General features: G+C 48.4%; 49 protein-coding genes, 4 tRNA genes, 1 pseudogene and 1 other annotated feature. Of the genes and pseudogenes, 44 read left to right on the top strand and 10 right to left on the bottom strand.

Annotation, left to right across the window (positions count from 1 at the left end):
- Positions 1–102 precede the first annotated feature (102 nt).
- The 8 genes and pseudogenes from DRI82_RS20760 (at position 103) to DRI82_RS20725 (ending at position 9,449) form a co-directional block, all read left to right on the top strand.
- A complete protein-coding gene (locus DRI82_RS20760; RefSeq protein ID WP_114195808.1) occupies positions 103–699 on the top strand; it encodes an NAD(P)H-dependent oxidoreductase in 597 nt (198 codons plus the stop codon).
- A 231-nt stretch (positions 700–930) separates the two neighbouring features.
- Positions 931–1,611, top strand: coding sequence for a type VI secretion system protein TssL, short form (gene tssL / locus DRI82_RS20755; protein ID WP_114195807.1), 681 nt, complete (start codon positions 931–933; stop codon positions 1,609–1,611).
- A gap of 606 nt (positions 1,612–2,217) precedes the next feature.
- Positions 2,218–3,702 carry a sodium/proline symporter PutP gene (gene putP, locus DRI82_RS20750; protein ID WP_114195806.1) on the top strand — a complete coding sequence of 495 codons (1,485 nt, stop codon included), beginning with the start codon at positions 2,218–2,220 and terminating at the stop codon, positions 3,700–3,702.
- Between the two features lie 114 nt (positions 3,703–3,816).
- Positions 3,817–4,501, top strand: a pseudogene (locus DRI82_RS20745) (IS1 family transposase).
- 254 nt (positions 4,502–4,755) lie between these two features.
- The gene (locus tag DRI82_RS20740) at positions 4,756–5,886 is read left to right on the top strand and encodes a hypothetical protein (protein WP_114195805.1); all 1,131 of its coding nucleotides are present in this window, start codon (positions 4,756–4,758) and stop codon (positions 5,884–5,886) included.
- Complete coding sequence (locus DRI82_RS20735; protein WP_114195804.1) at positions 5,883–7,145, top strand: ATP-grasp domain-containing protein; 1,263 nt, start codon at positions 5,883–5,885, stop codon at positions 7,143–7,145. The genes DRI82_RS20740 and DRI82_RS20735 overlap by 4 nt, the downstream gene beginning before the upstream one ends.
- A 32-nt stretch (positions 7,146–7,177) precedes the next feature.
- Entirely contained in the window at positions 7,178–8,752 is a 1,575-nt protein-coding gene (locus DRI82_RS20730) for a B12-binding domain-containing radical SAM protein (protein ID WP_157968114.1), read from the top strand.
- A gap of 10 nt (positions 8,753–8,762) precedes the next feature.
- Positions 8,763–9,449, top strand: coding sequence for a hypothetical protein (locus DRI82_RS20725; RefSeq protein WP_114195802.1), 687 nt, complete (start codon positions 8,763–8,765; stop codon positions 9,447–9,449).
- Positions 9,450–9,574: 125 nt separating this feature from the next.
- On the opposite strand, the gene DRI82_RS20720 is transcribed toward DRI82_RS20725, so the two are convergent.
- Positions 9,575–10,710 (bottom strand): IS3 family transposase gene (locus DRI82_RS20720; protein WP_114195801.1). Its coding sequence is split into 2 segments (ribosomal slippage): positions 9,575–10,449 and positions 10,449–10,710, totalling 1,137 coding nucleotides; the frame shifts between segments, so codons are not numbered across the junction.
- Positions 10,711–10,899: 189 nt separating this feature from the next.
- On the opposite strand from DRI82_RS20720, the gene DRI82_RS20715 reads away from it, so the two are divergent.
- From DRI82_RS20715 to mltB, 3 genes are all read left to right on the top strand, one after another.
- Positions 10,900–11,160: a helix-turn-helix domain-containing protein gene (locus tag DRI82_RS20715; RefSeq protein WP_245956893.1), complete on the top strand. Its 261-nt coding sequence runs from the start codon at positions 10,900–10,902 to the stop codon at positions 11,158–11,160.
- 196 nt (positions 11,161–11,356) lie between these two features.
- Positions 11,357–11,698 carry a zinc ribbon domain-containing protein YjdM gene (locus DRI82_RS20710; RefSeq protein ID WP_114195800.1) on the top strand — a complete coding sequence of 114 codons (342 nt, stop codon included), beginning with the start codon at positions 11,357–11,359 and terminating at the stop codon, positions 11,696–11,698.
- Positions 11,699–11,886: 188 nt separating this feature from the next.
- Positions 11,887–13,002, top strand: coding sequence for a lytic murein transglycosylase B (gene mltB, locus DRI82_RS20705; RefSeq protein ID WP_114195799.1), 1,116 nt, complete (start codon positions 11,887–11,889; stop codon positions 13,000–13,002).
- A gap of 75 nt (positions 13,003–13,077) precedes the next feature.
- Here mltB and DRI82_RS20700 read toward each other — a convergent pair whose 3' ends face one another.
- Entirely contained in the window at positions 13,078–13,488 is a 411-nt protein-coding gene (locus tag DRI82_RS20700; RefSeq protein ID WP_114195798.1) for a VOC family protein, read from the bottom strand.
- A 549-nt stretch (positions 13,489–14,037) separates the two neighbouring features.
- Between DRI82_RS20700 and DRI82_RS20695 the strand changes: the two genes are divergently transcribed.
- From DRI82_RS20695 to DRI82_RS20680, 4 genes are all read left to right on the top strand, one after another.
- Complete coding sequence (locus tag DRI82_RS20695) at positions 14,038–14,964, top strand: DMT family transporter (RefSeq protein WP_114195815.1); 927 nt, start codon at positions 14,038–14,040, stop codon at positions 14,962–14,964.
- Between the two features lie 1,037 nt (positions 14,965–16,001).
- Positions 16,002–16,979, top strand: coding sequence for a TRAP transporter substrate-binding protein (locus tag DRI82_RS20690; protein WP_114195797.1), 978 nt, complete (start codon positions 16,002–16,004; stop codon positions 16,977–16,979).
- A gap of 87 nt (positions 16,980–17,066) precedes the next feature.
- Positions 17,067–17,579: a TRAP transporter small permease gene (locus DRI82_RS20685; protein ID WP_114195814.1), complete on the top strand. Its 513-nt coding sequence runs from the start codon at positions 17,067–17,069 to the stop codon at positions 17,577–17,579.
- A gap of 27 nt (positions 17,580–17,606) precedes the next feature.
- Positions 17,607–18,899: a TRAP transporter large permease gene (locus tag DRI82_RS20680; protein WP_114195796.1), complete on the top strand. Its 1,293-nt coding sequence runs from the start codon at positions 17,607–17,609 to the stop codon at positions 18,897–18,899.
- A gap of 191 nt (positions 18,900–19,090) precedes the next feature.
- Here DRI82_RS20680 and DRI82_RS20675 read toward each other — a convergent pair whose 3' ends face one another.
- Together DRI82_RS20675 and DRI82_RS20670 are read right to left on the bottom strand one after the other, a co-directional pair.
- Positions 19,091–21,094 carry a heparinase II/III domain-containing protein gene (locus tag DRI82_RS20675; RefSeq protein WP_114195795.1) on the bottom strand — a complete coding sequence of 668 codons (2,004 nt, stop codon included), beginning with the start codon at positions 21,092–21,094 and terminating at the stop codon, positions 19,091–19,093.
- Positions 21,095–21,158: 64 nt separating this feature from the next.
- The gene (locus DRI82_RS20670) at positions 21,159–22,379 is read right to left on the bottom strand and encodes an alginate lyase family protein (RefSeq protein ID WP_114195794.1); all 1,221 of its coding nucleotides are present in this window, start codon (positions 22,377–22,379) and stop codon (positions 21,159–21,161) included.
- 525 nt (positions 22,380–22,904) lie between these two features.
- On the opposite strand from DRI82_RS20670, the gene DRI82_RS20665 reads away from it, so the two are divergent.
- From DRI82_RS20665 to luxS, 19 genes are all read left to right on the top strand, one after another.
- Positions 22,905–24,200: an ABC transporter substrate-binding protein gene (locus DRI82_RS20665; RefSeq protein WP_114195813.1), complete on the top strand. Its 1,296-nt coding sequence runs from the start codon at positions 22,905–22,907 to the stop codon at positions 24,198–24,200.
- Between the two features lie 142 nt (positions 24,201–24,342).
- The gene (locus DRI82_RS20660; protein WP_114195793.1) at positions 24,343–25,227 is read left to right on the top strand and encodes a carbohydrate ABC transporter permease; all 885 of its coding nucleotides are present in this window, start codon (positions 24,343–24,345) and stop codon (positions 25,225–25,227) included.
- 19 nt (positions 25,228–25,246) lie between these two features.
- On the top strand, positions 25,247–26,086 hold the full coding sequence (locus DRI82_RS20655) for a carbohydrate ABC transporter permease (RefSeq protein ID WP_114195792.1): 840 nt from the start codon (positions 25,247–25,249) through the stop codon (positions 26,084–26,086).
- 11 nt (positions 26,087–26,097) lie between these two features.
- A complete protein-coding gene (locus DRI82_RS20650) occupies positions 26,098–27,189 on the top strand; it encodes an ABC transporter ATP-binding protein (protein WP_114195791.1) in 1,092 nt (363 codons plus the stop codon).
- 25 nt (positions 27,190–27,214) lie between these two features.
- Positions 27,215–28,351, top strand: coding sequence for an alginate lyase family protein (locus tag DRI82_RS20645; RefSeq protein WP_114195790.1), 1,137 nt, complete (start codon positions 27,215–27,217; stop codon positions 28,349–28,351).
- A gap of 416 nt (positions 28,352–28,767) precedes the next feature.
- Complete coding sequence (locus tag DRI82_RS20640) at positions 28,768–30,876, top strand: TonB-dependent siderophore receptor (RefSeq protein WP_114195789.1); 2,109 nt, start codon at positions 28,768–28,770, stop codon at positions 30,874–30,876.
- Positions 30,877–31,073: 197 nt separating this feature from the next.
- Positions 31,074–31,568: a nicotinamide-nucleotide amidase gene (gene pncC / locus DRI82_RS20635; protein WP_114195788.1), complete on the top strand. Its 495-nt coding sequence runs from the start codon at positions 31,074–31,076 to the stop codon at positions 31,566–31,568.
- A gap of 179 nt (positions 31,569–31,747) precedes the next feature.
- Complete coding sequence (recA, locus tag DRI82_RS20630) at positions 31,748–32,815, top strand: recombinase RecA (protein WP_114195787.1); 1,068 nt, start codon at positions 31,748–31,750, stop codon at positions 32,813–32,815.
- Positions 32,816–32,866: 51 nt separating this feature from the next.
- Positions 32,867–33,394: a recombination regulator RecX gene (gene recX, locus DRI82_RS20625; protein ID WP_114195812.1), complete on the top strand. Its 528-nt coding sequence runs from the start codon at positions 32,867–32,869 to the stop codon at positions 33,392–33,394.
- A gap of 125 nt (positions 33,395–33,519) precedes the next feature.
- Entirely contained in the window at positions 33,520–36,147 is a 2,628-nt protein-coding gene (gene alaS / locus DRI82_RS20620) for an alanine--tRNA ligase (RefSeq protein WP_114195786.1), read from the top strand.
- Positions 36,148–36,403: 256 nt separating this feature from the next.
- On the top strand, positions 36,404–36,589 hold the full coding sequence (csrA, locus tag DRI82_RS20615) for a carbon storage regulator CsrA (RefSeq protein WP_114195785.1): 186 nt from the start codon (positions 36,404–36,406) through the stop codon (positions 36,587–36,589).
- A gap of 306 nt (positions 36,590–36,895) precedes the next feature.
- Positions 36,896–36,988 (top strand) — tRNA-Ser (locus DRI82_RS20610).
- 3 nt (positions 36,989–36,991) lie between these two features.
- Positions 36,992–37,068, top strand: a tRNA-Arg gene (locus tag DRI82_RS20605).
- Between the two features lie 66 nt (positions 37,069–37,134).
- Positions 37,135–37,211: transfer RNA gene (locus DRI82_RS20600), tRNA-Arg, on the top strand.
- Positions 37,212–37,260: 49 nt separating this feature from the next.
- Positions 37,261–37,337: transfer RNA gene (locus DRI82_RS20595), tRNA-Arg, on the top strand.
- A gap of 225 nt (positions 37,338–37,562) precedes the next feature.
- Positions 37,563–38,147 (top strand): fructose-1-phosphate/6-phosphogluconate phosphatase, encoded by a 585-nt coding sequence (gene yqaB, locus DRI82_RS20590; protein ID WP_114195784.1) that lies wholly within the window; start codon positions 37,563–37,565, stop codon positions 38,145–38,147.
- Positions 38,144–38,572 (top strand): YqaA family protein, encoded by a 429-nt coding sequence (locus tag DRI82_RS20585; protein WP_114195783.1) that lies wholly within the window; start codon positions 38,144–38,146, stop codon positions 38,570–38,572. Before yqaB ends, DRI82_RS20585 begins: the two co-directional genes overlap by 4 nt.
- Positions 38,573–38,654: 82 nt before the next feature.
- Entirely contained in the window at positions 38,655–40,217 is a 1,563-nt protein-coding gene (gene gshA, locus DRI82_RS20580; RefSeq protein ID WP_114195782.1) for a glutamate--cysteine ligase, read from the top strand.
- A gap of 158 nt (positions 40,218–40,375) precedes the next feature.
- Complete coding sequence (luxS, locus tag DRI82_RS20575; protein WP_114195781.1) at positions 40,376–40,891, top strand: S-ribosylhomocysteine lyase; 516 nt, start codon at positions 40,376–40,378, stop codon at positions 40,889–40,891.
- A 78-nt stretch (positions 40,892–40,969) separates the two neighbouring features.
- On the opposite strand, the gene DRI82_RS20570 is transcribed toward luxS, so the two are convergent.
- Together DRI82_RS20570 and DRI82_RS20565 are read right to left on the bottom strand one after the other, a co-directional pair.
- Positions 40,970–42,259, bottom strand: coding sequence for an HlyC/CorC family transporter (locus tag DRI82_RS20570; protein ID WP_157968113.1), 1,290 nt, complete (start codon positions 42,257–42,259; stop codon positions 40,970–40,972).
- 78 nt (positions 42,260–42,337) lie between these two features.
- Positions 42,338–43,129 carry a cytochrome C assembly family protein gene (locus DRI82_RS20565; protein ID WP_114195780.1) on the bottom strand — a complete coding sequence of 264 codons (792 nt, stop codon included), beginning with the start codon at positions 43,127–43,129 and terminating at the stop codon, positions 42,338–42,340.
- 163 nt (positions 43,130–43,292) lie between these two features.
- Between DRI82_RS20565 and ffh the strand changes: the two genes are divergently transcribed.
- The 7 genes from ffh (at position 43,293) to tyrA (ending at position 49,450) form a co-directional block, all read left to right on the top strand.
- A complete protein-coding gene (gene ffh, locus DRI82_RS20560) occupies positions 43,293–44,654 on the top strand; it encodes a signal recognition particle protein (RefSeq protein ID WP_114195779.1) in 1,362 nt (453 codons plus the stop codon).
- A gap of 159 nt (positions 44,655–44,813) precedes the next feature.
- Entirely contained in the window at positions 44,814–45,062 is a 249-nt protein-coding gene (gene rpsP / locus DRI82_RS20555; RefSeq protein WP_114195778.1) for a 30S ribosomal protein S16, read from the top strand.
- 18 nt (positions 45,063–45,080) lie between these two features.
- Entirely contained in the window at positions 45,081–45,629 is a 549-nt protein-coding gene (gene rimM, locus DRI82_RS20550; protein WP_114195777.1) for a ribosome maturation factor RimM, read from the top strand.
- A gap of 43 nt (positions 45,630–45,672) precedes the next feature.
- Entirely contained in the window at positions 45,673–46,440 is a 768-nt protein-coding gene (gene trmD, locus DRI82_RS20545) for a tRNA (guanosine(37)-N1)-methyltransferase TrmD (RefSeq protein ID WP_114195810.1), read from the top strand.
- 54 nt (positions 46,441–46,494) lie between these two features.
- On the top strand, positions 46,495–46,842 hold the full coding sequence (gene rplS / locus DRI82_RS20540) for a 50S ribosomal protein L19 (protein WP_114195776.1): 348 nt from the start codon (positions 46,495–46,497) through the stop codon (positions 46,840–46,842).
- Positions 46,843–47,248: 406 nt separating this feature from the next.
- Positions 47,249–48,325, top strand: coding sequence for a 3-deoxy-7-phosphoheptulonate synthase (locus tag DRI82_RS20535; protein ID WP_114195809.1), 1,077 nt, complete (start codon positions 47,249–47,251; stop codon positions 48,323–48,325).
- 6 nt (positions 48,326–48,331) lie between these two features.
- Positions 48,332–49,450 (top strand): bifunctional chorismate mutase/prephenate dehydrogenase, encoded by a 1,119-nt coding sequence (gene tyrA, locus DRI82_RS20530; protein WP_114195775.1) that lies wholly within the window; start codon positions 48,332–48,334, stop codon positions 49,448–49,450.
- Positions 49,451–49,514: 64 nt separating this feature from the next.
- Here tyrA and pheA read toward each other — a convergent pair whose 3' ends face one another.
- The 4 genes from pheA to bamD form a co-directional block, all read right to left on the bottom strand.
- Positions 49,515–50,672, bottom strand: a complete 1,158-nt coding sequence (pheA, locus tag DRI82_RS20525) for a bifunctional chorismate mutase/prephenate dehydratase (RefSeq protein WP_114195774.1) — start codon at positions 50,670–50,672, stop codon at positions 49,515–49,517.
- Between the two features lie 24 nt (positions 50,673–50,696).
- Positions 50,697–50,822 (bottom strand) — a sequence feature (Phe leader region).
- Positions 50,774–50,821, bottom strand: a complete 48-nt coding sequence (gene pheL / locus DRI82_RS24155) for a pheA operon leader peptide PheL (RefSeq protein ID WP_211317702.1) — start codon at positions 50,819–50,821, stop codon at positions 50,774–50,776. It overlaps the preceding feature by 48 nt.
- A 107-nt stretch (positions 50,823–50,929) precedes the next feature.
- Positions 50,930–51,271, bottom strand: a complete 342-nt coding sequence (raiA, locus tag DRI82_RS20520) for a ribosome-associated translation inhibitor RaiA (protein ID WP_114195773.1) — start codon at positions 51,269–51,271, stop codon at positions 50,930–50,932.
- Between the two features lie 322 nt (positions 51,272–51,593).
- Positions 51,594–52,325 carry an outer membrane protein assembly factor BamD gene (gene bamD / locus DRI82_RS20515; RefSeq protein ID WP_114195772.1) on the bottom strand — a complete coding sequence of 244 codons (732 nt, stop codon included), beginning with the start codon at positions 52,323–52,325 and terminating at the stop codon, positions 51,594–51,596.
- Between the two features lie 131 nt (positions 52,326–52,456).
- Here bamD and rluD point away from each other — a divergent pair, with 131 nt between their 5' ends.
- The 3 genes from rluD to clpB all read left to right on the top strand — a co-directional run bounded on the left by rluD (position 52,457) and on the right by clpB (position 56,876).
- On the top strand, positions 52,457–53,434 hold the full coding sequence (gene rluD / locus DRI82_RS20505) for a 23S rRNA pseudouridine(1911/1915/1917) synthase RluD (protein WP_114195771.1): 978 nt from the start codon (positions 52,457–52,459) through the stop codon (positions 53,432–53,434).
- On the top strand, positions 53,434–54,174 hold the full coding sequence (gene yfiH, locus DRI82_RS20500) for a purine nucleoside phosphorylase YfiH (RefSeq protein ID WP_114195770.1): 741 nt from the start codon (positions 53,434–53,436) through the stop codon (positions 54,172–54,174). Before rluD ends, yfiH begins: the two co-directional genes overlap by 1 nt.
- 128 nt (positions 54,175–54,302) lie before the next feature.
- Positions 54,303–56,876: an ATP-dependent chaperone ClpB gene (gene clpB / locus DRI82_RS20495; RefSeq protein ID WP_114195769.1), complete on the top strand. Its 2,574-nt coding sequence runs from the start codon at positions 54,303–54,305 to the stop codon at positions 56,874–56,876.
- The last annotated feature ends 458 nt before the right edge of the window (positions 56,877–57,334 follow it).

The raw sequence follows: 57,334 nt of genomic DNA, 5'->3' as shown, positions 1-57,334 counted from the left end.
ACCGATATCAACACCCATTCGGCTCAGGGACTGTGCTTTTGTTCGTGACATAACACACCTCCAATATAAGGGCTGACAGCAAGTGCAATTTTAGCAAGTTGAGTGGGGGCGAACCATTCCATTAGCTGCAACCATGCTGTTGCGCAAGTGATTGCAGAAACGTTGAAAGCAAATGGACATGAAGTTTTTTGGCATGATCTCCATCAGGAGGGCTTTAATCCTGTCATGCCCTCCAATGAATTAGTCAACGATAACAGCGAAGATCCGTTGATCACCGCACATCAGGAAGAGATTAAAGTGGTGGATGGCATCATTATCGTCCATCCAAACTGGTGGGGGCAACCTCCGGTTATTCTCAAAGGATGGGTAGACCGTGTTTTGCGGCAAGAGATTGCATATACTTTTCCCGACAATGACAGTGGTGGTGGACTTCCTATTGGACTGTTGAAGGCCAAAGTAGGCATCGTGTTCAACACGTCGAACACGCCTGCTCAACGGGAAGATGCGGTATTTTCAGATCCACTACAGCGTATCTGGAAAGACTGTATTTTCGGGTTTTGCGGTGTCCATACATTTGATCGGAGAATGTTTCGAATCGTAGCCGACAGTACGGCGTTAGAGCGTCAACTATGCTGGAGGAAACAAAAGAGCTTATCCATAGCTATTTTCCGTGCAGTTAGCGGAATTCGAGCTGAGTAGACCCGCTGGTTGCCCGGTCGGGTAATGTCGCGGAAGATGGTTACAGTAACCAAATTGAGGGGAAGTCCCTTTCATTCGCTAAGAAGGGTATCCTCAGTGCCGCCTCTGCCTCTTCCCTTATTTTACGATGATAAGCGTCAATTATCTGGAACTCAGATTAATAATGCTTATGTATCCTTGCTGGACACATGGTAATCTCTTGGTTTTATTCTGGTATGGTCAGGTTTATTCATGGATAGTATTGCTGACAATCCCGTTGCTCTCATTGATACCCTATTGCAGGACACATGGCTGTTTGCGCTAAAGGTAAAAAATGATCCCTCTGCGTTTGTCAGTGAGGCTGCTCATCATCAGGCGATAACGCTGGTGGAAAATGTGCGTGCTGCACTCACTGCGCGTGGTACCTCAGAACGCCATATTAAGGCCATCGCCTACGCGCAATGCGCATTGCTGGATGAAACCGCACTCACCTACCTTAATCCTGGGATACACAGCAAAGACAGTAATATCAATCTCGCTTGGCATGCATTGTCACTTCAAGCGCGTTTCTTTTCCACACTTGATGCGGGTAACCAGGTAGTGGAGCGCATTAAAGCCTTGCTGCACGAGCCAGCCCCTGACATGGGTGTCCTGACCTGTTACCAGCGGGTGTTGAACCTGGGGTTTCATGGGCGATTCAGCGAGAATTCGCCAGAACGCCAGACGTTGCTGGATTCGCTGAATGCGTTGGTGCCTGCCTTTGAACACCCAATGCCGCCCCCCATCATTGTGCATTATCGCCCACGCGCTCGGGATACGCTGCTGCATTCCTGCGTGCCATGGATCGCAATATCCGTGATGGTGACCGTAGGTTTAATCGTTGGGTTGCAGCTTTCTCTGCACCAGTTATTGCAGTCAGCCCTGCCGGGGTAAATGTAGCCTTCAACAACATCCGGCTGCACAGGTTTGGCATACCGGGTGACACAGATGACCTGATGCGCCTGCGGGATTAACGGCGATGGGCGGTAGCGTGCTGCTTTTTCAGGTCAGTTAATGTTGGTTTTCTGAAAAGGACATCACTATGACCAATTTGCCACCGGTATTCACCGGGCTGACCTTAAATCTTTATCATCTACGGGTAAAAGGCAGCAGCCTAACGCTCTCTTGTCTGAACAACGGATTATCAAATGCAAGGCTTATTGCTCAGAGAACAGTTCAACTAAATAGTAGCACTTTATAGTGCTACAGGTGGGAGTGATGCGCCTTAGCCGACCATTGAGCGCAGGGATGTACAATACGAGTCCTGAGACGGTTTACGGCGTGTCGGCGTTCTGCATTACTCCCACCTGTTTGACGTTTAAATTGGAGTGCTATTAAGCGCAGTGATTTAGGATGACCCGCTGTGATTCAACCAATATGAAACAAAACTATGTCAGGTCTAATAAAAAACATAATTTCAATGAGTTATTCAAACGGAGAGAGAAGCATGTCAGTGGTTCAAAATAGAACTGCCACTCAAGTACACCGGAGAGCAGGATAATGATGATAGCAACACCCATGCTGGTGACTTTTTTAATTTACATTCTGGGCATGATTATCATTGGCTTATTCGCCTATCGTGCAACCCATAATTTTGATGATTATATTTTAGGTGGACGCCGTTTAGGCAGCGTGGTGACGGCACTCTCTGCCGGGGCATCGGATATGAGTGGCTGGCTCCTGATGGGGTTGCCTGGGGCGATTTTCCTGGGGGGGATCTCCAGTAGCTGGATCGCCATTGGCGTGATTATCGGAGCCTACTGCAACTGGAAGCTGGTAGCGGGGCGCTTACGGGTACACACCGAGGCCAATAATAACGCCTTGACCTTACCGGATTATTTCACTAGTCGCTTTGAAGATTGCAGCAAACTGCTGCGCATTATTTCCGCCATTGTGATTCTACTGTTTTTTACCATCTATTGTGCCTCCGGCATTGTGGCTGGTGCGCGTCTGTTTGAAAGCAGTTTTGGCATGAGTTATAGCTCGGCGCTGTGGGCGGGAGCGGCGGCAACTATTATCTATACCTTTATCGGTGGTTTTCTCGCTGTCAGTTGGACCGATACTATTCAGGCCAGCTTGATGATTTTTGCCCTGATCCTGACACCCGTGGTGGTGGTAATGACACTGGGTGGCATCGATACCTCGATGATGATGGCGGCGGCGCAGAATTCGGCCAATCTTGATATGTTCAAGGGACTAAATATCGTCGCCATTATCTCGCTGATGGGGTGGGGATTGGGCTACTTTGGTCAGCCACATATTCTGGCCCGTTTTATGGCCGCCGACTCCCATCACTCCATGCATAATGCCCGCCGTATCTGCATCACCTGGATGATTCTGTGTCTCGGGGGGGCGGTTGCCACTGGTTTCTTCGGTATTGCCTATTTTGCCCATAATCCACAACTGGCGAGTGGAGTTCACGCCAATAGCGAACGGGTATTTATTGAACTGGCGATGGTGCTGTTCAATCCATGGATTGCCGGCATCCTGCTCTCGGCGATTCTGGCCGCCATCATGAGTACTCTCAGTTGCCAACTGTTGGTCTGCTCCAGTGCGATTACCGAAGATCTATACAAGGCGTTCCTGCGTAAAGGCGCAAGTCAGCGCGAGCTGGTGTGGGTGGGGCGGGTGATGGTACTGGCGATAGCGTTAATCTCCATTGCGCTGGCTGCTGATCCGAATAACCGCGTATTGGGTCTAGTCAGTTACGCCTGGGCCGGATTTGGTGCGGCATTTGGTCCAGTGATTCTGCTCTCCGTGATGTGGTCGCGTATGACACGTAATGGGGCGCTGGCCGGGATGGTGATCGGCGCGGCCACTGTGGTCTTGTGGAAACAGTATGGCTGTGCAGAATTGTACGAAATCATTCCTGGATTCCTGTTCGCTAGCATCGCCATCGTAGTGGTAAGCCTTATGGGAGCCAAGCCTTCAGCTACCATCGACAGCCGTTTTAAGCAGGCGGAAGCCGATTTCAAATCCGTATAATTTGTCGCTGAATCACGCCACTCTCAGCCCGATCAGGAGAGTGGCGTGATTCAAATAGGGGTAACGCCTCCAATTGGTTGAACCTGATGTATAATGCTCGCTTTTGAGTCTCTCATGGCCAGCATTAATGTTCATTGTCCCCGTCGTCAGTCTGCCTAGGTTTACCTTTATGGTCAGAACCCTAAAGGCCATGACAGATTTTGCTGCCGTGACTACCACCGCGTGTTTCTGCTCACTTACGCATATGATGCTCGTAAGCCAGGTGTCAAAGTGCAGATGGCTTGCAACGGTGCCGTAGTTCGCAATACTGCGCAAGGACGCTGAAAATCGGCATTAACACCGCCATTCGCACTTTAAAAAATCGCGCCACGACAAATAACATTACCTCTGGTCGCTCATGCTGCGTGAGCTTATCTGCGAACTCGATGAGCAATAGAGTTTTGTAGGTAGTAAAGCCCGACAGCGCAGGCTCTGGTATTCGTACAACACCAAAACAGGCGGAGTCCTGGCCTATACGTTCGGTCCCCGTACTGATGAGATTTGCCGTGAACTGCTGGCTCTGCTCACCCCTTTTAATATCGGAATGATAACCAGCTTTGACTGGGGCAGTTATGCCAGAGAAGTGCCGAAGGATAAGCATCTGACCGGCAGAATATTCACTCAGCGTATTGAGCGCAACAACCTGACGTTAAAAACCCGTATTAAGCGTCTGGCCCGAAAAAAAATCTGCTTCTCACGCTCGATTGAGTTGCATGAAAAAGTTATCGAGGTATTCATTGAAAAACATATGTTCTACTAATTGGAATCATTACCGATTTAAATAGGGAGTTAATATAGTAATAATAGATTAGTTGACATTTGACTTCATAACTCGGGGGGCACAAACATGAACCTGAGCTTTCAGGCATTTTTTGATACTGATGGGCTAAAGCTATCAAGAGCACCAAATGCTATGAACGTGTAGAGGTCGTTGGCGAAAATAAATCCCCAAATAAGTACGGAATGTTGGATAATGCTCTATTAAACTCAATTAACTATAAGGTCATTTGAAAGATGATGCTACATATTTTCTTGATGCTACTAATATCTGTAGGTCTACAGTTGTTGGGTTTACTAGCATTTTCTTGGGAAATACTTGAGTCAGGGGGGAGTAAGTTAGTTCTTGGTATTAACCTATCTTTAGTCGCATTAGTCCCTTTCCTGCTAAAAAAAGTTAAAATTATTAATTCGTACATGAAATATAAGACGAGACAACTGCTATTTGTTTTATCTTTAGTAGGGACTTCATTTACTCTTATCTTTGCTGTAGTAAACGTACATGAAAGCCATATAAGTTATCTTTTGGTCGCTTCCTTTATCTACAGCACTATTACTTCTCTTCTTGTTCAGTCAACTGAACAACTCAATTTGTATTGCAAAATAAAGGGTGGGGTAAATGCTTCGCAGTCATCAAAGCTCAGTAACTATGCCTCGCAGTTAGGTTCAATTGTATTCGCTCTCTTATTTGGATTTGTAATACATAACTACGGTTTTTCCGAACTTCTCTATTTGTGCTCATTCTCGATGTTATCATTATCCATATTGAGCTATTCATGTGACATTGCTGATGTTAATAATGCTGCAATCTCACCAGATAGAAAATTTGATAGTAATAGCGCAGAAAATTATCAGATAGATATATTCTTGTTGTTGTCCTTGGCCGTTGTCAATGCTGTTGTAACATTTGTCTTAATCTTGATAATGAATACTACTCCAAACTTTGACGTTCTAACTCTCGGTATAGCAGATGCGCTTGCAGGGGTAGGGGCAATGGTTGGTATCTATGTCGCTAGTAAATTACGTCTCGTTAAGCGCATTATATTACTTATTGCTTTGGTTGTGTCACAACTCACATTGGTATCATCTCTTTCAGAAGTTTTAATTTACATATCAATATTTGCATGGGGGGGAGCTCTCAATGGAATAAGGTACCAAGTGAGAACTAGTTTGAATTCGAAAGTTGATTCTTATAATGGGGCTTTAGAGGTATCGCTGTACTTGGTCAACGGTACAGTTCTTGTAAATGCATTAGTTCCATTGATTCTCGCTGTGTCTCTAAAAATAATCACTGCATTTGAAATGATGGTAGTGATTTCATTGCTATTAGTTGTTATTTTTTTGTTACCCAAGAGGTCGTGTAAATGAAAGAAAAAATAGGCGTAATACTCTCAAGTTTTGGTCTTTCTAATCTTATGTTTCATGAGTATATTAGCGAGTGTAAAGAACGGTTCATTTTGATGACTGATAAGTTGCAAGAATCTAATGTTAGAGATTTTTCAGGCTTCTATAAAGAAGTTTATTACTTTGACAATTTTGACTCCAATGCTCTTGTTGATAAGCTTGTTTTTGACTTAAGCCGTGACTTTAACATTGATAGAGTGATTTCGATTTTTGAGCCAGATATTCTCAGAGCATCATACATTAGGCAAGCTTTGGAAATAGAGGGGGATAGGCCAAGTAATATTGAGCTATTTCGAGATAAGGTGCTAATGAAAGAAATAGCTAGTAATGGGGGGTGTAGTGTTCCTGCTTTCAAAAAAATTAAGATGCCGACAGATTTTCTCTCTTTTATTAAATCTCATAGCTATCCTGTCTTTGTTAAACCTATATCATCATGTGGTTCAGTTGGAGCTTCGGCTATACGCAATGAACATGATGCATGTAACTTTCTATCTGAAATTAGCGGTGTAAGTAAATTTGATACCTTTAATACCGATTTTCAAGTAGAAGATTTTATTGATGGTAAATTCCATCATGTGGATGGGCTTGTAGTAAATTCAGAAATCGTTGCAAAGCGCATAGGTAAGTATAGTTCAAACGCCGATCTAGAAAGTATTAATGCAAAAGGTTACTGGTCAACAACGAGCTTGGATAAAAATGATAAACGGTATACATTAATAAATGATTTCATCCAAATGCTTACACTAGAGTTTTCCAAACGTAAAAGTAGTTTCTTTTTTCACTGTGAGGTTTTTTTAAAAAACGATGTGGTGTATTTGTGTGAGATTGCATGTCGTGCACCAGGGGGGGGAATGGCACTTGCGTGGGAGTATGCTTTTGGCGCATCTCCTTTTGAACTGTGTCTTGAATTGGAATTGCAAGGACATATTGACCAGTCTAAGTTGGAAATTATTAGGAATAATGCTCAAAAAGAAAAATTAGTGTCCTCAATTTGTTTACTACCCCTAACTGGCAAGTTTATTTCATCTCCGAAAGACTGTGAGCTAGATAGCGTGGTTCATTACAAAACTAACTTGTTAGAAGGAAATTACTATTATGGGGGTAAATATAGCGGTGATACTGATTGCGTCATGATATTGGAAGGAAGTGAGTCTGATGTATTAGATAAATCTGTATTTGAAGCACTCAGTTGGTATAGAGCTAATTCAATTTGGGAAAACTAAAATAAATTTACTTAAAAAGTCAGGGAATGGAGATGTTAAGAGTATTAGCAATCAGTGCTCCCCATTGGGAGGGAAAAGGTTTTGGCAGTGATGAACACCTGTGCAGTAGTACTCCATTTAGCTTATTAAATGCAGTTCGTGGAGCTTTTAAAAGAATTAATATGGCTGATAGTGCATGGTCAACTTCTAATTGGTCTGATGATGTAGAGCGATTTTCAACCATCTATATGTCTGATTATGAAGGGATAACATTGGATTTTTTGGATGAAAAGTTAAGTTCATTTAGGCCAAACTTAGTATTAATTGGGTCTATGACTTTATCCACAATCGGAGCGTATAAAGTTGCCAAACTTATCAAGGAAAAATTGGGAGATCAAGTCTTTATCCTATTAGGGGGGAAACACATTAATGAGACCATTTTTTTTGAAGATGGTGTTGTAAAGCATCATATTTCCAGCCCTATCAAACTGATGCAACGTGGCGAGTTAGATAATGTATTCGATGCTGTTGCTTCTGGGGACTGTGAAGATCTGATTGCTGAAATCGGTGAGGTTATATCTCATCTTTCAATGATTAGCCCTAACCGAGTCAACATAATTCCAAGAATATATTGGGATGTATTGGAAAATGCAAAGGGTGATTGGTGTTTAGTTTGGTTGGAAGATAATAATACCCAGATGCACTTAAAAGGAACAGGTAATTTAGATTATTCTACGTACCCAAATGTATATGAGTTTTATCCTATAAATACTAACTTCAAGGTTCTTGGCGGTAATAAAACTGCGCATGGATATAGTGACTCTAGCAAAGGATGTATGTACTCATGTCACTTTTGTTCCGAAAGTGCTCATGTAAATGGGAAAGTGCGAAACATTTCTACATCTGTAGCAAACTTAGTAAATACTTTTAGGAAAGTACTAGAGATTGGAAGAAGTGGTACGAGTATATTTGTGGAAGACTCTATTTTTTTGCAGGCATCTCCGAAAGGGTTGAGAGATTTTCATACAGCAATGAAGGATTTAGGTATAACTGCTAAATTTGGTTGTCAATTTACGGTAGATAACATACTTAATCCAAAAGTTGGAGCATTGATTTCTGAGCTAACTGAGATTGGATTGAATTACATTTTTGTAGGGTTGGAAACCAATAATGATGAGCTTGCATCATTAATGAGTAAGAATAGAAATCAGAAGATAATATATAACGATAAGAAAGCTACATGGATCGATAAAGTAAAGTTAATGTTTGAGTTTTGTGAGGATAACAATATCCAGTTAGGTGTCTCTTTATTATTCGGGCTTGGTGAAAGCCAAGAAGATCGCAGGAATCTTCTTAATTTAATTAAAATATGGCAAACAAACTGTGGCTACCCATCAGTTGTAAGTATGAACTGGGCTGTAAAGCACCCACTCCGTAATGTAGATGTTGGTAATCAATATAAGTATTTTGATTGGGGATTTTCTCGGGAAGATCCAAGAACTCCTTATTTAACAAGGCTTTTTGGGGAGGTTTCGGATAAGTATAACTTGGATGGAGTTGAGTCGATGACTTTAGATGAGGTGATCGAGGTAAGTGAATTGTATTCTAAACTTACTAATAACATATAGGTGTGATGATATGCTATATAAAAATAAGTCTTCAATAGCTTACGGGCTGTTTAAGAATGAAAATTTCCCAGATAGCATTGTTAGCTATCTTGATGTTCAGTCTAAAATAATTGCTTCTATCCTTGTGAATTATAAAGGCTTGCTGGAGGTAGGGTGTGGAAAAGCGGAAAACTTACCTATTGCAGTTCAGTGTGGAGTATCTTATTTAGGGGTAGATCCTGTATTAGACTATGTTTCAGATTCTTTGTCATTGTGTGAAAAAGAAAATGCACAGGTAGTCGTAGGTTATGCTGAAAACATAAAACAGATTATAGCGGACTATAATGTATATGATTTTTTACTTCTCTACCCTTTTAACTGTATTGGCAATATGGAAAACTATATAGAGGTCTGCAAAGCACTAACAAGTACTAATAGCGACTATATTATATTCTCTTACTCAATTGATGAGCCATCTGTTTCCGAAAGGATCAAGTATTATAGTAGCTGTGAACTTGGAGATTTGCGAGTGATACACAATAGTTCCGATATTCAGATAATTTCTTCTGAGGGTTTGAGTTCTCGTGCGTTCGCCCCTTCCCATCTTAAGGAAGCATTAGGTGCTAGTTGTAACATTTATAGTTTTGCAAACATTGGACTACTTTATACCAACTTAAACTTAGATCCTATCCCAAAAGAGATTGTCAGAATTCAGTAACTGACAATTCCTGAGGGTGTGATATGGCAGTCAACAAGTGGCGAATCAGTGATGGGCGGATTGAATCGCCACTGTTAATCTAAATTGATGTGGTCTAGCAATATCGGACACTGATTAAGGTTTTTTTACGCCACATGTTTCTCTTTAGCATGTGGCGTCTGACCATCATTAAAACTGTGCGGTCTGTGATGATTATAGTAATGGGTTATGTAATTCAAGATATCTGCCTTCGCTTCGTCCACATTCCGATAACCATATTCTGGTATCCATTCCGATTTCAGGCTTCTGAAGAACCTTTCCATTGGGGCGTTATCCCAGCAATTTCCACGCCGGCTCATGCTTTGTTCCATTCTGTAATGCCATAACTTTTGCCGATAAGCACGACTGCTATAATGGCTATCTTGATCGCTATGGAACATCACTCCTTGTGGACATCCCCTTGATTCATAAGCTATGCGCAGCGCATTCCCTGTCAGCACGCTGTCCGGGGAGAGTGATAAAGACCATCCAATGACCTTTCTGGCATAAAGATCCAACACAACGGCAAGATAGAGCCAGCACTGACCCGCCCAGATGTAAGTGACGTCACCACACCAGACTCTATTCGGGCGGTCGACTCCAAAAGCACGTGCCAGGCGATTCGGAGCATATTTCACTTCTTCTTTGGCTAACCTGTAACGGTGCCTGCGCTGTTGCGTACTTGTCAATCCGGCTTCTTTCATCAGGCGACGGGCTTTGTTTCGACCCACTGCATAGCCTTGCGCTTTTAGTGAAGCCGATAATGTTCGGGCTCCTGCTGAACCACGACTTTCCCGATGCAGTTCACACAGTCGCTCCCTTTGTTCTTTTCTGACTGTTTTCTCGGGTACACGCTGGTAGTAATAGCGGCTGCGTGCAACACCAAAAAGCACACATAACTCAACCACAGGATAACGCTCACTCAATATCTTAATCACTTTGAGCGAGTGAATGATTCCGACATTAAGAGAGCGGTAGCCTCCTTTAAAATATTTTTCTCACGTTCAATCCTGCGTATCTGTGCTTCAAGCTCCTGAATACGTTGCTGTTCAGGCGTCAGGGCTTTGCTTGCTATGGGGGTTACTCCACCTCGCTCGCTATTGAGTTGACGAACCCAACGGCGCATAACGGTTTCACCCACCCCCATCGCTTCACAGGCTTGCACGACAGAATAACCTCTGTCGAGGACAAGGCTTGCAGCCTCACATTTGAATTCTGGAGAAAAAACACGTCTACTTTTCATTGAACACCTCTTTAATATATCGGGGAAGTTTATCACCCTTAATACGTGTCCAATATCATTAGGCCACATCACGTGCTCGGTGAGTGTGATCGGGCCAGCGACTGCACGCTATTTATCGCTTTTATGCTAGAGAAAATACGGGCCGCGTTAGGTGAAGGTATTGATGTCCAAAAAGCTGGATCTGTCAAAATGCCGGTACAAATGCCGGTACAAATGCCGGTACAAATGCCGGTACAAATGCCGGTAGAAAATCCGCAGCCACTTACACCCACGGCACAAGGGATCCTGGATATCCTCGTTGCCAATCCGGCCATTACCATTTCCCAAATGGCGGATAAATTGGCCGTGAATCGTCGGACGATTGAACGTAATATCAAGATATTACAGGATAAAGGGCGATTGCTTCGAGTGGGTGCGACCAAAAGTGGATACTGGCAGGTTGTGTCATAACGTTGGCATTGTCTATTTCGTTAAATTTCATCTGACTATGCCACGATGGGATATCGCCACCGAATCCCATTATCCCACCCAAGCCAAATCGCTGTCCTTTGACCTTATAAAAAGTGTAAAATCTACACCCACTAAGACTAGGGTCTCTTATTTATAACGTTTTTAAATTTATCCGATTTATTTTCAAGAGGTTAACGTGACGCAACTACCAAATTGTCCAAAATGCGGTTCTGAGTTTACCTGGCAGGAAGGCGAGCAACTGAACTGTCCTGAGTGCGGTCATGAGTGGTCTGCCAATGGCACTTCGACGGCAGATGACGATGGTCTGGTCGTGAAGGATGCCAACGGTAACCTGCTCGCTGATGGTGATTCTGTTACCGTTATCAAGGATCTGAAAGTCAAAGGCAGCTCCTCGACGCTGAAAATCGGTACAAAAGTCAAAAGCATCCGTCTGGTCGAAGGCGATCACAACATTGACTGTAAAATTGATGGTTTTGGTCAAATGAAGCTGAAATCAGAGTTTGTGAAGAAAAACTGATCGGCCTGACGCTTTCCACCAAGGCTTTCACTTTTAGCTACTGCTGTTGTATTTCCCCCGTATATGACGGCAGTTCCCCTTAACGGTATTCATACTCACACGCCGAGATTGGTCACATATTCCTGTTTGTTCGCGGCAGACAATGCCTTAACATAGCGTTCACTTTTGTATGGCTTTATGGATCCCCGATGCGTCATTTGGCTGCCATTTTACCCCTGCTAACTTTACTCGCTGCCTGTAGCAGTAAACCGACCCCTCCTGCAGAGGCTCCGCAGGAACCTGCCCCAAGCGGCGGTTTCATGCTCGAACCCGCGCACACCGGTTTGCTGTTGAACGGTGATTTTGCGAATAATCCCGCTACGAACAATTTTATTGACAAAATGGTGCGTGAGCACGGTTTTGATCGTCAGCAATTGCACGATGTGCTGGCCCAAACTCAGCGGCTGGACTGGGTTATTCGTCTGATGGATAAGCAAGCCCCTGCGCCATCCACGTCACGGCCACCGTCAGGTCCAAACGGGGCGTGGAAGCGCTATCGCAATCAGTTCATTACCCCGTCCAATGTGCAAAATGGTGTGGTCTTCTGGAATCAGCATCAAGATGCGTTGCAGCGCGCCTGGCAGCAATATGGTGTGCCGCCTGAAATTATCGTCGGAATCATCGGTGTTGAGACCCGCTGGGGACGAGTTATGGGTAAAACCCGAATCATTGATGCGCTGGCGACATTGGCTTTTGCTTACCCACGCAGGGCGGAGTACTTTTCTGGCGAATTGGAAACCTTCCTGCTGATGGCTCGCACCGAAGGAGACGATCCGCTCTCTCTGCGCGGTTCGTATGCGGGGGCGATGGGCTATGGTCAGTTTATGCCGTCGTCATTCAAGAACTACGCGGTGGATTTTGACGGCGATGGTCATATCAATTTGTGGGATCCCGTTGATGCTATCGGTAGCGTCGCCAATTACTTCAAAGCCCATGGTTGGGTTAGTGGCGGCGCAGTGGCTGTACCGGCTGCCGGGCAGGCACCGTCGCTCACACAAGGATTCAACACGCGTTATCCGCTCTCGACGCTGTCGGCTGCGGGACTGACACCGGAGGTTTCCCTCGCGGGCTATCAGGAAGCCAGTCTGCTGCGACTCGATCTGGGTAGCCATTATCAATACTGGTATGGCTTGCCCAACTTTTACGTTGTCACCCGTTACAATCACAGTACTCATTATGCGATGGCGGTCTGGCAGTTAGGTGAGGCGGTGGGCAGGGTGCGGCAGGGCAGCTATAACTCGACAGGGCTGTTGGCTACCAAGTAGATCATTGGTTGTCACTGAAAATAAATAACATGTTTTGCTGACGGCGAATGCCGTCAGCAATGACGTGCCATGTGATCAGACCGGCGTCTGTTCACAATTGACGATCCAGGAAACGCCAAACTTATCAGTCAGCATGCCAAATCCCTCAGTCCAGAACGTCGGGCCAAACGGCATGATCACCGCACCTCCCGCCGATAGCGCATCAAATGTTTTCTGCCCTTCAGGGACGTCGTGGGCACAAATCGATAGCGAAAAACCTGACATATTGCTCTTTTCCCCGCAACTGTCAGACGCGAATATTGCGCTTTCGTTAACGCGATAAACGGCGTGCATGATGTTTTCAGGATCGGCGCCATGCATATCTTCATCGGCTGGTGCCTCTTTATAGCGATACAAAAACTCAATTTTTCCGCCAAGGGTCTCCAGATAAAAATTCAGGGCCTCTTCGCAGTTACCGTTAAAAAACAGATAAGGTGTAACAGTCATATAAACCTCCATTGAACCAATCGGCATCCGGGTTGCGGATCGGTTATTCAGACTTCGGTGAACAGGATGGCAGGAGGTATCCCAGCCATTTTCTGATAGACACCAGCTCCTTATTTCCGATTATCACCATAACCCACATAAATCAGTAAGATAGACATGAAAATTTTGTAGGGTACTGAAATTAAAGCCGTTTAAATTTCGTCAGTGATATGCTGATGTTCTCTAAGAATAGCTACAATTCGCATTATCTGGCAGAGTGTTTTTCCCGTAGTTGCTGGATCACTCACAGAAGATAACGATCACGTTATGCTTTTTGCCGAACCGCCAGACCCCCTCCGTTGCCGGACAAAACATCTTTTATGCGCTCTCCGATGAAAATTTGGGGAGAAGACCCACTTTTGTATAAAGTGGGGTAAATTATGGCCGCTTCACGGAAAATGCACTTTTATGGTGCTTAAAGTGGCAAAGGGTGACCTGAGTCAGGACTTTTCCAGCAGATATCGTTATAACGAAACGGTATTTCATTTTTCATTGAAAAAGGATGTTCTTGTGGAACGCAGTTCGCCGCTTTTTACCAATACCAAATTTGTTTTCCTTTGTGCGACCTTCTGTTGCCTCCTTTGGGGGAGTGCTTACCCGGCGATCAAAAACGGTTATGAGCTGTTTCATATCTCGCCGGATGATATTCCCAGCAAGATGGTTTTTGCGGGTTACCGTTTTTTGCTTGCTGGGATCGTTTTGCTGATATTTGCGGTTGCCTGCGGTAAATCGATTGGCCGGATGAAGCCAGCGCACTACAAGCAAATGGTCATTCTTGGCTTGACGCAAACGTCATTGCAGTATGTTTTCTTCTACATTGGTTTGGCGTATACCACGGGTGTGAAGGGTTCCATCATGAATGCCACCGGCACTTTCTTCAGTGTTCTGTTGGCACATTACATCTATCAGAACGATCGCTTGAGCTTCAATAAAGTCATTGGCTGTGTGCTGGGCTTTGCTGGCGTGATGGTGGTGAATTTTAGCCCCGATTTAACGGATTTCACCTTTACGTTGGTGGGCGAAGGTTCGGTCGTGCTGGCCGCTTTTATTCTTTCCGCTGCCACCATTTACGGTAAGCGTATTTCCCAACACATGGACAGCACGGTGATGACGGGGTACCAACTCGCCATTGGTGGTCTGGCTCTCACGCTGGGCGGTTATCTCTTTGGGGGTGATCTGAACGAGTTCGGCTGGAAGGCGCTGCTGTTGCTGGGCTATCTGGTTCTGCTGTCATCGGTCGCGTTTGCCCTGTGGAGCTTATTGCTCAAATATAACCGGGTGGGAATGGTTGCCCCCTTTAATTTCCTGATTCCGGTATCTGGCGCGGTACTTTCCGCTATCTTCCTGAATGAGAGCATTCTCGAGTGGAAAAATGCCCTGGCCTTGCTGCTGGTGTGTGGGGGGATTTGGCTGGTTAACCGGATAAAGCAGGTTTAACGACTCGCCATACTTCAAGCGGTAAGCGTAAGACGGCAAGAATGCGACTGGGTTGCAGACTTGCCGTTTTGCTTTCTTATTTATAATCCTGCGTTCTTTCGTTAAAACGTATTACATACTGCGGATAACGTTTATTCCTCACTGGAATTTAATTTTTAATCCGATAAAAAATGGAATATTCATAACATAATCACGATGCTCTGATGGGCTTTTGGTCATATTCATTATTAATTGAGAATAGCACGGGTTGTTATATGTAAATGTTCATTTCATTACTTAATTAAATGAAATTTCCATCTTGCTTTCCGCAGGACTAATCCTAATTGTTGTATCTGAATACAGGCTATGAGAAGTGTAATTTCTGCATGAAATACACTTTATCAGAAACGTTTTATCAAGCGGGGAAGCTATTTTGGTCAGACCAAAATAGCAATCCTCTATGACATCTCACATGAAGTGGTAAAGGCGATTTAGCACAAAGAACATTTTTCTGTGAAATGTGAATAATCGTGGTAGACAGCATTTCCAATGAAAACCAATGTAACTTAATGATATTAAATAAATTGTTTAATCTTGTTATTCAAGTTGGATATTACCTTAAGGAGGGGAATACTTAGGGGTCTTGTCGTGTTCGCATTCGGTTTTCAAATGAAATAAATAGTCAATAAAATTTTCAGGCTGTTCTCTTTTGTGTGATTTAATTCAGGTTTTATTGCTGTTTATTAATGTAATTACATTGTTTCTGTGTGATATAAAATACGTTTCTTCAATTGCTTTCAGCTGAAATAATTACAATCTTTGGTTATTAAAATGCCATTTCGATAAAAATCAAATACGATTTCATTGATATTTGTTTTTGTGATTAGGTTCAACTTAAAAACCTGTGTGATAAGTTACTTTATAACCACTGTAAGTAGGTGTTTCATTTCTTTTCTTTCTAAAAATTTCTATTGCAGGGAAGTGAGTTAAAAAACTTAGTCGTACGTTATTTAGTCTGAGAACAATCAATTAAAATTATTGCCCTTGGAGATACACTGATGAAATTATCCAAAGTTCTACTCGGCATTTGTCTTACTTCAGCCACCTTGATGAGCAGTTATTCTGTTTTGGCCCAAACGTTTAAAGCTGCCGATGTGCATCCTCAGGGATACCCTAACGTCGTGGCTATTGAGCACATGGGGGAGAAATTAAAAGCAGCCACCAATGGTCGTCTTGATATCAAAACCTTCCCAGGTGGGGTATTGGGTGACGAAAAGCAAATGATTGAACAGGCGCAGATCGGTGCCATTGATATCATCCGCGTCTCCATGACGCCAGTTGCCGCAATTCTGCCTGATATCAATATGTTCACATTGCCCTATATTTTCCGCGATGAAGATCATATGCACAAAGTTCTTGACGGCATGGTTGGCAAGGATATCGGCGATCGCCTGACCAATAGCCCTAAATCTCGCATGATTTTCCTGGGATGGATGGATAGCGGTACGCGTAACCTCATCACCAAAGCACCAGTGCAAAAGCCTGAAGATCTTAAAGGTATGAAGATCCGCGTTCAGGCAAGCCCGGTAGCATTGGCAACCCTCAAGGCAATGGGTGCTAACTCCGTGGTAATGGGCGTCAGTGAGGTATTCAGTGGAATGCAGACTGGCGTAGTTGATGGCACTGAGAATAATCCACCCACATTCGTTGCCCACAACTATTTACCCGTTGTGAAGAATTATACCTACAGCCGTCACTTTATTATTCCTGAAGTCTTTCTGTTCTCCAAAACCAAGTGGGATAAGTTAGCCAAGGAAGATCAGGATTTACTGCTCAAGTTCGCCAAAGAAGCACAACAGGAGCAGCGTGAGTTGTGGACGGTATACAACCAGAAATCTCTGGATACGATGAAAGCTGGCGGTGTGCAATTCCACGAGATGGATACGGATTATTACTACAAAGCAACCCAATCCGTTCGTGATGAATTCGGCAAGGGCCATGAAGATCTGATCAAACGTATTGCAGAAGTACAGTAAGGCCAGACGGGGCAGTATGCAGTATAGACCTACCAAATGCAGTGTGCTGCCCCACGCAAGCTTCATCTTTATATAGGTATTATTATCATGGGCCGTAACTATTCATCACTCATGGATGTTATTTATCGCATCTCCATGTGGGTATCTGGCATTGCTTTGTTACTCATGGTGGCGGTAATTCCTGTTGGTATATTTGCGCGTTACGTCTTGAATAGCGCGTTGTCCTGGCCAGAACCGGTCGCAATTATGTGTATGGTGACGTTTACCTTTATTGGTGCAGCAGTGAGCTATCGTGCAGGCTCCCATATTGCCGTGTCCATGGTGACCGACCGTCTTCCGCCTCACTTGCAGAAGATCAGCGCCTTATTGGCCGATCTGATGATGCTGGCTATCAGCGTGTTCATTCTGATTTACAGCTACGCGTTGTGCAGTGAATTGTGGGAACAACCCGTTGCGGAATTCCCTCTTCTTACGGCAGGGGAAACGTATTTGCCACTTCCGATAGGATCGGCAGTTACGATACTTTTTATTATTGAGCGAATCCTTTTTGGTTCTCAGCAACATCGTCCAGTAGTGATGTTGGGTTCAGCAGAAAGTTAATACAGAACGATATTCAGGAGCCCTCCCATGGATGCTTTTATATTGGTTGCCTCGTTAGCCGTTATGTTGGCTATCGGCGTTCCCGTTGCTTACGCAGTGGGTATCAGTGCTATTGTTGGCGCATTGTGGATCGATATTCCGCTTGAAGCGGTAATGATCCAATTAACCAATGGGGTAAATAAATTCTCATTATTGGCAATTCCTTTCTTTATATTGGCTGGTGCAATTATGGCCGAAGGAGGTATTGCCCGACGATTGGTAAACTTTGCCTACATTTTCGTCGGCTTTATTCGCGGTGGCCTTTCTCTGGTCAACATTGTGGCCTCAACATTTTTTGGCGCGATCTCTGGTTCTTCAGTAGCGGATACGGCCTCCATCGGCTCCGTTATGATCCCGGAAATGGACAAGAAAGGCTATCCTCGCGACTTTGCTGCGGCGGTAACGGCGAGTGGTTCGGTTCAGGCAATTTTGACCCCACCCAGCCATAACTCGGTAATCTATTCACTGGCAACTGGTGGTACCGTCTCCATTGCTGCACTGTTCATCGCCGGGATCTTGCCTGGTTTATTACTCAGTTTCACCCTGATGGTGATGTGTGTCTGCTTCGCCCATAAGCGCGGTTATCCAAAAGGGGAAAGAATCCCTTTCCGTCAGGCAGTCAAAATATTTGTGGATACGCTGTGGGGATTAATGACTGTGGTCATTATCATGGGAGGGATCCTCTCCGGTATCTTTACCGCCACTGAATCAGCCGCAATCGCCTGTTTATGGTCATTCTTCGTCACCATGTTTATCTACCGTGACTATAAATGGTCAGAACTGCCAAAACTGATGTACCGTACGGTAAAAACCGTCACGATCGTTATGATTCTTATCGGCTTTGCAGCAGCGTTCGGCGGCATCATGACGTATATGCAACTGCCAGCGCGCATTACCGAGATGTTCACGTCCTTCTCCGACAACAAATATGTGATCCTGATGTGCATCAACATCATGTTGCTGTTGATCGGTACCCTGATGGACATGGCTCCGTTGATCCTGATCCTGACCCCGGTACTGCTGCCGGTCACCAACTCTTTGGGTATCGATCCGGTACACTTTGGGATGATTATGTTGGTTAACCTGGGTATTGGTCTGATCACGCCGCCGGTAGGTTCGGTACTGTTTGTGGCCAGTGCGGTGAGTAAGCAGAAAATAGAACAGGTGGTGAAAGCGATGCTGCCATTCTATGCGGTGCTGTTCCTGGTACTGATGGTTATCACCTACGTTCCAGAAATATCGTTGTTCCTGCCGAAATATTTCGGTGTACACACCGGTTAAGCACTTTTTCCCTTAAGTTTTATAATGATGCCCATTACGCGAGTAATGGGCATTTTTACGTTATCGGAGGGAGCAACAAACAGCGGATTATTTTGGACTGACCAACTTATCACTAGCCTTGCGCATATGAGGTTGCAGGAAATACGTTCATTGAAGAAAAAAGCCGGTATGTCGCCATACCGGTAACTCACTCAACTCACGACAGGTAGCACAGAGGGATCGACAGAAAGGTCAAACTGTTGATCTCCCGTTGCGCGGGACAGAACGACCGTCGTGCGATCGTCCTTTTTTTCAATCGTTACAGACAGCAGTGGCGCGACGTCATTAAGATCGTAAACGCAGGCGAACTGCGCCTCGGTATTTTCACTGCGCAAAATCAGATAACTCAGATCGCGCACCGACGGATTTGCCGGGGCAACACCCTGAAAGATCGTCGCATCTGCATTCAGCCAAACCGATAACGTACCGGCAGCTGTGTTGAACTGCCGCAATTGGGTGCCCTGTAAAGGGGTCGCAACAACTTCATGCAGATGGCGCAGTGGCCCGGAATCGGTAAAGGTTGTGGGTTCTCCTTGCGGATCGAGAGCTTCACCGTCGACATGCAGCGTCCAGTCCAACTGCTGCTGATGCGGGTTGTGGATATTGCTGACATCAATAATGGCGTCATCCAGCCACAGAATACGACGACGGAAAATGACGTTCTTATAGGATTCGCTGTTCCACTGGATTCGCGTATGGCTGTCCAGCACCGGTGCCGGTTTACTCCAGTCCACCTGCGTGTCCAGCCAGGCAAACGCCGCTTCCTGATGCCAATTCAACACGTCAGGTACCGCAGGCGGTTGATTGGTTTGATTGATGCTCAGTGTGTTATGGGTCGGGCTGTTTTTATAATACCCATAGTGGAGTTCAGCGCCGTAACCGGTGGTACCGAGATCCGGCAATATCTCCTTGCCGTTATTGAACAAGATGATATTCAAACGATCGTAGTGATCGTGTTCGCCGCCGTAAGGGCTGTGTTTGACCAGCAATGCGCGCTGGTGGGCAGGGTTTCGCAAAACGCTTAGACCACAGCCCGGCGCGTGCACATTCCCCACGGGGATCAAGGCGATAGGCGCTTGCGGTAAGTCATCGACACCGTACAACAGGGCATCGAGATTGCGCCGTGGCGATTGGCGATAGCAGTATTGCAATGCTGCGGCATAGTCGTCGCCGCCATAAATCTGATAGGCAAACTCGTAGATATGGCTATGATTGAGTTTCTCCTGACCCGCAATACAGTCGTTGATGCGTGGGAACGTGGCGTCGGGCATCAGTAACTGCAAGGGAAAACTCAGCATGCGGCGGTACTGCGGCAGATCCAACAGGCTATACCGACTTCCCCGCGCCAGTTTTTCAAAGGACCAAAAGCCCTGTAACGCGTAGAAGTGGTAATGAATCGATCCTTCAAACCACAATCCTTCGGCGAGCAAGCCGTGTTCCAATTGATGACGCAGGCCATACTCCGCGTTGACGGCAAACGCCAGATAGGCATCATCGTCGAGGATCATACCGATCACGCCGATCGTACTGCTGATTTTTACTTCATGATTATGTAATTGTCGCGCGCGGTGCTGAACCAAAAAGTCAGCGCCTGCCCGGAGCAGGCGCGTAACAATATAGTCCCGCTGTTCCTGGGTCAGCGCCTCGGCAATGAAATCATAGCCGAGGGTGAAATCCAGGTGGCAGTTGGCTTCGCACAGGGTTTGCGCGTTGGCTTTGCCCGGTCCGTTATAGGGAATGCCGCCGTGTATTTCATAGTCAGGATAGTAGCGGGCATAACTCATCAGGATATCGCGTACCTTCTCGAGATAACGTGTCTCCCCGGTCAGTTGCCACAACAAACCCAATTGATTACAGGCTTTGGCATTCAGTCCATTCAGCCCACGCCACCAGGCACCATCGTAAGGCTCACCCGTAAATACCTTGTTATCGATCGGGCAGCGGTGGGCCGCCGGGGAGTGACGATCCCAAAGCAGTCGCACGCCGTGCTCGGGACAGAAATAGTAGAGGTTCCAGGTCGCGATACCGGTCTTGGGAACGCAGGTTTCCGAGTTTAAAATCACCCGATTCGCGGCCATGAGGGCCGTCACTATTTCCGGTTGTTGCTGCACACGCTGCTGGATTCTGTCCCACTGCGGCTTGCTGAACTGCTTCATCTGTCGGATGTCCTTGGCGATATTGGTATGTGCATGGTTTCAGTGCTGTTCATTGCATGGCGATCTATTTGGTGGTGATCGGATAGAGCAGAATGTCGATCGAATCCGGGTATTTCCCGATCAGGGTTTCCGCTTTCTGACGAAATTGCGCGTCGTCCGGATAAGCGCGTGCGGCGGTGATCATGCTGATCAGCGCTTTTTTATCCTGCACGCCATCGAGATCTTTGTAGGGCCAGGGTTGATCGCTGCCAATGAAATTGGCGACGTACTGATAGCCCTTCTTGAGACTGTGCTCGTCCAATTCGAAGTTCCAGATATCGACATCCGCGACGTCACCCAGGCGACCCAATTTATTGTAGGCTTCCAAATGGAAGTTGCTGTAGTGCCATGGGCGGGTGCGCTCAAGTTCGGCATTCTGCCGGCCTTCCCGATCGAAATGAGAGGGGATGCGACGGAGCTGGGTAATCTGCAGGCGTTTCTGTGCAGCTTCACGCTGATCGCTGAACAGGGCAAATGACGCTGCCTGCAGGTCGAAATAGGTTCCGTGGTTGTTGTGCCAGTTATCTTCTTCAAAGCCGTTCTGGCTCGTGGTCATCCAGCGGTAGAAATCGCCATACCACGCTTTAATCGCCTGATAGTCACTGTCACTGAGGACATTGGCTGGGCGGATCAATTCCACTGCGTCGATCACATCGACCAGTGCACGACTGTCGATCAGGCCAATGCCGCGTCCGGTGTTGATTCCGGGTATTGCCTGCGCGTATTGCAGATTCGGGTTCATCTTCGTTTCAGGATTGACGAACCAGTTCACCAACTGATCGCGGGCTTTTTGGGCATAAGCGGGCTGTTGGGTAAAATGATAAGCCAGCGCCAGATAATAGACATCGGCACTGAAGCTGTTCAGTCGGCTCTTATCTGTTGCAGAACTGTTGGCATCAGGATTTGTTTCCCCATCTTTTCGTAAATAGGGCAGTCCGTCTTTTTTACTTGGGTCTGGCCACCAATATGGCGGGAAACTGTAATAGTCATGTTTATCCCCGCTCGCGGCGACGAGAGTTTTATCCATAACGGAATACAGGGGATTCTTAAGTGATTTATCTGCTTTACTTATCAGATTTTTATAGGCTTTTTCATATTGCGGATTGTTTTGCTGTGTCTGTTGCAGCGTGTAGTTCAGGTCATCGCTTTTCAATAAAAGCAGATGGCTTTCTGCAGCAAAAAGATAAGGGGATAAACTGGTTAAAATAAAAAAGCACGCCACGCTTAATCGCGGTTTTATCGACATAATTATTCCTCTCAGCCAGGTTAATAGGTTTTTTTCAGACGAAACTATTCCATGTCTCAGCAAGGAATCTGCAGTTTTATATATTCTCTCTCGAATTTTCTTTATTTCTAAGGCAGAACAAAAAACATTATTTTGAGATGAGGAATTGGATTCTAGAGAACGGTTGTGAATTTTGTGTGATCCAGATCTAATTCGAGAATTAGTGAGCGTGCAACGTGAAATGTTGTGATGTTGATCATATAAAAAGGTCAATTTTTGATTTTTTTGAATAATTAAACAAAAATATGGACTATGAATAACTTATTGAATTTAGTAAATAAGTTGTTTTTTGTGCGTTTTCTTAACAAATGAAAGTGTGATCTTGAGCATATTTATGACTTATGAAATTCTGTTTTGTTTTTTGTGGAGTTGTTTTTTGAATGGTCGTGGGATTTAATGGTTTTGAATATTTTCACTCTGTTCCTGCTGTTTTTATATCCCAGCTCAATTCATAAAAAATAGACTTCAAAGAGGACGCTGATGATAATGTCAAAAATGAAAATAAAGACCTTACTGTTATTCACTTCTTTAGCATTAGGGGTTTCCAATCTTCATGCCGCAGAAACGTTGCAGGTATGGATCCGCGCCAGTAACGACTCAAAAAATATTTACAAAAAAGAAGCAGAAACCTTTGAGGCAAAAACCGGCATCAAAATCGAATATTTCAACGCCACCACGGATTTTGAGCAACGTCTGGCACGCGCTGCCGCAGGTAACGCCTTACCCGATCTGATCTTTAATGACGCTGCGGCGATTGGGCAATTCGTCCAACTGGGCATTGTGGATGAGATTAATCCCAAAAATATTGCAGGCAGTGAAGACATTTACGATACCGCTTGGGACAGTACCCGTTATATCGATGGCAAATATTACGGCGTTCCTACCTCAGCACAGACTTTTGCGCTGTTCGTGAGAAAAGATTGGCGTGAAAAGCTTGGTCTGGAGCAACCCAAGACCTGGCAGGATATCTCCACGCTGGCTCACGCCTTCACCTTCAAAGATCCGGATGGCAATGGTAAAGATGATACCTATGGCTTTATCCTGCCGGGTTCGACCACGCGCGGTTATGCCAGTTGGTTTATCAGTGCCTATCTCTGGCAGGCTGGCGGTGATTTCATTCGTCCGGCTGGCGAAGGCAAATTCAAGGCTTCACTCAATGAACCTGCGGCTGTGGAAACGCTGAGTTTCATGCGCGGCATGGTCTGTGACAAAGTCGTCCAACCGGGGGCAATCAATGCCACTACCGCAGATGCGATTCCGTCGTTCCGTTCTGGTCAGAGTGGTCTGTTCTTCTCCGGTCCTTATCACATTGCGCTCTTTGATAAAGATCCGGGCAAAGAGTTGTTCGAGGTTGTCCTACCACCAGCCGGTCCTAAAGGACAGGCAACGCTGGCCGAGGGGACCACGGTCTTTATGATGAAGGGCAGCAAGAACAAAGAGGCCGCGCAGAAGTTCATTGAATTCATGATTTCGCCAGAAGGGCAAAAAATCGGTATGGGCATGGGCAGCAACAACATACCGGTAGTGCGCCTCTCCATCAACAAACAGGTGGATACCAAAGCGGTTTATAACGATCCACGCTGGGCGATGTTTGCCGATCTGTATGTCGAACATGGTCGATATATCCCGCAGGTTCCTAACTGGACGCCAATCCGGCAAATCACCGCGGATGGCTTCAACCGCATTCTGGCGAGCTGCGATTCGGATATTGCCGCAGAGCTGAAGACAGTGAATGAAAAAGTAGATGCAGAGTTGGACAAACAGAAAGTGCTGGGGCAGTAAATAAACCTGCCGATACCCGTCGTGCGGCGCCTCCAGGTACTTTGGGAATAGGCATCTGTTGGCTAACGTATTTTTGGCTATCCATTTAAACACCCCGGCACCCTGAAAAGTGCAGTCAGGTTGCCGGGGCAATGAGTGAATTATGATAACGCTAACTCCTCGCCAGAAACGTAACCTGGTTCCGTGGTTGTTCCTTGCCCCGGCGCTGATCATTTTTACCTGGTTTAAATTTATCCCCATGCTTCAGGGACTGGTGATGAGTTTTTACAAGGTGAATTTCAACCAGCCCGATGAGTGGGTCGGTTTTGCCAACTTCTCCCGGGCATTTGCTGATGTCGAACTGCATTCAGCGGTCGGCAATACATTGATCTACGTGTTGGTGACGATGGTAGTCGCGGCGCTGATCGCTTTTTTCCTGGCGATGCTGCTTGAAGGGCCTGCGCGTCACCTGCATTTTATCCGTACCGCGATTTTCCTGCCTGCGGTAACCAGTGCGGCCATCGTGGCCGAGATGTGGCGCATCCTGTTCAACCCGACCAGCAACGGCGTGGTAAACCATATTCTTGACTGGTTTGGCGTGGCGGCTCAGGGATTTCTGGCGGATACCGATCAGGCATTGTGGACAGTCATGATGCTGCATATCTGGAAAGCGGTGCCCTATAACATGGTGATATTCATTGCCGGTCTGGCAGGTATCAACCGTGACTTGTACGACGCGTCCAACGTGGACGGCGCCAATTGGTGGAACCGCCTGCGCTATGTCACTTTGCCCGGCATGATCCCGGCACTTTCTGTGGTGCTGATGCTGTCCTTTATCCGTGGATTCAGGGTGTTTGCCGAAGTGTACGCTACGACCGGTGGTGGTCCATCCAATGCCACTGAAATGATCATGACGCATATCTACAAACTGGGCTTCGAACAGTTTGATTATGGTTATGCCTCCGCGGTCTCTTTCCTGCTGTTTGCCTTCACCGTCGTGCTGACCATCTGTCATCTCACGTTGAAGAAGCGAATTGCCCGTTATTAAACCGAGCCTGGAGCTGATGATGAAAAGTAAAAGCTGGAACAGTATCGGCCGGTGGATTATCTATGCGCTGCTACTGATTGTTTTTGTGGGACCTTATTGGGGAATCGTGGCGACTGCCTTTAGTGGGGCACCGGTGAAGCCCGGTGAATTGTTGGCCTGGCCAAATCAGTTCTCCTGGGAAAACTTTATTTTCGCCTGGAGTGAAATTGGTGTTTGGCAATATCTGTTGAACTCCATTGTCGTGGTATTTTTCGGCACCATTTTACAGGTATCAGTCAGTGCGCTGGCGGCGTATGCGCTGGCCCGCAAGAAGTTTGTCGGCGTCTCCCTGACCAGCCTGATCATCCTTTCAACCATGATGCTGCCGGAAGAAGTGATCGCCATCCCTCTTTATATGATCATTAACTGGCGCCTGCCGTTGATCGACGCCTCTCTCTATAACAGCTATCTGGGGATGATTTTACCGGTGGTGGGTTGGGCGTTCTCGATCTTTGTCCTGACCGAATTTATGGCCGCCATCCCGAAAGAGTTGGAAGAGGCTGCGCGCATTGATGGAGCCAGCGAATGGCAGATCTTCTTCCATGTGATTCTGCCGCTGGTGAAACCCGCATTGGGGACCGTCGTCACTTTCGGTTTCATCATGATTTGGGATCAATACCTGTTGCCGCTGATCGTCGTGAATCAGGACAGCCTGAACACCATCCCAGTGATCCTCGGCACCTTGCGTACCGATGAGAGCATCACCCCAAATATCTTTATTGCCATCACCCTGTTGGCGATGCTGCCAAGCATCATCGTTTATCTGGGTCTGCAAAAACATTTCAATCGCGGAATTATGTCTGGTGCGGTTAAAGGCTAGGGAGCAAGAAAATGGGTTCGGTCGTACTTAAGAATGTCTGTAAAGCCTATGGCGAAACTCAGGTGATCCGCGATGTGACACTGGAGATTCCGGATGGTGAGTTTTGCGTGCTGGTTGGCCCAAGCGGCTGCGGTAAATCCACCCTGTTGCGGATGATTGCCGGGCTGGAGGAGATCAGCGGGGGAACGGTGGCGATAAATCAGAAAGATGTCACTGACGTTGAACCCAAAATGCGCGATATTGCGATGGTATTTCAAAGCTATGCGCTCTACCCGCAAATGACCGTCCGCGAAAATATGGGCTTCGCGTTGAAAATGGCCAAACTGCCGAAGGCGGAAATCAGCCAGAAGGTGGAATCCACGGCTGAGTTGTTGGGGTTGGGATCGCTGCTGGAACGACTGCCAAAAGATCTCTCTGGCGGTCAGCGCCAGAGGGTGGCGATGGGACGTGCGATTGTGCGTAATCCGCAGGTTTTCCTGTTCGATGAGCCGCTGTCTAACCTGGATGCCAAGCTGCGCACGCAAGTTCGCGGTGAGATCCGTGAACTGCATCGCCGCCTGAAAACCACGTCCGTGTATGTGACCCACGATCAGATCGAGGCCATGACCATGGGGCAGATGATCGTGGTACTGCGTGAAGGGCGGATCGAGCAGGTGGGATCGCCGCTTGAGCTGTACGATCGCCCTGCCAATCTGTTTGTGGCCGGGTTTATTGGATCACCTGAGATTAACCAATTGACCGGAATCGTTGAGCTGCGGGATCAGGAATTTATGTTGCGCCTTGGCGATGGCTCTCTGCTGACGCTGCCGCCAGGAATGCAACTGACTGACGGACAGAAAGTGGTGTACGCCATTCGTCCGGAGCAGGTCAATGTGGTTGATGAATCGCAGCAGGCCAGTTCTCTCAAGGCGACCATCACCGCCATTGAGAATACCGGGTCAGACATGCAACTGTTTTGTAATACCGGTGGGGGGCGTTTTACGTCCGTCTTCAAACAACGCCTGAATGTCAGTGAAGGTGAGACGGTCTATCTGCAACCCAAGCAGGCGGGAATACATATTTTTGATGCCGCAAGCGGGCAGCGCGTCGCCTGCCTGGGCTAAATATTCAGCCATAGGAGCCTGAGTGATGAAGTTGTATACGCTGGACGCTGAATGCCTCGACAAAGCCAAACGAGGATTGCAGCAACCTTTTTCGCCATTGCAACCGGCCTTGCGCCGGTTACTGAGCGAAGCAGATAAACTGCGCACTCAGCCACCAGAAAGCGTGGTGCATAAGAAACTGCGTCCGGTCAGTGGTGATGCGCACGACTATTACAGTCTGGGCACCTACTGGTGGCCTAATCCGCGCAGGCCAAACGGTCTGCCGTATGTGCGTCGTGACGGGCATACCAATCCCCAGAGTCAGAATGACGATACCGATACTGGCCGCGTGGTGCGGATGTGCGAACGCTGCCTGACCCTCGGGTTGGCATACTATTTCACTGGTGAACGGCGCTATGGCGTGGCGGCCGCCGAGCAAATTCGCTGCTGGTTCCTGTTACCTGAAACGCGGATGAATCCACACCTGAATTATGGTCAGGCAATCCCCGGAATTGTATCGGGTCGCGGCACGGGGCTGATCGATACGCGACTGATGTGGATGGTGATTGACACCATCGGCCTGATTACCCCGGCACGGGTTCTGGAAACAGACGACATTATCGCCTTGCACCAGTGGTTCCGTGATTTCAACCATTGGATGTTCAATAGCGAAGTCGGGCATTCGGAATACGTTTGGCACAATAATCACGGTACCTGGTATGACGTTCAGCGCTCGGTGAACGCCCTGTTTTATGGCGATAAGGGGCTGGTGGCGCGCATCATTCAGCAGGGGGTGACGCAGCGGTTGGCGTCCCAGATTGCGCAGGATGGTAAACAGTCAATGGAACTTGAGCGGCCAGTGCCTTTCCACTACTCGTTGTTTAATCTCGAAGCGCATCTGTTGCTGTGCCGCTATGCGGAACATGTGGAGATCGATCGCTGGCAGATTGTGCAGGATGGACGCAGCGTGCAGAAGGGGATCGACTATCTGGTGCCGTTCATTGCGGAACCGGAACTGTGGCCTTACCGCGATCTGGATGGCATCGAATACGACAGCGCATTGCGGTTGTTATTGCAGTCAGCGCGCGGTTATCCGCAAGATGCTGCCCGCTACCAATCGGTTCTCGCCGCGTTTCCGGAAGAGACGCTTAGCCTGCGCGATCATCTCATGTGGCAGAGCTAAATCAGTTTCGTCTTCCTGCCGCTGGAATTATTTAGGGGAAAGGGCAAAGTAATTAATTGCTTTGCCTTTTTTATCGCCTAAATAGTGATTTTTTTACCTTTCCCAAAGGCCGAAATATATCCATGACTTAAACAGGGATATATCTTTTCGGCTATCAGTCTATCAATGCAAATATTTTATTTTGTCCTCATTGCTGCCCGTAATTAAATAAAGATCGGATTTGTGTCCAAGTGTTACTTGAAACATTGATGAAGAAAGATAATAATTCGCATTCAGATTCTCATCGCTTTATCTGCACATTTAACAGAAACCTACGTAGGAAGCGGGGGGTTTGGCGACGTCCTGTGGCGGCTGAATTCGGGTTTTTATCTGTTGGCAGTGTAGCTAACCTTGGCATCCATATAGGAATTACAGACATGACGGCGGCTTTTTCAATTAAGCGCTCAAGATTATTGTGTGCGTTGGCTATCTTTGCTCCATTAACCACCCTGGCAGACGATACGCTGGTAGTGACGGCGAAACCCCAAACTGCGGTTACCCCAACTGATGGATATACGGCGAAAACCAGTCAGTCGGCGACCAAGTCTGATAAGCCATTGGTCTTGACCGCGCAATCCGTCTCTGTGGTGACCCGCCAGCAGATGAATGATCAGAATCCGGTTAACGTTAACGAAGCGCTGAATTATACGCCGGGCGTATTCACCAACTTCTCTGGTGGCGCGACCCGTTATGACACCATTTCACTGCGCGGTTTTCATGGCGGTGACGTCAATAACACCTTCCTGGATGGCTTGCGCCTGATGAGTGATGGGGCAAGTTATAACGCCCTGCAGATCGATCCGTGGTTCCTGGATCGGATAGATGTCGTCAAAGGTCCATCCTCTACCCTGTATGGTCAAAGCATTCCCGGCGGACTGGTCAACATGACCACCAAGCGCCCACAGTTTGCCAATGAAGGTCATTTCCGCCTGCAGGGAGGGAATAACAATACGATGGGCGGCGCATTCGATTATACGGATGCCATCAACGATGAGGTCGCTTTCCGCCTGACCGGCATGACCCGCACCAGCGACACCATGTATGATCATCAGCGTGAAGAACGCTATGCCATTTCGCCATCCCTGCTTTATCAGCCAAATGAAGACACCTCGCTGCTGTTGCGTGCCTATTTGCAGAAAGATCCGTCTGGCGGCTACCACTCAGCCGTTCCTGCCGAAGGCAGTATCTATAGCGCGCCGAACGGCAAATTGCCGCGTAGTTTCTTTGATGGTGACAGCGAACATAATGTCTTTAAACGCTGGCAGCAGATTTACAGCTACGAGCTGACGCACAATTTCAATGACTCCCTGACCTTCCGTCAGAATGCCAGTTACACCCATTCCAATACCGATTTGGAGCAGGTTTATCAGATCGGCTGGACGCCGGATTATTCGATGATGAACCGCTGGTTCTCGGCAGAAACGTCCTCCCTGAATGCCTATACGGTAGACAACCAACTGGAGGCGGATTTCAATACGGCCGCACTGGTGCACAAGCTGACCTTTGGCTTGGACTATCAGTCATTTACCAACGATACATTGGGTGTCAGCGCTCCTGCTTCACAACTGAATCCTTACACGGGTGAGCAGGTTACCCCGGTTCTGGATGACTATACCCGCACACCGAATACCCGTCGTTATCGCCAGACTGGCGCATACCTGCAAGATGATATCTCGCTGGATAACTGGAACGTGATTCTGGGCACCCGTTACGATCGTATGGTGACTAAAAACACCACGCCTACCGACACCGGACGTCGTCAGGACGATTACATCAGTGCGCGTGGTTCGGTGCTTTATCACTTCGAGAGTGGTTTCTCCCCGTACGTCAGCTATAGCGATGCGATCACCCCTTCCACCTTGCAGGACAGCACGGGCAATCTGTTAACGCCGATGACCAGCAAACAGTATGAAATCGGTCTGAAATACCAGCAGCCGGGCAGTTCATCGCTGTATTCCATCGCGGCTTACGATCTTACGCAAAACGACGTCACCAACCGCATTGTGCAGGGTTCGTACAATGAACCTGTCGGTAAGGTCCATTCGCAGGGCGTAGAGCTGGAAGCCAGAAGCAAACTGACCGATCGCCTGAGCGGTACTGCTGCATATACCTATAACAACCTGAAATACAAAGAAACGGTTGATGGTACCGATGGCAATACTCCGTATCTGGCTCCGCGCCATATGGCCTCTTTGTGGGCACAATATGATGCGGGACTGGGTATCAATCTGGGGGCGGGTGTTCGTTACATCGGCAAACAGTGGGCGGACAACCAGAATACGCTGCGTGTGCCTGCTGCAACGTTGCTCGATGCTTCAGTACGTATGAATATGGACAGCGTCGCGCCATCCATGAAAGGGGCGTATGTGCAGTTGAACGTCAATAACCTGACTGACAGGGAGTATGTCGCCGGCTGTTACGGTACGGGTTACTGCTATTGGGGAACCGAGCGTACTGTCGTAGCAACAGTGGGTTACGATTTCTAATCGCCAGACAGATATTTCTTGTCACAAGATAGATAGAACGTTGAAGCGCCGTCATCATGATGGCGCTTTTTTCTGTACAGGTGAAAGAACATTATGGCTTTCTCGTGATGGTGCGCAAATCATCGAAGCGATGAAGATCTCTTTGCCGGAGAAGTGCTAACATCGAACACACTGATCTTATTCATATAGGAGAGAGTATGGACGAGAAAGCCATATTTGAACTCAGCACTCAATTGGGTGAAAAGCTAAAAGCGCGTTCTGCGTGGATTACCTCTGCCGAATCCTGCACGGGGGGCATGGTGGCGCAGATGATCACCAGCGTACCGGGTAGTTCTGCCTGGTTTGATCGCAGTTTTGTGACCTATAGCAATAGCGCCAAGCACGATCTGCTCGGTGTCGCTGAAGCTACCCTGAACGCCTATGGTGCGGTGAGCGAAGAAACCGTCCGGGAAATGGCGACGGGCGCGTTACATGCTGCCCATGCCGATCTGGCCATCGCAATCAGCGGTATTGCCGGACCTGACGGCGGCAGCGAAGAAAAACCCGTTGGCACTGTATGGTTCGGTTTTGCCGATAATAATGGCCGTGTTACAGCGGTTAAGCGGATTTTCTCCGGCGATCGCCAGGCTGTGCGTTCACAAGCTACTGTTTTTGCACTACAAACCGCATTAACAGAGTTTCTCGAAAAATAATCTTGATACTGTATGAGCATACAGTATAATTAGTCTTAATTTCCTGTATATGCCCTAAACAATTCGAGTTGCAGGAAGGGAGCGGTCAACGCATCTGCAGCTTGAAGTATGGCGGGTATACCAAATAATAATCAGTTACGGTGAAGGGGCAACCTTGCGCTGTCTGAGAAGGAGCAAAAATGGCTATTGATGAGAATAAGCAAAAGGCGTTAGCTGCGGCACTGGGTCAGATTGAGAAACAGTTTGGCAAAGGCTCCATCATGCGCTTGGGTGAAGATCGTTCCATGGACGTTGAAACAATCTCTACCGGTTCTCTGTCTCTTGATATTGCACTGGGTGCTGGCGGCCTGCCAATGGGGCGTATCGTTGAAATTTACGGCCCTGAATCATCCGGTAAAACCACACTGACGCTGCAAGTTATCGCTGCGGCACAACGTGAAGGTAAAACCTGTGCGTTTATCGATGCGGAACATGCGCTTGATCCGATCTATGCCAAGAAATTGGGTGTGGATATCGACAATCTGCTGTGTTCCCAGCCAGACACCGGTGAACAGGCGCTGGAAATCTGTGACGCCCTGACTCGCTCTGGCGCAGTAGACGTCATCATCGTTGACTCCGTAGCGGCGCTGACGCCAAAAGCGGAAATCGAAGGTGAAATTGGTGACTCCCATATGGGCCTTGCCGCCCGTATGATGAGCCAGGCGATGCGTAAGCTGGCGGGTAACCTCAAGAATGCGAATACCCTGCTGATCTTCATCAACCAGATTCGTATGAAAATTGGTGTGATGTTTGGTAACCCGGAAACTACGACGGGTGGTAACGCGCTGAAGTTTTATGCGTCAGTCCGTCTTGATATCCGCCGTATCGGTGCGATTAAAGAAGGCGATGTGGTCGTCGGCAGTGAAACCCGCGTGAAAGTGGTGAAGAACAAGATTGCCGCCCCGTTCAAACAGGCGGAGTTCCAGATCCTTTACGGTGAAGGGATTAACATCAATGGCGAATTGGTCGATTTGGGCGTGAAGCACAAGATGATCGAGAAAGCCGGTGCCTGGTACAGCTATAACGGTGACAAAATCGGCCAGGGCAAATCCAATGCCTGTAACTACCTGAAGGAAAATCCGGCGGTAGCGGCGGAACTGGACAAAAAGCTGCGTGATCTTCTGTTACACCCGACCACGGAAACCGCGGCCAAGGCTACAACAGCAGATTATGACGACGACAGCGTTGAGACCAGCGAAGAGTTTTAATTGAGCGGTCACTCGGTTCCCCGCTCAGGCGGGGATGAAACGAAAGACCGTGTGGCTGCGTTGCTAAGCCGGGCGATGCGCCTGCTTTCCCAACGTGACCACAGTGAATCAGAGCTGCGCCGCAAACTTGCGGAGCAGCCTTTTTCAGTTCGGCTACAGGCAGCACAGAAACGCCGCGATCCCCCAGAAAACCCATCATCAGAAAAACCATCATTGGAAGACAGGGAGATCAATCCGGAGTGGATAGATCAGGTCATTGAATATTGCTATCAGCATGATTGGCTTGACGATACCCGCTTTGCATTGAGCTATTTACGTAGCCGCAGTCGCAAAGGCTATGGTGTGCAGCGTATTCGTTCTGAATTGATGCAAAAGGGCGTAGAGAAAGAGATCGTCAGTACCGCGCTCGAAACCTGCGAACTTGATTGGTGCAAATTGGCAAAAGAGGTCGCTGAACGCAAGTTCGGTGATTCATTGCCCACAGAATGGCATGAAAAAGCCAAAGTTCAGCGCTATCTGCTCTATCGAGGCTTCTTTCAGGAAGAAATCCAGTCTATTTATCGCGATTTTGATGAATGATGCACGCGGGATTTTACTTCCCACTGAAGAAATTTTATCTTATCCCCACTTTTTGTTCGTGAGCAGCGACAATGCTGTACGATCTTGCTCACGGGCTGTTCTTCTAGCCTGATTCCGGGACATTTATGAGCAAGAGCACCGCTGAGATCCGTCAAGCGTTTCTCGATTTCTTCCAGAGCAAGGGCCATCAAGTTGTATCAAGCAGCTCGTTGGTGCCAAATAACGACCCAACACTGCTGTTTACCAACGCCGGGATGAACCAATTCAAAGACGTTTTCCTGGGCCTTGATAAGCGTGCCTATTCGCGGGCGACAACCTCCCAGCGCTGTGTACGCGCGGGCGGCAAGCATAACGATCTGGAAAACGTCGGTTACACTGCACGTCACCATACCTTCTTCGAAATGTTGGGTAACTTCAGCTTCGGGGATTACTTCAAGAATGACGCCATTAATTTTGCCTGGGAATTACTGACAGGCGAAAACTGGTTTAACCTGCCGAAAGAAAAGCTGTGGGTGACGGTATACGCTACCGACGATGAAGCCTATGACATTTGGGCAAAAGAAGTCGGCGTACCTGAAGAGCGTATTATCCGCATTGGCGACAACAAAGGCGGTGCCTTTGCGTCAGATAACTTCTGGCAAATGGGTGATACCGGCCCATGCGGTCCATGCACCGAAATTTTCTACGATCACGGTGACCACATCTGGGGCGGTCCTCCGGGCTCCCCAGAAGAAGATGGTGATCGTTACATTGAGATCTGGAACCTCGTGTTCATGCAGTTCAACCGCCAGGCTGATGGCACAATGCTGCCATTGCCGAAACCGTCCGTTGATACGGGCATGGGGCTTGAGCGCATCTCTGCCGTCCTGCAGCACGTTAATTCCAACTATGAGATCGATGTGTTCAGTACGCTGATCGCTGAAGTGGCTAAAGCTACTGGCGCAACCGATCTGAGCAGTAAGTCTTTACGCGTTATCGCTGACCATATCCGCTCATGTGCATTCCTGATCTCGGATGGTGTTATTCCGTCGAACGAGAACCGTGGTTACGTATTGCGCCGTATTATTCGTCGTGCCATTCGTCATGGAAACATGCTGGGCGCGCAGGATACGTTCTTCTATAAATTGGTTGCCCCGCTGATTGCTGTTATGGGATCCGCAGCGGATGAGCTGAAGCAGCAGCAGGTTCTGGTTGAGCAAGTTCTCAAGACCGAAGAAGAGCAGTTTGCCCGCACCCTTGAACGTGGCCTGGCATTGCTGGACGAAGAGCTGGCCTCACTGAAGGGCGACACGCTGGATGGTGAAACGGCATTCCGTCTGTACGACACTTATGGCTTCCCAATCGATTTAACTGCCGACGTATGCCGTGAGCGCAATCTGAAAGTGGATGAAGCCGGTTTTGAAAAAGCGATGGAAGAGCAGCGCCGTCGCGCCCGCGAATCCAGCGGTTTTGGTGCTGACTACAACAGCATGATCCGCGTTGATAGCGCCACCCAGTTCTGCGGTTATGATCATCTGGAATTAAAGTCGACGGTGACGGCACTGTTCCGTGATGGCCAGCCGGTCGATGAAATCCATGCGGGTGAAACGGCTGTTGTTGTGTTGGATGAAACCCCTTTCTACGGTGAATCCGGCGGACAGGTGGGTGATAAAGGCGTGCTGAAGTCCGGTGCTGTGGAATTCGCAGTCAGCGATACCCAGAAATACGGCCAGGCGCTTGGCCATCAGGGCACCCTGACCCAGGGTTCCTTGCGGGTTAACGACCGCGTTGACGCCCAGGTGGATATCGCCCGACGCAACCGTATTCGCCGTAATCACTCGGCTACCCATTTGCTGCATGCTGCATTGCGACAGATTCTGGGCGAGCACGTTGCGCAGAAAGGGTCTTTGGTTAACGACAAGTATCTGCGTTTTGACTTCTCGCATTTTGAAGCGATGAAGGCAGAAGAGATCCGTCAGGTAGAAGATCTGGTGAATGAGCAGATCCGTCGTAACCTGCCGGTCCAGACTGAAGTCATGGCGCTGGAAGATGCCAAATCCAAAGGGGCGATGGCACTGTTTGGTGAGAAGTATGACGACCACGTCCGCGTTTTGACTATGGGCGACTTCTCTACTGAACTCTGTGGTGGTACACACACCAGCCGTACCGGTGACATTGGTTTATTCCGCATCCAGAGCGAGTCTGGTACGGCTGCAGGCATTCGCCGTATTGAGGCCCTGACGGGTGAAGGTGCAATCGCGTCTGTTCACCAGCAGAGTGATTTGCTGGACGAAGTGGCTCATCTGGTTAAAGGCGATGCCAATAACCTGTCTGACAAAGTTCGCGCTGTGATTGATCGTGCCCGTGTGCTGGAAAAAGAGATCCAGCAGTTGAAAGGCCAGCAGGCGGCACAGGAGAGCGCATCGCTGTCCAGCAATGCCAAATTGGTCAAGGGCGTCAAGCTGCTGGTAAGTCAACTGGACAACGTTGAGCCGAAGCTGCTGCGTACCATGGTTGACGATCTGAAAAACCAACTGGGCTCCGCTGTCATCGTTTTGGCTACTGTGGCAGACGAAAAAGTGAGTTTGATTGTCGGTGTCACCAAAGATCTGACCGACCGTGTCAAAGCGGGCGAATTGATCGGTTACGTTGCTCAGCAGGTTGGTGGGAAGGGCGGTGGACGTCCAGATATGGCGCAGGCTGGGGGGAGTGATGTTCAGGCTCTGCCTGCTGCACTGGGCTCTGTAGAGGCCTGGATAGAGACTAAACTCTGATCTGAAAAAAATGAGTTGTAATTAAAACGCCATAACGCATTGCGCTGCATGGCGTTTTTTGTTTCTATTGACGTGGCAGTCGGGCTAGGGCAGTCACAAAACCGTCGATTTCAACTAAACTTACTTACAGTTTAAGTTGGCACCAAGGCTACTTACATTTAATCTCGGTGACACGACTTACGTTTTTACGGTATATGATGGATAATGGCGGGGAAACTGAGAGACCCGACTCTTATAATCTTTCAAGGAGCAAAGAATGCTAATTCTGACTCGTCGAGTTGGTGAAACCCTCATGATAGGCGATGAGGTAACCGTCACTGTATTAGGAGTAAAAGGCAACCAGGTACGTATTGGTGTCAACGCTCCGAAAGAGGTTTCTGTCCATCGTGAAGAAATCTACCAACGTATCCAGGCTGAGAAGTCTCAACATACGACTTTCTGATTTAACCGGCGTCTCGCAGGAAGCGAGGCGCCAATCGTATTTTCTGCGCTCTATCTCTTTTTTTTCTGTTTTTTTATTCGCTCCCCACCTTCGCTATCACCTTGTTGATCCGTTTATTTACGTCAATTGTTTGTTGATAAAACACTCTTTTTGCCTCCAAACTGCCCATGTTGAGTGTGATTTGTGCAAACACACCGCAGATGGGAAAAAAGGGTTTGACTTATAAGTGCGGGAAAGTAATATGTGCGCCACGCAGTGCCGATGAGCTTTCAGAAGTAAATCAGGCACAACTCGCAAGAGGCGTATGGTGAGGTGGCCGAGAGGCTGAAGGCGCTCCCCTGCTAAGGGAGTATGCGGTCAAAAGCTGCATCGAGGGTTCGAATCCCTCCCTCACCGCCATTTGCATCCATAGCTCAGCTGGATAGAGTACTCGGCTACGAACCGAGCGGTCGGAAGTTCGAATCTTCCTGGATGCACCATATTTGCGGTATGGTAGAGTGTTGTAGCAAACAAAATACCATACGGTATCAAAAAAGAATTCCTGTGCATCCATAGCTCAGCTGGATAGAGTACTCGGCTACGAACCGAGCGGTCGGAGGTTCGAATCCTCCTGGATGCACCATTCTTTCGTTATCATCTTCATAAGATGGTCAGCGCTAAAAAAACAAAATGCATCCATAGCTCAGCTGGATAGAGTACTCGGCTACGAACCGAGCGGTCGGAAGTTCGAATCTTCCTGGATGCACCATATTATTTCACACTGTTTATTCAGTTTGGCTGAACAGAATGTGAAATCAAAACGGAACCTCGCCATGGCGGGGTTTTTTGTTTCCAACAGCTCATTCTCCCCATACTCCCTTCATTTTTAGACATATTATCCGTTGAGGAAAATCTGACATTTTAAGCAACCAGCGACTTTCAATTCGCTTTGCGCTAAAGTGATTTCTCATTTTCAGTAGTCACGGAGTGCATGATGTACGATCGCTTTGCAGGGCTGATATTTGATATGGATGGCACCATATTGGATACAGAACCTACGCATCACAAGGCTTGGCATCAGGTGCTGGCTAAATACGGCATGAAATATGATGCGAGTGCCATGACTGCGCTGAACGGTTCTCCAACATGGCGCATTGCCCAAGTGATTATTGATAGTCATAACGCCAATAATGGTGATAACGCCGATCTTGATCCGCACTTTCTGGCTCAGGAGAAAACGATTGCCGTCAAGGCGATGCTGTTGGACACCGTGCGTCCATTGCCATTGATTGAAGTAGTAAAAGCGTATCACGGACGCAGGCCGATGGCGGTTGGCACCGGCAGTGAACATGCAATGGCTGACTCGTTGTTGCAGCATTTGGGTTTGCGGGGCTGTTTTGACGTGATTGTGGGAGCGGACGATGTCCATAACCATAAACCTGCGCCAGACACCTTCTTACGCTGTGCTGAATTGTTAGGCGTTCCTGCGCATCAATGCGTCGTGTTTGAAGATGCTGACTTTGGTATCGAAGCGGCCAAACTCGCCAATATGGCGGTGGTGGATGTTCGTACTTTGTGAGTAGCACACTGGCACTGGCGTCACTGTTCGGCAGTAGCTTTCTCAGCGCTACGCTGTTGCCTGGAAATTCAGAAATTCTGTTGGTCGCTTTATTGACTACCGGCGATACCACACCGGTGGCTTTGGTGTTATCCGCAACGCTGGGTAACACATTGGGCGGCATAACTAATGTGGTAATAGGGCGTTTTCTACCAGCGCTGTCATCCCAACGTGGTTTGAATACGGCTATGGGATGGTTACAGCGTTACGGACCTGCTGCACTTTTACTCAGTTGGTTACCGGTAGTGGGCGATTTGTTGTGCGTGTTAGCTGGCTGGTTGCGTATGCCCTGGCTTCCCGTGGTGGTTTTCCTCTGTGTGGGTAAGGCGGTTCGTTACCTTATTCTCACGATGATAACCTTAGAAGGGATGACGTGGTGGGGTTAAAAGAATGTGAGCTAAACTTACATATTCGACAGCAGCATCAGTTGGCTTACGAGTTATTACTTTTCAGAGGCGGGAGGTCGATTTGATCCCGGACGTATCAGAGGCGCTTTCATGGTTGGAAGCCCATCCCCAGGCATTAAAAGGAATTCGTCGCGGAATTGAGCGCGAAACACTTCGAGTTACTGCTGATGGTTCATTGGCAGCGACGGGTCATCCACAAGCATTGGGGTCTGCATTAACGCACAAGTGGGTAACCACAGATTTTGCGGAAGCGTTATTAGAGTTCATTACGCCGGTTGATGATAATATCGATCACCTGTTGACGTTCCTGCGCGATATTCATCGCCATGTGGCACGAAATATTGGCGAAGAGCGTATGTGGCCATTTAGCATGCCCTGCTTTATTGAATCAGAGCAGGATATCGGGCTGGCGCAATATGGCACCTCCAATATTGGGCGGATGAAAACGCTGTATCGTGAAGGGTTGAAAAACCGCTATGGTGCGTTGATGCAGGCTATTTCAGGCGTGCATTATAACTTCTCCCTGCCGCTGGCCTTCTGGCAGGCGCGTCTGGGTATTGAAGATGCTGCGAGTGGCAAGGAAGAGATCTCCGCAGGTTATTTCAAGCTGATTCGCAATTACTACCGTTTCGGCTGGGTTATTCCTTATCTGTTTGGTGCGTCCCCGGCTATCTGTTCTTCATTCCTGCAAGGGCGTGAAACGGCGCTGCCGTTCGAACGTAATGACAAAGGCATGTGTTATTTACCGTATGCCACCTCGTTGCGTTTGAGCGATTTGGGCTATACCAATAAATCCCAAAGCAATCTGGGAATTACGTTTAACGATCTGGCGACTTACGTGAAGGGCCTGAAACAGGCGATTCTTACGCCATCAGAAGAGTATGCCAAACTGGGTGTGAAAGAGGGCGATCGCTATCTGCAATTGAACTCCAACGTGTTGCAGATTGAAAACGAACTCTATGCGCCTATCCGACCCAAGCGCGTTACGCGTTCGGGCGAGACGCCGTCAGATGCATTGCTGCGTGGTGGAATAGAGTATATTGAAGTGCGCTCACTCGATATCAATCCGTTCTCACCGATCGGCGTCGATGCCAATCAGGCACGTTTCCTGGATCTGTTCCTGATTTGGTGTGCCCTCGCGGATGCGCCGGAGATGAGCAGTGATGAGTTGGTCTGCACGCGACACAACTGGAACCGCGTCATTCTTGAAGGGCGTAAACCGGGCCAGACCATTGGTATTGGTTGCGAAACTGCGCGTGAGCCGCTGGATAAAGTGGGTAAAGCGCTGTTCGCTGATTTACGCCGTGTTGCTGAAGTACTGGACAGCACCAATGATAATAAGCAGTATCAATTAGTCTGCGATGAATTGGTGGAAGCTTTCGACAATCCGGATCTGACTTACTCTGCGCGTATTTTGCAGGCGATGAAAGAAAGCGGTTTAGGGAATCTCGGACTGGCCTTGTCTGAACAATATCGCCGGATGCTGATCGATGAGCCGTTGGAGGTATTGACGGAGGATCAGTTATCGCAGGAGCGTGAAGCGTCGATACAGCGGCAGAAAGAGCTGGAAGCGTCGGATACGTTAAGCTTTGAAGCGTTTCTGGCAAGGAATGCCGGGGGCTGAAAAGAAAAAGGCCACAATTAATGTGGCCAAAATAAACATCTCTGGTAACAGGGATGATGATAACAAATGCGCGTCTTTCAAGTATTCAGACTCGCGGGTAAGGAAAAGGTTTCCTTATTTTGATAAAAAAATTGTTTTTTCTATGAGGAGGTGACGATATGCCACTGCTGGATAGCTTTACCGTAGACCATACCCGGATGGCAGCACCTGCTGTTCGCGTCGCCAAGACGATGAATACGCCTCATGGCGATGCCATCACGGTGTTCGATTTGCGCTTCTGTCGCCCGAACCTGGAAGTGATGCCTGAGCGTGGGATCCATACTCTCGAACATCTCTTTGCCGGTTTTATGCGTAATCATCTGAATGGTTCCGGCGTAGAGATTATCGATATCTCACCAATGGGCTGTCGTACTGGGTTCTATATGAGCCTGATTGGTACTCCGGATGAGCAGCGTGTTGCGGATGCCTGGAAAGCGGCGATGGCGGATGTACTGAAAGTCACAGACCAGAACAAAATCCCTGAGCTGAACGAATATCAGTGCGGTACCTTCGAAATGCACTCTCTCAAAGAGGCACAGGAAATTGCGCAGCATATCCTGGATCATGATGTTGTTGTGAACCACAACGACGAACTGGCCCTGCCGAAAGAGAAGCTCACCGAACTGCATATTTAGTTTGTGCGGGTCAGTGAAAGCAAAAAGACGCGCAATGGTGCGTCTTTTTTATTGGGGAAAAACCGGGCAAGTTGAGCCTCAGTGTGGCTGCACGCTGGCATGAATTGATTGCGTGGGTGTAACCCGAACCTGTTTGATCATATTATCCTGCACATCCAGGATTTCTACGTCGTAGTTCTTCACTTGTACCCGCGTATTCGCCAACGGTATATCTTCCAGCACTTCGAGCAGCATGCCATTGACTGTCCGCGGACCCTCTGCCGGAAGGTGCCAGTTAAACGCCTTATTCAACTCACGCACGTTTGCACTGCCTTCTATGAGCACGGAACCATCACTTTGCGGTGTCACTTCTTCTGCCAGTGTAGGAGACATGGAAGTCGTGAAGTCACCCACAATGTCTTCGAGAATATCTTCAACGGTAACCAGACCTTGAATGTCGCCATACTCATCAACGATGATGCCGACTTTCTCTTTGTTGCGCTGGAATTTCACCAATTGGATATTGAGGGGCGTACCTTCAGGAATAAAGTAGATTTCATCCGCAGCCCGCAGCAGATTCTCTTTGTTGAACTCTTTTTTCTCGATCATCAAACGATAGGCTTCCCGAACGCGCAGCATACCAATCGCATCATCCAGTGAGTCGCGGTAAAGGACGATGCGACCATGCGGCGAATGGGTGAGCTGGCGCATGATAGACTTCCAGTCATCATTGATATCGATACCTACAATCTCATTGCGTGGCACCATGATGTCACCCACCGAGACTTTTTCCAGATCAAGCACGGATATCAACATGTCCTGATTGCGGCGTGAGATCTGCGACTGGGATTCGTTCACGATTGTCCGCAATTCATCTTTGCTTATGGCATCGCTGAGGCGGACGTTGCTCTTGATACCGCACATGCGCATGATCAGTCGTGAAATCGTGTTCAGGACCCAGACCAGCGGCAACATGAGTTTTTGCAAGGGAATCAGGAGCAGACTGCTTGGGAATGCGATGCGCTCAGGGTTCAGTGCCGCAAAGGTTTTGGGCAGCACTTCAGCAAACAGCAAGATAACAAACGTCAGGATACCGGTGGCAATAGCTACACCAGCATCGCCATACAGACGGATCCCGACAATGGTAGCCAATGCGGAAGCCAGGATATTCACCAGGTTATTGCCGATAAGCACCAGGCTTATCAAACGATCGGGGTGCGTCAGCAACTTTTCGACCCGCCGCGCAGCCCGATTTCCCTGTTTGGCCTGATGGCGCAAGCGATAGCGGTTGAGCGTCATCATCCCGGTTTCAGAGGCGGAAAAATAAGCCGAAACCACCACCATGATAACCAGGATAATAATCAGGGTACCTGTTGAGATATGCTCCAACGCGGTGTTCCTTCTAAAGAGAAAACACACTCCCCCTTAAGAGAGGGAGACAGATGTGTCGGCAGAAATATTGCGGGGTCAGGAAACGATCACCTGCTGAACCAGTCGGCTACCGAAATACGCCAGGGTCAGTAGCAGCGCACCCGCCATACTAAACCACACCACGCGACGCCCACGCCAACCTTCATGATAGTGCCCCCAGAGTAAAACGATATACACAAACCAGGCCATTATTGACAGCACGGCTTTATGCACATTCTCCTTGTTGAACAGATTATCCATATAGAACAATCCGGTACACAGCGTTAGGGTCAGCAGAACAACGCCCACTTGTGTGACGTGGAACAGCTTGCGCTCGATGCTCATCAGCGGTGGCATATCAGAGCTGAATGCCAGTTTCTTATTTTTAAGCAGGTAATCAAGCCATGCCAGTTGCAGCGCATAAAGTGCTGCAATCATCAGAGTAGCGTATGAAAAAAGCGCCAGACCTATATGAATCAACAGACCACGGCTGGCCTCAAGGTGTGTAATAAACTCACCGGGCAGGAAACTCACGAACGCCAGATTGATCAGCGCAAAGCTGTAGACGATCGGCAGGAAAAACCAACCGCGGTTGCGTGAGGCGACATACGTCATGACGGTGCAGATAATCAGGCTGACAATGGAACCGACATTGACCATGCTGAGATTTTGACCGGTACTGACGTCGAAGATCCGCTGTTGCAAGGCGATAGCGTGACAAATCAGAGCCACAGCAGCCGAGATCAGCGCCAGCCGCCGAAACGCACTTTTCTGGCGTACGAGGCTGGGAATAACCAGCCCAAGGCTGAGTAAGTAAGCAATCATGGCCACAATGGCGAAAACTGGCATAGCGTTTTATCTGGCTTCATAAATGGGTCAGGCGGTCAGTATAACGTTAGCAGCGTCACGCTCCAACCGATCTCCGTAGCGGGGGCAGAGATCGTGCGCGCTTCGTGTTATAATCCCGCAATTGTGTCGCCAAGGCGGCTGTCATTACGTTGAGCAAGAGACGATGTTTGAGAACTTAAGCGATCGATTGTCGCGCACGTTGCGCAATATCAGCGGCCGTGGGCGGCTGACCGAAGAAAATATTAAAGATACGCTGCGTGAAGTACGCATGGCTCTGTTGGAAGCCGACGTTGCGCTGCCTGTTGTCCGTGATTTTATCAGTCGTGTGAAAGAGAGCGCGGTTGGACATGATGTCAACAAAAGCCTGACGCCGGGTCAGGAGTTCGTAAAAATCGTTAAAAACGAACTTACGGCGGCCATGGGTGATGCAAATACTGAACTGAATCTTGCTGCGCAGCCTCCGGCTGTGGTGCTTATGGCCGGTCTGCAAGGGGCGGGTAAAACAACCAGCGTCGGCAAACTGGCCAAGTTTTTAAAAGAAAAACACAAGAAGAAGGTTCTGGTAGTTTCTGCCGACGTTTATCGCCCTGCGGCGATCAAGCAGTTGGAGACGCTGGCAGGACAGGTGGGTGTGGATTTCTTCGCCTCGGATATTCAGGAAAAGCCGGTTGATATTGTGAGCCGCGCCCTGCAACAGGCTAAACTGAAGTTTTATGATGTCCTGATTGTCGATACCGCAGGTCGTTTGCACGTTGATGAAGCGATGATGGATGAAATTAAACACATCCATGCAGCGATTAATCCTGTTGAAACCCTGTTTGTTGTCGATGCAATGACCGGACAGGATGCGGCCAATACCGCCAAAGCTTTCAACGAGGCCCTGCCGTTAACTGGCGTGGTGTTGACCAAAGTTGACGGTGATGCGCGTGGCGGGGCGGCACTGTCAATTCGTCATATTACCGGCAAGCCAATCAAATTCCTTGGCGTGGGTGAGAAGAATGAGGCGCTTGAGCCATTCCACCCCGATCGTATCGCCTCCCGTATTCTGGGGATGGGCGACGTACTGTCCCTGATCGAGGACATTGAAAGCAAAGTAGACCGTGACCAGGCTGAAAAGCTGGCCAGTAAATTGAAAAAAGGGGACGGTTTTGATCTGACCGATTTCCTTGATCAGTTAAAACAGATGCGCAATATGGGTGGTATGGCCAGCATGCTGAGCAAATTGCCAGGTGCCGGGCAACTGCCTGATAATGTGAAGTCGCAAATGGATGACAAAGTCCTGGTGCGGATGGAGGCGATCATTAATTCAATGACGCTGAAAGAACGTGCCAAGCCGGAAATCATCAAAGGATCCCGTAAGCGTCGTATCGCTGCGGGTTCAGGTATGCAGGTGCAGGACGTCAACCGTCTGTTGAAGCAGTTTGACGAAATGCAGCGCATGATGAAGAAAATGAAAAAGGGCGGTTTGTCGAAGATGATGCGTGGCATGAAAGGTATGATGCCACCCGGATTCCCCGGCCGCTAATCACCGGATTTTTTACCCCTGGCAAAGCGGCGTCGTGAACTAAATACGCTTTCGATTGCTTTTTGCGCCAAAATGAGTAAAATTTTCGGGCTTTTTATATAGCACTTGGGCCCCGTTCCCCGATGGGGCCCAAGTGTTTTATTAACTTAAGAGGATGTTATGGTAACAATTCGTTTGGCACGTGGCGGCGCTAAAAAGCGTCCGTTCTATCAAGTAGTAGTGACCGATAGCCGCAATGCACGTGATGGTCGTTTCATCGAGCGTGTAGGCTTCTTCAACCCGATCGCATCTGGTCAGGCTGAAGCACTGCGTCTGGACCTGGATCGTATCAACCATTGGGTTGAACTGGGTGCAACCGTTTCTGATCGCGTATCTTCGCTGATCAAAGAAGCTAAGAAAGCAGCGTAATCTGTCGCGGTGGTAGCTATGAGCAAGCAACTTAATACTGGGGTTCCCGAAGAGCCAATCGTGCTCGGTAAGCTGGGTTCTACCTACGGAATTCGTGGTTGGCTCAGAGTGTTTTCATCCACCGAAGATGCCGAAAGCATTTTTGACTACCAGCCGTGGTTTATCCAGCAGGCGGGTAAGTGGCAGCAACTCGAGCTGGAAAGCTGGAAGCGCCACAATCAGGATCTGATCATCAAAGTCAAAGGCGTTGACGATCGGGAAGCCGCGAATTTACTGACCAATCGCGAGATTGTCGTGGATTCTGCGCAACTGCCAGCACTCACTGACGGTGACTACTACTGGAAAGACCTTATTGGTTGTCAGGTAGTAACCACCTCCGGTTATGAATTGGGTAAAATCATCGATATGATGGAAACCGGTTCTAATGATGTGATGGTCGTTAAAGCAAACCTGAAAGATGCATTCGGACTCAAGGAGCGGTTGATCCCGTTCCTCGATGGGCAGGTTATCAAGAAAGTCGATCTCACTGCTCAAGCGATTGAAGTAGATTGGGATCCTGGTTTTTGACCTCCGAGATCAACGGAAAAGATGAGTGGATGGGGATGGGCTTGTGTTTATTGGTATAGTCAGCCTGTTTCCTGAGATGTTCCGCGCAATCACCGATTACGGGGTAACTGGCCGGGCAGTAAAAAATGGCCTGCTGAACGTACAATGCTGGAGTCCTCGTGACTTCACCTACGATCGGCACCGTACCGTGGATGATCGCCCATATGGCGGTGGCCCCGGAATGCTGATGATGGTTCAACCCTTGCGGGAAGCTATTCATGCAGCAAAAGCGGCGGCAGGTGAAGGCGCAAAAGTGATTTATCTGTCACCTCAAGGGCGCAAACTTGATCAGCAAGGAGTTCGCGAACTGGCAACGTATCAGAAGATGATTCTGGTCTGTGGCCGGTATGAGGGAATAGATGAGCGCGTAATCAAAACTGAAATTGATGAAGAATGGTCAATTGGCGATTACGTACTCAGCGGTGGTGAATTACCGGCAATGGCTTTGGTTGATTCGGTCTCCCGTTTTATACCGGGTGTTCTGGGTCATCAGGCATCGGCAGAAGAGGACTCTTTTGTCGACGGATTGTTGGACTGTCCGCACTATACCCGTCCCGAGGTGTTGGAAGGCATGGAAGTACCGGCGGTATTGCTGTCGGGGAATCATGCCGAGATTCGTCGCTGGCGTCTGAAGCAGTCGTTGGGCCGTACCTGGCTTAGAAGACCTGAACTTCTGGAAAGCCTAGCTCTGACTGACGAGCAACAGAAGTTGCTGGCTGAATTCCGTCGTGAATATCAGTCCAGTCAACCAGACTATGAAGGGAACGTGTGAGCATACGTGCCAACGATCCCGATATATCAGTTTACCTAGGGTAAGAGACATATTATGAGCAATATTATCAAGCAAATTGAACAAGAGCAGATGAAGCAAGACGTACCTGCTTTCCGTCCGGGTGATTCCGTGGAAGTTAAGGTATGGGTCGTTGAAGGTACCAAAAAACGTCTGCAGGCATTCGAGGGCGTGGTTATCGCTATTCGTAACCGCGGTCTGCACTCTGCATTCACTGTTCGTAAGATTTCTAACGGCGAAGGTGTTGAGCGTGTATTCCAGACTCACTCCCCAGTAATCGACAGCATTACTGTGAAACGTCGTGGTGCCGTTCGTCAAGCCAAACTGTACTACCTGCGTGAGCGTACTGGTAAGTCTGCTCGTATCAAAGAGCGTCTTAACTGATAATCGCTTAGGCGACATTCTCATGTTAACGGCCCGCATTTGCGGGCCGTTTTTTTTTAATTTAAGCTACGATCATGGCGATAAAATATCCGTTGAGAAGGGGGGGTAATATTTATGTAAACTTTTAATTACACTTAGTTGGATAAGAACTCTATTTCAGAGCGATGATTGTACTTAATAAAGAGAGAGTTAATTTAACTTGTTGTAAATAGTGAATTTATATTGAGCGCCTTGTCAGCGATTTACCTGCCATACCTTCTGCTATTCCTATTTCCATTCTTAATTTGTGGTAATTAAATCTTTACGGTGTTGGGTTGAAAACTTTACATGGCATGGTATTGTATCATCCATAGCTTTAGATTCTCGCTGAAGCACACGGATAATAGAGACAGGTATAATTATGATAATGCAAAAAGACGCACTCAATAACGTTCACATCAGTGCAGAACAGATACTTATTACGCCAGAAGAACTGAAAAATCAGCACCCCCTCAGTGATACCGATCAAAGTGAAATCGAATTGGCGCGTAAAACGATCGCCAATATCGTTCAGGGTCGCGATCATCGTCTGTTAGTGGTATGTGGGCCTTGCTCGATTCATGATCCAGATGCGGCACTCGACTACGCTAGACATCTGAAAACATTGGCTGCTGAATTAAGCGATCACTTATATATTGTCATGCGGGTTTACTTCGAAAAACCAAGAACGACGGTCGGTTGGAAAGGGCTGATCAACGATCCGCATATGGATGGTTCATTCGATGTCGAAGGCGGTTTTCATATTGCCCGTCGCCTGTTACTGGAACTTGTAGGAATGGGGCTGCCTCTGGCGACAGAAGCGCTGGATCCAAACAGTCCACAATACCTTGGCGATCTGTTCAGTTGGTCCGCCATTGGTGCGAGAACCACCGAGTCGCAAACCCACCGCGAAATGGCCTCTGGTCTTTCAATGCCTGTGGGTTTCAAAAATGGCACAGATGGCAGCCTGGGTACGGCTATCAACGCCATGCGCGCTGCTGCCATGCCGCATCGCTTCGTCGGTATCAATCAGTCCGGCCAGGTTTGCCTGTTGCAAACCCAGGGTAATCCCGATGGGCACGTCATTCTGCGCGGCGGCAAAACGCCGAACTACAGCGCAGAACATGTCGCAGCCTGTGAAAAACAGATGCAGGAAGCAGGACTCAATCCGTCCTTGATGATAGATTGCAGTCATGGCAACTCAAACAAAGATTACCGTCGTCAGCCTGAGGTGGCAGACTCAGTGATTGAACAGATAAAAGCCGGGAACCGCTCGATTACGGGTGTGATGATCGAGAGTAATCTGCATGAAGGCAACCAGTCTTCTGAACAGCCTCGCGCAAATATGCGTTACGGTATGTCTGTTACCGATGCTTGCATCAACTGGGAAAGCACCGAAACCCTGCTGCGTGAGATGCACCAGCAGTTGGGGAACCCGCTGAAGTCACGAAATAAAGGAGTGTAAGAATTCATGGTGGCTGAACTGACCGCACTACGCGATCAAATTGATGAAGTGGATAAAGCGTTGCTGGATTTACTGGCAAAGCGCCTGAACCTGGTTGCGGAAGTGGGGGAGGTGAAAAGCCGTTATGGTTTGCCGATCTACGTTCCCGATCGTGAGGCTTCAATGCTCGCATCGCGACGCAAAGAGGCCGAGGCGCTGGGTGTGCCTGCCGATCTTATTGAGGATGTATTACGCCGCGTGATGCGTGAGTCATATTCCAGTGAGAACGATAAAGGCTTCAAAACGCTCCGCCCGCAACTGCGTCCTATCGTCATTATTGGTGGTGATGGGCAAATGGGACGGTTGTTCAGCCGCATGTTGGGTTTATCGGGTTATCAGGTCCGTATTCTTGAACAGGAAGATTGGCCGCGGGCTGAAGAACTGTTATCCGATGCCGGTATGGTTATTGTCAGCGTGCCCATTCACGTTACCGAGCAGGTGATTTCCCGCCTGCCCAAACTTCCTGACGACTGTATTCTGGTTGATCTGGCGTCCGTGAAAAACCGTCCTTTGCAGGCAATGTTGGCTGTGCATGAGGGGCCGGTTGTTGGATTGCATCCAATGTTTGGCCCGGACGTTGGCAGTTTGGCGAAACAGGTAGTGGTGTATTGCGATGGTCGTGAGCCTGAGGCGTATCAATGGCTGCTGGAGCAACTGCAGGTCTGGGGGGCCAGATTGCATCGCATCAGCGCGGTAGAGCACGATCAGAATATGGCCTTTATTCAGGCGTTGAGGCACTTTGCGACATTTGCTTACGGCTTGCACCTGGCGGAAGAGAATGTGCAGTTGGAACAACTGCTGGCGCTTTCATCGCCCATTTATCGCCTGGAGTTGGCGATGGTTGGTCGGTTGTTTGCTCAAGATCCTCAACTCTATGCGGACATTATTATGTCCTCAGAGAATAATCTGGCGTTGATTAAACGTTATTACCAGCGGTTTGGCGAAGCGATAAAATTGCTTGAGCATGGTGATAAGCAAGCGTTTGTCGACAGTTTCAAAAAGGTTGAACACTGGTTTGGCGATTACGCCCAGCGGTTCCTGGTTGAAAGTCGTTCTCTGCTGCGGCAGGCCAATGACAACCGCTAGTTTCTGAGCAGCAGATTTCACATCGAAAGAAAATGGCCATATCTATGCGGATATGGCCATTTTTTTAGCTTGGATTGACGGGCACCACGTTTTCACTTGGATAACAGCCCAGCACTTTCAGGGAGCGGGTGATTGGCGTCAAATCACGCAGGGCTTTATTCATGGCTTCCGAACGCAGGTTGGCCTGCACGTCGATATAAAACATCTCTTCCCATGGATTACCATTGATAGGACGTGACTCAAGCTTGGTCATGATAATGCCATGCTCACGCAATACGAGTAACGCTTCGACCAGTGCACCTGATTGCTGACCGGTTGCCATGATTAACGTGGTTTTCGCCGGTACCTGATCCGAGACATCAATAGGTTTTCTGGCCAGAACGATAAAGCGGGTGATGTTCTGTTCCTGGTTCGCCAGATTATGTTCCAAAACCTGCAACTGATAGAGCGCACCACCAGCCTCGCTGCCCAATGCGGCAACATGCGGGGATTTCATGGCGGCCACTTTTTCCATGGCGGCAGCAGTGCTTTCGCAATATTCGATTTTCCAGTGCGGGAAGCGATTGAGGAACTGGCTGCATTGCTGGAACGGTTGCGGATGGCTGTAAACCGTTTCAATCTGTGAGAGATCGGTTTCTGCTGCAATAAGCACACAGTGGTCGATAGGATTGGTCATCTCGCCGACAATCGACAGGCTGGTGTGTTGCAGTAAATCGTAGACGTCATTGATTGAGCCGGAACTGGTGTTCTCAATAGGGAGAACGGCAAAGTCAGCCTGACCGGTTTCAACCTGGGTAAAGATGTCCTGGAATTTCAGGCAGCCGCATTCGATGATTTGATCGACATGGCGTGCAGCATACTGGCGTGCGGCGAGATGTGAGTAAGACCCTTTTGGTCCCAGAAAAGCGATACGGGCAGAACGAAATGAAGTCTGGTTCAATTGTTGTTGCAGCAGAGCCTGTTGGGTCAGTACGGAATCTTCAATAATCAATTGGAAGAGACGGGTGATGTAATAGCCATTCAACCCCTGCTTTTTGCCTTCTTCAATCAGTGAGTCAAGTAAATCACGCTCACGCTCTTTGTCACGAATAGGTCGGTGCGTGTGCAGTTTGGTTTTTGCCACGTCAACGGCCAATGCACGGCGTTCCGCCAGCAACTCCAACAGTTTTAGATCAACGGCACTGATACGTTCACGCAGTGCCGATAAAGGGTTCTCGCTCATAGTGTCTGCCTTTTATATTTAATCATAAAAAAAGCCTCCGTTTTAGGGAGGCTTTTTTGTTCGTCTTCGCATTCTTTATCACACGACGAAACGCCTCCCAGTCAGGGGAAGGTAAAAAAGAATGCGAAGAAAAACAGGGTTCGTATCATGTTCAGCGATCATTTTGTGGGGAATAGTGTTTTAACTTAACTGCTGGCGTTTTTTTGTCAATAAAAAACGCGCTCATTGAGCGCGTTGGTGTGACGACTGGCTTGAAGTTATTCTTCTGCTTCCAGAGGCTCCAGGTTCACATCTTTTACGCAGGTTGCCGCTCTGCGTGCTTCGCCTTTGTGCTGAACCTTGTTCAGTTGGCGTTCAAGTTTGGTAATCAACTCATTGATGGCGGCGTACATGTCAATATGTTTGGCGCTGGCAACCAACGGGCCGTTAGGCGTGCTGATAGTGGCATCCGCGACAAATCCCTTTGGATCTTTTGAAAGCACTATGTGAGGATTAATCAGGTGAGCTTGCCATTTATCCAGTTTAGCGAGACGGTCTTCGACGTGCTGACGAATTGCTTCAGTAATATCCATTTGTTTGCTGGTGATATTGATTGTCATAGAACTTACCTCTCTGTCTTTCCGTCTTAGGATAGATTCAGCATAACGCGCTTTTGCACAAAATGGGTGATGAAAATCACATAATTTTGTCACTTTTTGTCAAGTCAGCATGTTATGTGATGGTGGGTAAGTAATGGGTAACTTTTGCTTGAAGCTTGGCGCGCAATGCCGCAGTATCAGTAAGTTAGGTGGCGGAATTTACGGTTTCTGCCAGTCATTGGTGTGGCTGAATTTTGTAGATAGTTGCGCGTCTTATTAAAAAAGCCGAAAAAAAAACGGTAGCCGAAGCCACCGTTTTTATCATACCTGCCTTTAGCTATTCTCAGCTTTTATTCGCATCAATAATCTTGGCTACTTTGTCTGCCTGAGCATTCAGTTGAAGCTGTTTGTAGGCATTTTCCATAAGTGGCAATGCGTCGCGGGTTGCCTGCGTATCCGGATAATCTTTCATCATCTGTTCAACACGATTAACTACTGCAACGTAAGCGCCACGTTTCGTGTAGTATTGCGCAACTGACAGCTCATATTTGGCCAGGCGTTCTTTCAGATAGACCAGCCGCTTATTCGCATCAGTGACGTATTGACTATTAGGGTAGCCCTGAATCAGCTGACTAAAGTCGCGGAATGCGGCGCGAGCATGTTGTGGATCGCGATCGGAACGATCAACGCCAAAGAAGCCCTGTAATGCACTGTCATCCAGCGCCATGTCGGTCAGACCACGCATATACATCACGTAATCGATATTCGGATGCGTGGGGTTAAGACGCATAAACCGGTCAATCGATGCTTGCGCTAACGGCAAGTCTGCCGATTTATAGTAAGCGTAAATCAGATCCAGTTGAACTTGCTGGGAGTAAGGCCCAAACGGATAGCGGTTATCTAACGCTTCCAGTTGTGCAATAGCTCCTTTGAAGTTACCGTCCTGCAGTTTTTGCTGAGCGGTCGCATAGAGTTCCGAAGGCGGATTGTCGGGAACCGCATCCTTGGAACTGGAGCAACCAGCCAGCGCCAGGCTCAACGTGGCTGCAGCCACCAGATATTTCATACGCGTCATGACGTTTTGATTATCCTCAGGGTGTTATTCCGGGAGACTGTCCGTTAAGCTCCCGACAAAGACCAGCTACAATAGCACATTATTTTAAACGGCATCGCCGTGAAAACCCAACGTTAACGAAGAAGCTGCATATGGCACAACAAGTACAACTCACCGCAACGGTGGCCGAATCTCAACTCGGTCAACGTTTAGATCAGGCTTTGGCCGAATTGTTCCCTGATTATTCACGATCACGCATAAAAGAGTGGATCCTGGACGATCGGGTATCGGTAAACAGTAAAACAGTCAACAAACCGAAAGAAAAAGTGTTGGGCGGCGAGATCGTCGCTATTGATGCTCAAATAGAAGAAGAAGCCCGCTGGGAAGCGCAGGATATCGCACTTGATATCGTTTATGAAGATACTGATATTCTGGTTATCAATAAACCGCGCGATCTGGTTGTTCATCCTGGAGCAGGAAACCCCGACGGCACGGTATTGAATGCGCTATTGCATTACTATCCTGAAATTATGGATGTACCGCGTGCGGGCATTGTTCACCGTCTGGATAAAGACACTACCGGTCTGATGGTGGTCGCCAAAACGGTACCTGCACAGACGCGTCTGGTTGAAGCGTTGCAAGCGCGGGAAATTACTCGCGAATATGAAGCAGTGGCCATTGGCACGATGACGGCTGGTGGCCTGGTTGAAGAGCCAATTGCCCGCCATTCCACCAAACGTACCCATATGGCGGTTCATCCGATGGGTAAGCCAGCGGTAACGCACTATCGCATTATGGAGCATTTCCGCGCCCATACGCGTTTGCGCCTGCGTCTGGAAACCGGGCGTACTCACCAGATTCGCGTGCATATGTCGCACATTAACCATCCGCTGGTGGGCGATCAGCTCTACGGTGGCCGCCCGCGTCCGCCGAAAGGTGCTTCTGACGAATTTATCGCAGTGCTGCGCAGTTTTGATCGTCAGGCATTGCACGCAACAATGCTGCGCCTCTATCATCCGATTACCGGGATTCAGATGGAGTGGCATGCGCCGCTACCGCAAGATATGGTTGACCTGATCAATGCACTGAAAGCCGATACTGAACAATTCAAGGATCAGATGGATTGGTGATGAACTCTCTTCTGTTACCCGACTGGCCTGCACCTGCCACTGTCAAGGCGTGCAGCACGTTGCGCGCTGGTGGCATAAGTCTGCCGCCTTACGATTCGTTGAATCTCGGAACACACGTTGGTGATGATCCTGTCAGCGTGCAGGAAAATCGTCAGCGGCTGGTGAAGTATGCGCATCTCCCGCAGATGCCGCATTGGCTGGAGCAAGTGCACGGCACGGATGTCGTGCGGCTTGCATCGGGGCAGAAGACAAAAGGTCATTTCGTGGCTGATGCGGTTTATTCCCATCAGCAACAACAGGTGTGTGCCATCATGACGGCAGACTGCCTCCCCGTTTTGTTCTGTTCACTCGCCGGTGATGAGGTCGCTGCTGCTCATGCCGGTTGGCGCGGACTGTGTGCGGGTATTCTGGAGAGTACCATCCAACAATTTTCTGCACCGCCCTCGCAGATAATGGCCTGGTTGGGTCCGGCTATCGGACCGCAGAAATTTGAAGTGGGTAGCGAGGTTCGCGACGCGTTTATGGCGCAGGAGCCTACGACCAATGGGGCTTTTGTTGCCCAGATGAATGGAAAATATCTGGCCGATATCTATCATTTGGCCAGGCTGCACCTGCGCTCAGTCGGTGTTTCACAGATTTATGGTGGCGGTCTCTGTACGGTAAGCGATAGATCACGCTTTTTCTCTTATCGCCGCGACGAAATCACTGGCCGTATGGCAAGTTTGATCTGGCTGATATAACCTATCAAATCAAGACGATCCACTGACGCATAAAAATAATCCGAATATACTGCCAAGATAACCTTGAAAACGTGAGGGTTGACCTCATTTAATCTCCAGTAGCAATTTTGAACAGTATTGGAGGATTTATGCGTCTGGATCGTCTTACCAGTAAATTCCAGTTAGCCCTCGCAGATGCCCAATCCGTTGCCCTTGGGCGCGACAATCAATTTATTGAACCTCTCCACTTGATGAGCGCCTTGCTTAATCAGGAAGGGGGAACCGTGCGTCCGTTACTGACTTCTGCCGGTATTGATACAGGCCGGTTGCGTCAGGATATCGAACAGGCACTTGGGCGTTTACCTCAGGTTGAGGGAACGGGTGGCGATGTACAACCCTCCCACGAATTGGTTAGGGTTTTAAACTTATGTGACAAACTTGCGCAAAAACGCGCAGATAAATTTATCTCTTCCGAATTGTTTGTTCTGGCAGTTCTGGAAGATCGCGGCACGCTGACTGATATGTTGAAAAGCGCTGGCGCGACGGCAGATAAAATCAGTAAAGCGATTGAACAAATGAGAGGAGGTGACTCTGTGGATGATCAAGGAGCTGAAGACCAGCGCCAGGCATTGAAGAAATTCACCATCGACCTCACCGAGCGTGCCGAACAAGGTAAACTCGATCCTGTCATTGGTCGTGATGAAGAAATTCGCCGCACCATTCAGGTGTTGCAACGCCGTACCAAAAACAATCCTGTATTGATTGGTGAGCCAGGTGTGGGTAAAACCGCCATTGTTGAAGGTTTGGCTCTGCGCATCATTAATGGTGAAGTGCCTGAAGGCTTGAAAAATAAACGCGTTTTGTCCCTGGATATGGGGTCGCTGATTGCTGGCGCAAAATATCGGGGTGAATTTGAAGAGCGTTTGAAAGGCGTACTGAACGATCTTTCAAAGCAGGAAGGTAACGTCATCCTGTTTATTGATGAATTGCATACCATGGTGGGTGCCGGTAAAGCCGACGGTGCTATGGATGCCGGTAATATGTTAAAGCCAGCGCTTGCTCGTGGTGAATTGCACTGTGTGGGAGCAACGACGCTTGACGAGTATCGTCAATATATAGAGAAAGATGCGGCATTGGAGCGTCGGTTCCAGAAAATTTTTGTTGCCGAACCTTCAGTGGAAGACACTATCGCTATACTTCGTGGTCTTAAAGAGCGTTACGAATTGCATCACCATGTGCAGATTACTGACCCGGCGATTGTTGCGGCAGCCACGTTGTCTCATCGTTATATTGCCGATCGCCAGTTGCCGGACAAAGCCATTGACCTGATTGATGAGGCGGCATCCAGCATTCGTATGCAGATTGACTCGAAGCCTGAGCCACTTGACCGTCTGGAACGCCGAATCATCCAGTTGAAACTGGAACAGCAGGCCCTGAAAAAAGAGTCTGATGATGCCAGTATAAAACGTCTTGAAATGCTCAACGCTGAATTAGAGCAGAAAGAGCGTGAATACTCCGAGCTGGAAGAAGAGTGGAAAGCCGAGAAAGCTTCACTGACGGGCACCCAGAATATCAAAGCGGAACTTGAACAAGCGAAGCTGACACTGGAGCAAGCTCGTCGTGTGGGCGACCTTGGCCGGATGTCTGAATTGCAGTACGGTAAAATTCCCGCACTGGAGAAACAACTGGCCGCAGCGACGCAAGCCGAAGGCAAGACCATGAAGTTGCTGCGCAACCGGGTAACGGAAGCTGAAATTGCTGAAGTCCTGGCGCGTTGGACCGGGATTCCAGTGGCGCGGATGCTCGAGGGTGAGCGCGAGAAACTGTTGCGTATGGAGCAGGATCTGCATCAGCGGGTTATTGGCCAGAACGAGGCGGTTGATGCTGTCTCGAATGCTATCCGCCGTAGCCGTGCCGGTTTGGCGGATCCGAACCGTCCGATCGGGTCATTCCTGTTCCTTGGTCCAACGGGGGTAGGGAAAACCGAGCTGTGCAAAGCGTTGGCGATGTTCCTGTTTGACAGTGATGACGCCATGGTGCGTATCGATATGTCCGAATTTATGGAAAAACATTCGGTATCGCGTCTGGTCGGTGCACCTCCAGGCTATGTTGGGTATGAAGAAGGGGGGTATCTGACGGAAGCTGTTCGCCGTCGACCTTATTCGGTCATCCTGCTGGATGAAGTTGAGAAGGCGCATCCAGATGTTTTCAACATCTTATTGCAAGTACTGGATGATGGCCGCTTGACCGATGGTCAGGGGAGAACCGTGGATTTCCGTAATACGGTGGTTATCATGACGTCGAACCTCGGTTCTGATCTGATTCAGGAACGGTTTGGACAGATGGATTATCCGCAGATGAAAGAGACGGTGATGGAAGTCGTCAGTCACCATTTCCGTCCGGAATTCATCAACCGTATAGATGAGCTCGTTGTTTTCCATCCACTGGGACGCGCGCACATCAAGTCGATTGCTCTTATTCAGTTGAACCGTCTGTACAAACGACTGGAAGAGCGTGGCTACAGTGTGACGCTGACCGATGCGGCATTGGAGCTGTTAGGGAACACCGGTTTCGACCCTGTTTATGGTGCGCGTCCGTTGAAACGTGCCATCCAGCAGGAAATTGAAAACCCGCTGGCTCAGCAGATCTTGTCCGGCAAATTGATTCCGGGTATCCCGGTAACGCTGGATGTTGCAGATGGGCACATCATCGCCCATCAGTGAGCAGTTTGTAGCTGATAGGCAGTGATGAATAGCTAAATAGCGATACTTAATAGAAGGGCTCGACTTAACGTCGGGCCCTTTTTGCTGATTGCTCTCTAAAGAAGAAGGAAGCAAAGAGAGAAAGGATTAACACTTTGCATGCTTCCAACACCTCTGCGTAGCTTATAAAAGAGACATGTTGGGTGTTTTGTATTCCGATGCAGTCACGTTTGTATAAATTATGAGCGCTTGAAAAGTTTTTTGAAATTAGGGGTTGCAGGCTGACGAGAACTCCCTATAATGCGCCTCCACTGACCGGGAACAACGACTCCTCCAACGAGACCAAGTCGCTCAGCCAGGAAGGGATAAGCCAGTGAAAACACTGTTTCTTTTAAAAGAAAAATGCTTGACTCTTCGGCGGGAAAGCGTATTATCTGCCTCCCGCGTTACCGGGTTTTGCCGTTGACACCACGTGTCCT

Origin of the sequence: Edaphovirga cremea, assembly GCF_003332275.1 — a bacterium.
GTDB classification, from domain to species: domain Bacteria; phylum Pseudomonadota; class Gammaproteobacteria; order Enterobacterales; family Enterobacteriaceae; genus Edaphovirga; species Edaphovirga cremea.
Note: the sequence above shows the minus strand (reverse complement) of the source record. Positions and strands in the feature narration are given on the sequence as shown.

Excerpts from the sequence above, each read along its gene's own strand:
- tssL (WP_114195807.1), top strand. The coding sequence starts at position 931 with ATGGATAGTATTGCTGACAATCCCGTTGCTCTCATTGATACCCTATTG.
- putP (WP_114195806.1), top strand. The coding sequence starts at position 2,218 with ATGATGATAGCAACACCCATGCTGGTGACTTTTTTAATTTACATTCTG.
- DRI82_RS20740 (WP_114195805.1), top strand. The coding sequence starts at position 4,756 with ATGATGCTACATATTTTCTTGATGCTACTAATATCTGTAGGTCTACAG.
- DRI82_RS20735 (WP_114195804.1), top strand. The coding sequence starts at position 5,883 with ATGAAAGAAAAAATAGGCGTAATACTCTCAAGTTTTGGTCTTTCTAAT.
- DRI82_RS20730 (WP_157968114.1), top strand. The coding sequence starts at position 7,178 with ATGTTAAGAGTATTAGCAATCAGTGCTCCCCATTGGGAGGGAAAAGGT.
- DRI82_RS20725 (WP_114195802.1), top strand. The coding sequence starts at position 8,763 with ATGCTATATAAAAATAAGTCTTCAATAGCTTACGGGCTGTTTAAGAAT.
- DRI82_RS20715 (WP_245956893.1), top strand. The coding sequence starts at position 10,900 with ATGCCGGTACAAATGCCGGTACAAATGCCGGTACAAATGCCGGTACAA.
- mltB (WP_114195799.1), top strand. The coding sequence starts at position 11,887 with ATGCGTCATTTGGCTGCCATTTTACCCCTGCTAACTTTACTCGCTGCC.
- DRI82_RS20700 (WP_114195798.1), bottom strand. The coding sequence starts at position 13,488 with ATGACTGTTACACCTTATCTGTTTTTTAACGGTAACTGCGAAGAGGCC.
- DRI82_RS20690 (WP_114195797.1), top strand. The coding sequence starts at position 16,002 with ATGAAATTATCCAAAGTTCTACTCGGCATTTGTCTTACTTCAGCCACC.
- DRI82_RS20685 (WP_114195814.1), top strand. The coding sequence starts at position 17,067 with ATGGGCCGTAACTATTCATCACTCATGGATGTTATTTATCGCATCTCC.
- DRI82_RS20680 (WP_114195796.1), top strand. The coding sequence starts at position 17,607 with ATGGATGCTTTTATATTGGTTGCCTCGTTAGCCGTTATGTTGGCTATC.
- DRI82_RS20675 (WP_114195795.1), bottom strand. The coding sequence starts at position 21,094 with ATGAAGCAGTTCAGCAAGCCGCAGTGGGACAGAATCCAGCAGCGTGTG.
- DRI82_RS20670 (WP_114195794.1), bottom strand. The coding sequence starts at position 22,379 with ATGTCGATAAAACCGCGATTAAGCGTGGCGTGCTTTTTTATTTTAACC.
- DRI82_RS20665 (WP_114195813.1), top strand. The coding sequence starts at position 22,905 with ATGTCAAAAATGAAAATAAAGACCTTACTGTTATTCACTTCTTTAGCA.
- DRI82_RS20660 (WP_114195793.1), top strand. The coding sequence starts at position 24,343 with ATGATAACGCTAACTCCTCGCCAGAAACGTAACCTGGTTCCGTGGTTG.
- DRI82_RS20655 (WP_114195792.1), top strand. The coding sequence starts at position 25,247 with ATGAAAAGTAAAAGCTGGAACAGTATCGGCCGGTGGATTATCTATGCG.
- DRI82_RS20650 (WP_114195791.1), top strand. The coding sequence starts at position 26,098 with ATGGGTTCGGTCGTACTTAAGAATGTCTGTAAAGCCTATGGCGAAACT.
- DRI82_RS20645 (WP_114195790.1), top strand. The coding sequence starts at position 27,215 with ATGAAGTTGTATACGCTGGACGCTGAATGCCTCGACAAAGCCAAACGA.
- DRI82_RS20640 (WP_114195789.1), top strand. The coding sequence starts at position 28,768 with ATGACGGCGGCTTTTTCAATTAAGCGCTCAAGATTATTGTGTGCGTTG.
- pncC (WP_114195788.1), top strand. The coding sequence starts at position 31,074 with ATGGACGAGAAAGCCATATTTGAACTCAGCACTCAATTGGGTGAAAAG.
- recA (WP_114195787.1), top strand. The coding sequence starts at position 31,748 with ATGGCTATTGATGAGAATAAGCAAAAGGCGTTAGCTGCGGCACTGGGT.
- alaS (WP_114195786.1), top strand. The coding sequence starts at position 33,520 with ATGAGCAAGAGCACCGCTGAGATCCGTCAAGCGTTTCTCGATTTCTTC.
- csrA (WP_114195785.1), top strand. The coding sequence starts at position 36,404 with ATGCTAATTCTGACTCGTCGAGTTGGTGAAACCCTCATGATAGGCGAT.
- yqaB (WP_114195784.1), top strand. The coding sequence starts at position 37,563 with ATGTACGATCGCTTTGCAGGGCTGATATTTGATATGGATGGCACCATA.
- luxS (WP_114195781.1), top strand. The coding sequence starts at position 40,376 with ATGCCACTGCTGGATAGCTTTACCGTAGACCATACCCGGATGGCAGCA.
- DRI82_RS20565 (WP_114195780.1), bottom strand. The coding sequence starts at position 43,129 with ATGCCAGTTTTCGCCATTGTGGCCATGATTGCTTACTTACTCAGCCTT.
- ffh (WP_114195779.1), top strand. The coding sequence starts at position 43,293 with ATGTTTGAGAACTTAAGCGATCGATTGTCGCGCACGTTGCGCAATATC.
- rpsP (WP_114195778.1), top strand. The coding sequence starts at position 44,814 with ATGGTAACAATTCGTTTGGCACGTGGCGGCGCTAAAAAGCGTCCGTTC.
- rimM (WP_114195777.1), top strand. The coding sequence starts at position 45,081 with ATGAGCAAGCAACTTAATACTGGGGTTCCCGAAGAGCCAATCGTGCTC.
- rplS (WP_114195776.1), top strand. The coding sequence starts at position 46,495 with ATGAGCAATATTATCAAGCAAATTGAACAAGAGCAGATGAAGCAAGAC.
- DRI82_RS20535 (WP_114195809.1), top strand. The coding sequence starts at position 47,249 with ATGCAAAAAGACGCACTCAATAACGTTCACATCAGTGCAGAACAGATA.
- tyrA (WP_114195775.1), top strand. The coding sequence starts at position 48,332 with ATGGTGGCTGAACTGACCGCACTACGCGATCAAATTGATGAAGTGGAT.
- pheA (WP_114195774.1), bottom strand. The coding sequence starts at position 50,672 with ATGAGCGAGAACCCTTTATCGGCACTGCGTGAACGTATCAGTGCCGTT.
- raiA (WP_114195773.1), bottom strand. The coding sequence starts at position 51,271 with ATGACAATCAATATCACCAGCAAACAAATGGATATTACTGAAGCAATT.
- bamD (WP_114195772.1), bottom strand. The coding sequence starts at position 52,325 with ATGACGCGTATGAAATATCTGGTGGCTGCAGCCACGTTGAGCCTGGCG.
- rluD (WP_114195771.1), top strand. The coding sequence starts at position 52,457 with ATGGCACAACAAGTACAACTCACCGCAACGGTGGCCGAATCTCAACTC.
- yfiH (WP_114195770.1), top strand. The coding sequence starts at position 53,434 with ATGAACTCTCTTCTGTTACCCGACTGGCCTGCACCTGCCACTGTCAAG.
- clpB (WP_114195769.1), top strand. The coding sequence starts at position 54,303 with ATGCGTCTGGATCGTCTTACCAGTAAATTCCAGTTAGCCCTCGCAGAT.